Origin of the sequence: Megasphaera sp. UBA4233 (assembly GCF_002395615.1) — a bacterium.
GTDB classification, from domain to species: Bacteria; Bacillota; Negativicutes; order Veillonellales; family Megasphaeraceae; genus Megasphaera; species Megasphaera hexanoica.
In genome coordinates, this window is record NZ_DGXL01000036.1 from 1 (window position 1) to 52,543 (window position 52,543).

Consider the following 52,543-nt stretch of genomic DNA (forward strand, 5'->3'; position numbering starts at 1 on the left):
GGAAACTTACGCCTGTGGAGAGAGCGTAAGTCGCCACAACTCTTCAGAGTCAGTGGTGCTGTTCTCGTTGAAGCAGGAAGCCCCCGCCTCTGTAGGCGGGGGTACGTTCACCCCACTACAAACGGCAAACTCAAACTCAACGAGGAGCTGTCTTTATGCGACAGCTCCTCGTTTTTTATGGGCATACCGGACTGTCTTCCGCATGCTGCACCTGCTTCCAGCATCCCTCATCATGACTGTAAATGACACCCATGGCCTGCAGGTAGGCATAGATGATAGTCGTACCGACAAAGGTCATGCCCCGTTTCTTAAGGTCCGCCGAAATCTGGTCCGACAGCAAAGACCGGGTACAGCCCTGCTCACATATGACCTTCCCCTGCGTCCAGTGCCACAAGTAGGCATCAAAACAGCCCCACTCCGCCTGAATGGCCAGAAAGACGCGGGCATTGGTCCTGGCAGCCCTGATTTTCAGCTTATTCCGTATAATGCGGGAATCGTGCCGCAGCGCTTCTAATTTTTCATCGGGATAACGAGCTATCACCAAAGGATTGAACCCGTCAAAGGCCTGGCGGAACCCTTCCCTCTTATTGAGAACACATTCCCAGGAAAGACCGGCCTGAAACCCTTCCAGGACCAGCATCTCAAACAACCGCTGGTCATCATGGCAGGGCACACCCCACTCCGCATCATGATAGGCAATATACAGCGGATTCTGTGGATTGCACCACCGGCACCGCACCCTGCCATCGTGCCATTGTATGATATGATTATGTTCCATCACCGTATCCTCCGTCATGTACTATGGTTCTTTTATTATATCACGGGCATACAAAAAAGATTCACTGTGAAGCAGCGTTTATCCCGTTTTACAGTGAATCTTTTATTCATGTGATTTTTTTCACTTTTGATGTACTAATCTACGCAGATTATGCTGATTTTTCTATGACCTTACAGCGGAATAGATCCGACGAGGACAGCAGCAAAGAGAATAATCAGAGATACCAGCCAGGCCCAGAAGAAGGTGTGTTTCTGATGTTCACCGAAGTCAACACCGGCAAGGCCGACGAGTAAGAAGGTAGACGGAGTCAATGGAGAAACGGGGAAGCCCAGCGTCATCTGACCACAGATGGCAGCCCTGCCCAGATCGACACCAGCCAGCCCGACGGCATCAGCAGCCTGTGCCAGTACAGGCAGTACGGCAAAATAGAAGCTATCCGGGTCGAACAACAGACTTGCCGGCATAGAAATGACACCGATGATAACGGCAAAATGAGCAGCCAGTGCGTCCGGAATAATCGTGACCAGTCCCTGAGCCATGGCATTGAGCATTCCGGCACCTTTCATGATACCCGTAAAAATACCAGCAGCAAATAATACGCTGGCCATCATCAGAGCAGATTTGGCATGAGTATCAATCAACTGACCCTGTGTCTTGAGATTAGGATAATTGACCATCAGGGCTATGACCAGTGCTACCATAAAGCATCCTGCTGGGGGCAGTGTCCCTTTGACCAGTAAGGCAACGGTGGCAATGATCAGGAGCAGGTTAAACCAGAAAAACTTAGGGCGGCGCAAAGCGGCTTCCTCATCTGACAGCGGCGCCGGTTCCAGACTGATATTTATCAGCTCCGCACCGAGGCGGCGTTTTTCTTTCATCCCGAATATGACGGCAATGGCAATACCTGCCATCATCCCGATGACCTGCGGGATGACCATGGGGGCAAATAAATCCATGACGGGCATTTCCAGTGCCGTAGCCGCCCGGATAGTCGGTCCGCCCCAGGGCACGATGTTCATTGTACCAGCACCGAGAGCTACGATTGTGGCCAGGATACGCCGGTCCATTTTTAACTTTTCGTAAATCGGAAGCATAGCTGGAACCGTAATGAGAAAGGTACTGGCACCAGATCCATCCAGGTGAGTCAATAAGGTAATAACATATGTACCAATACATATTTTTATGGGATTTGAACCAACAATGCTGAGGATTTTATTAACAATGCGTTCAAAAACGCCCGTATCTCCCATAATCGTGAAAAATAACACGGCAAAAATAAACATAGCACCAGTCGGAGCTACGCTCTTGATCCCGGCCATCATGAATTTCCCCATATCGCCGCCCAGTCCTAATATCAGGCAGGCAATAATTGGCACGGAAATCAAAGCACACATCGTAGAAAGCTTTTTCGTCAGTATGCTGATCAGGACCAGAAGAACCGTGACCAAACCTACAACAGCTAACATAGTAAACCTCCTATCCGGATATCCTGCCGCAGACATACTGCGGCAGGATATCCAGGGTAATAAAGGACTTATCAGTCAGTAATTGATTTTGTAAAGTACGCAATAGTATCTTCATCCAGATGCAGGATATCCGCCAAAACGTTTCCTGTATCTTTTCCCAGGGTAGGCGCCTTCGCATACGTATAGGGATCGGCTTCTGTCATTTTTACCGGATTTCCTGTTACGCGCATTTTCCCTTCCACGGGGTGGTCAATTTCGCAAATCATCTGACGGGCTTTGGCAATGTGTTCATCGTTTACTACATCGGACACATCATGGATAGGCGCACAAGGTACGCTGTGGGCCCTGAGGATTTCAATGACTTCTTTTGCCGTATGCTGTTTTGTCCAGCTCGTAACCATGGCGTTCAATTCATCTTTCTGATTTGCCCGGTCCTTATTCAGTTTAAACCGTTCATCGGCAAACCAGTCGGCATGATCCGTCGCTTCGCAGAACCGTTTCCAGATAGCATCGTTACCGACACCGATGACAATCCATTTATCCGATGCTTCAAAAGAATCGTACGGATAAATGAATTCATAACGGTTGCCTGCCCGCTGAGGAATACGGCCTTCTACCATGTAAATTTCCGTTATGGTTTCCATGGCGCTGACCGAGCAGTCCACCAGCCCTACATCGACGTATTCACCGTGATGCTGTGTATTCCGTCCCTGCAGAGCTGCCAGGATGCCGATGCAGCAGTTCAGGCCGCCCAAGACGTCACCAATAGCCGTCCCCGTCCGGGTTGGCGGAGAATCCGGCCAGCCAGTAACACTCATCATGCCGCTGAGCGCCTGGGCAATGACATCATAGCCGGGCAGCAGCCGGTACGGGCCGGTCTGGCCAAATCCGGATATTGACGCAAAGATGATATTCGGATTGAGTTTCTTTACTTCTTCATAGGAAAATCCCATTTTAGCAATGGTTCCGGGTTTGAAATTTTCTACAAAAACATCCGAGACTTTGATGAGTTGACGAAGGACTTCTTTTGCCTTTTCATCATGCAAATCCAGTTTCACACTCTTCTTATTGCGGTTCAGGTTGGCATAGTAGGCACTGATTCCCTTATCAAACGGAGGATACGCCCGGCTGTCATCGCCATGGGGCGATTCAATCTTAATGACTTCCGCTCCCATATCTGCCAGCAGCATCGTGCAGTAAGGGCCGGAAAGGACACGGGTGAGATCGAGGACGCGGATGCCTTCTAATGGTTTAGACATAGCATGACACCTCTATTCATCATCAATTTCAATATACATTCTGAGAAGAGCAGCTTCCATGCATTTTCCCAGTGTGTCCAGGCGCAGGGAACGGGTCGCACCGCCATCGAGGGCATGATGCATGACGAAGTTGAAGCCGTCCAGCTGGGGGACGTCGTAACGTACGACATCGCCGAATACGAGTCCTTCGAAATGACGGCGCACGGCATCAGCCGTCAGCTGTTTTTCCATCGCTTTATAATACTGGGGTTTCCGTGCATAGATGCAGATATTAGATGTATCGCTTTTATCGCCACAGCGGCCATGGGCGATATCTTTTAATTGTACTTTCATGATTTCAGACCTCCTCAACAAATGTCGTAAGTTTGATGGCGTCGCGCGGAATCAGTGTCGGCCAGAGAGCAAATACTTCACTGGGACGGCTGCGGCCGCCGAAGAAGCAGCCCTGTGCCGGGCCGTTCAGATTGCTGACAGCCGCTACTTCCGGCGTCAGTTTCAGGCCTTCTTTTTTCGATTCCGTCATGATGGCGTAGCGGAGAACGACTTCATTGAGGTCGGCATCGATTTCCGGAGCCAACGGTCCATGGAGGGCATTGACGCCGAGGTAGCTGATGTTCTTGCGGACGATTTTAGCATTCTTCATGGCAAGCCGTTTGTCGAGGATATCGGCAGCCATCTTTGCCTTGTCGTAAGCGCGCGGCCAGGAATAGGGCAGGTAGGCAATGGTACGGTACCCTTCCAGATAACCAACGCAGAGTTTTAGTGTATCCGGAGCCGGTGTACCTGTAACACCGCGGACGGCTACGTGATCCCGTTCGATTTCTTCCAGTGTAATCTTGCTGAAATCGGCAACGACATCGGGAGTAATGTATTTGGATGGATCATGGATTTCATAGAGCAGCTGTTCTTTGACCGACTGAGGCGTAACCAGGCCGCCGGTATTCTTCGTCTTCGTCAGGACGAGGCTGCCTTTTTCGCTGATTTCGGCAATAGGATAGCCAAGGTTTTCCGGGCTCGGCACGTGTTCCCAGTCGTAGTCATAGTTGCCGCCGGTCGCCTGGGCGCCACATTCGCAGAGATGGCCTGCCAGGATGCCCGTAGCTTTGGCTGTCCAGTCGTCGAGTTTCCAGCCAAATTCATAAATGAGGGGTGCTTCAAACATAGCTGTATCGGTCGAGCGGCCGAGAATGATGATGTCTGCTCCGTCTTCCAGGCATTTGACAATCGGTTCTACCCCGTAATATACGTTGGCGTTTACCATATTGGGCAGGATGCGGTCGATATCTTCACCCGTATCCATGTGTTTCATCGTGATACCCTGGGCACGCAGCTGGGGAATCAGTTCGCGCACGTCGTCACCTAGTACATAGCCGACTTTCAAATGATAACCGCCTTCGCGGATGGCTTCTTTTGCTTTTTCCACGCAGGCTTTGACATTCATGCCACCGGCATTGGTAATGACCTTGGTCCCTTTTTCGGCAAGATAGGGAAGCATACCTTTTAGAGCCGTGATGAAATCGCGGGCATAGCCGGCTTCAGGCCGTTTTTCCTGCTGGCGCCGCATAATAGAGAGTGTAAGTTCTGCCAGATAATCACAGCAGATATAATCAAGATTGTCTTCCCGTGCCATCGTAATGGGGGCATCGCTCAGATCGCCCCAGAACCCCTGGCCTCCGCCGATCCGGATTGTTTTCATCATAACGTAACCTCTTTTCATAAATAGTTGTGATAATAAGTATATGCAAGTCATGACTGTAACACATTGCTTTCACCATTTTATATGAAATTATAATGCCAACAAATTCTTCCGGAAGTATACGCGGAAACCATCCATAATATGCCCTTTTGACACAGAAACAGCCAGCGTATCCACTCCTCGTTGTATACACTGGCTGTTTCTTTTGTATACTAGGTATACACATAATGTTTACTTAGTATACAGATTATTGGAAAAACCATATAATTTATATTTTTTATAAAAAGTCCGCCGGCTGATGCCCAATAATTCCATGGCTTTCGTCTTATTTCCCTGTGCTTTTTCCAGGGCTTCACGCATCCGTTCCCGTTCAATCTGCTGAATATCCATCCGAAGCGGCGATACATTCTGCTCCTGGCCGGACGGAGCTCTCTGTTCTTTTTCAGGCAATTCTGCCGTATATCCATCCCTACTCTGTCCCTGCAGCAGTTCGTCAGGCAGATCTTCCGGCAGGATCACACTCCCTCCTGCGACGATGACGGCATATTCTACGCAGCTTTCGAGTTGCCGGACATTTCCCGACCAGGGACTCTTCTGCAATACGGCTGCCGTACCGGGAGAAAAAGACAGGTGCTTATGATATTTTTCTGAAAAAATATCCAGGAAATGGTTTGCCAGGAGCAGGATATCTTTCCGCCGTCTGCGCAGGGGCGGTATGACAATTTTAAAGGTATTGAGGCGGAAATACAAATCTTCCCGGAATTTCCCGTCTTCTACCATCTGTTTCAGATTCCGGTTCGTCGCCGCAATGACCCGGACATCCACTTTCTGTACTTTGTCGGACCCTATCTTCTGGATTTCTCCGGACTGGAGAACCCGCAATAATTTAGACTGCATGAATAAGGGCATCTCGCCGATTTCATCGAGAAAAATCGTACCGCCATCAGCCAGTTCAAACTTGCCGGCTTTCCCGCCCCGGGAAGCACCCGTAAAGGACCCCGACGTATAACCAAAAAGTTCGCTCTCAATCAGCGTTTCGGGAATGGCCGAACAATTCATGCTGACAAACGGATAACTCCGTTTGCCGCTCAGGCTGCGGATAGCCTGCACGAAAACTTCCTTCCCGGCTCCGCTTTCCCCTTCGATGAGGACCGTCGCATCCGTCGGCGCCACGATTTCCGCCATTTTCAGACAGCGCAAAAAGGCCGGGTCTTCGCCGATAATATGAGAAAATTCCCTTGGCAATGACGGCTTCTCCGTTGACAAGGCTTTAAATATGGAATGACTCAGGCGCTGGGTCTTCTCCAGTTCCCGCTGCACTACTGTAATTTCCGTAATATCTTTAAATACCGATATGGCACCACAAAAGACGCCTTCCTTAAAGATTGGCGTAATGTTGACGAGAATCTTCTTTCCCCGCGTCCGTACCTCAACAAACTGATGCAGCCGCGGCTTATGATCCATCAGCGTATCCAATATGACCGCTCCCGGTTCAATTTCATCCATGCGCCGGTATAACACTTTTTCTTTTTTTACGTTCAAAATATGCGTATACGCTTCATTTAAATACACAATCCGCGAATCCGTATCGACAATGACGACGCCATCGGTTACGGCATCCATTGCCTCCATAAGCATATCCGGGCTGACACCCTGCACGGCCCGTTCTCCTGCCACGACGACCACCTCCGGAATACATTGCATAATTTTTTATCGTCACGTTACATGTATCAAGATATCACCATAGATATCGATTCCTTCATTGACCATTTACCTTTATTATACAATGAACCATCCTGCTTTTGCCACAAAAACGCATGGATTATGTAGATTGTAAACTGAAAAAGACCGCATACCTCGCGGTACACGGTCTTCTTCAATCAACATCAATAGAGGAGAGCCGATGTGCTGCCACCGGGCTATCTCTTTTTTAGTATTATCACACGAAAGGAAAGACTGGACAAACACACGCCGCATCAGAAGCGGTCTAACAGGCGATAGCCTTTGCCTTTGAGAAAAGTTTCCGTTTCCGGTTCGTCTGTTTTGAGAACAGCTATGGGAGAGGATGTTTCCCGGTCAAAGGAAATGTAGCAGTATTTGACGAATACGTTGGCCCGGCTCAGGTTGGACAGGATTTTGTTCAGTGTGCCTGGTTTATCCGATGCCATATCAATGGCCAGTACTTTGTCGATGCGGCACTGATAGCCCGCTTTGACCAGTTCTTCCTGCGCTTTTTCCGAGTCATCTACGATCATGCGGAGGATGCCGAATTCGGCACTGTCATTGGCCAGTATGGTGTAAATATTGATATTTGCCTTAGCCAGCACATCTGTAACCCGGCCCAGGGCACCATTTGTATTTGCCGTGAAGAGAGAAATCTGTTTAAGCATGAATGTTATCTCCTTATATCTGAAATTTAGGTTAGTAATCTACGCGGTCTGCCAGTTCCAGAATCAGTGCTTCTGTTTTTTCCCAGCCCAGGCAGGGGTCAGTAATCGATTTGCCATATACGCCATCACTGATTTTCTGGTTTCCGTCTTCAATATAGCTTTCAATCATCAGTCCTTTTACCATCTTTTTGATGTCCTTATTCATATGACGGCTGTAGAGGACGTCATTGGAAATACGGATCTGTTCCAGATATTGTTTACCTGAGTTGGCATGATTGACATCGATGATGACGGCCGGATTTTCCAGGTCCCGTTTGCCATATTCTTCGAACAGGCGCTGCAAGTCTTCATAATGATAGTTGGGAAGGCTTTTGCCGAATTTATCCACATAGCCACGCAGGATCGCATGGGTCAGCGGATTCCCCAACGTCTTGACTTCCCAGCCGCGGAACAGGAACTGCTGTTCATGCTGGGCTGCGGCGATAGAATTGAGCATGACGGAAATATCACCCGATGTCGGGTTTTTCATTCCTACAGGAATACCGACGCCGCTGGCAATCATACGGTGCAGCTGATCTTCGACCGAACGGGCCCCGATGGCGGCATAAGATAATAAGTCCGATAAATACCGGTGGTTTTCCGGATAGAGGATTTCTTCTGCACAGGTAAATCCCGTTTCCCTGATGACCCGCATGTGCATATCGCGGATAGCGATGATGCCGGCCAGCATGTCTTCTTTACCTTCCGGATCCGGCTGGTGCAGCATTCCCTTGTACCCTACCCCGATGGTACGCGGTTTATTGGTATATACGCGGGGAATGATATAAATCGTGTCCTTGACCTGTTCCTGCACGCGGGCCAGGCGGTGTGCGTAGTCCACGACGGCTTCTTCATTATCGGCAGAGCAGGGCCCAATGATGAGCAGGAAACGGGAATCTTTGCCCGTAAGGATATCTTTAATTTCTTCGTCGCGCCGGCGTTTCGTTTCATAAATGGCCGGCTCGACCGGATAATCTTCTTTCAGTTCCTGCGGCGACGGCAGTTTCCTGATGAACTCCATTTCCAATTCCATATACTATACCCCCCCAAAAAACTAAATGGTAGCTTCAATTATACCATAGGAAGGAATCTTTCATCCAGTATTTTTCACGGATTCCGTGCCTGTTATGGCTTAAACTTATACCCTACGCCCCATATGGTGAGCAGATGGCACGGCTTATTGGGATCTTTTTCGATGGCTTCCCGGAGGCGGTTGATATGGACCGGCACCGTGGCCGTATTGCCCAGGGAATCCATGCCCCATATCTTGTCATAAATCGTTTCCTTGCTAAATACCATATCGGCATTGACCATAAGAAATTCCAATACCTGGAATTCTTTATTGGGCAGGACTTTTTCCTTATTTCCCACAAATACCCGGTGTGTATCAGGGTCGAGGGAAATATTTCCCAGAGTAATGCGCGATTTTTTCCTGAGCGATGACCCTTTCAGGCGCTGGTACTGGGCCAGCTGGGATTTGACCCGGGCCACGAGGACGCTCGGTGAAAAAGGCTTTTCCACGTAGTCGTCGGCACCGAAGCCGAGTCCCCGGATTTTGTCGATATCTTCCCGCTTGGCCGTGACAATCATAATAGGGATATCCACCTTGTCCCGCAGGCGGCGGCAGACTTCAAACCCGTCCATGCCGGGCAGCATGACATCGAGAAGTACCAGCTGGTACGTGCCACTCAGCGCTTCGTTCAGCCCGGCCAGCCCGTCAGAGGCAATGACGACGGTATATCCGCTCATTTCCAGGTAATCTTTTTCAATAAAGGCAATATCCTGATCATCTTCTATTATTAAAATACGTTCATTCATAGAGCATCTCCCCCGGCAGGCAGTTCCATATGTACACATAAGCCATGAGGATGGACCGGCAGAAAAATGACGGTCCCGCCCATGAGCTGTATCCCCCTTGCGACGATAGAAAGGCCCAGGCCGCTGCCATCACCAGTACGGCTCCGCGCCTTATCCGTCCGGTAAAACGGCTCTGCCAGGCGCGTCAGCGCTTCTTCCGGCACACCCGGCCCGTCATCGGCGACTTCCAGGCAGACCGTGTTATCCTGCCTCCATGCGCGTATACGGATATGTACATCTTCTTCTGTTTTATATTTTATACTATTGGCCACCAGATTCGTCATGATGCGCTGCCACACTTCCCGGCTTCCAATCACAGGCAGTTTCTCTGGGGAACGCTGCCACACTACCAGAGCCTGATGACACTGCCAGCCTTCTTTATTTTCTTCTATTATATCAGAAATTACTTCATTTAGCTCTAGTGACTGTAGAGGCAATGCTTTTTCTCCCAGATCCATTTTAGAAAAGAGGAACAGCTGGTCAATCATGCGGCTCATATCTTCTGTCTTTTTCTGGATGACCTCAATATAGTGTCTGCGCCGTTCCGGCGTATTGGCCACGTTGTCAGCCAGCCCTTCAATATAGGCACGGATAGCCGTGAGGGGCGTGCGGATGTCGTGGGACATGCTGGCAATGAGTTCCTTTCTGTTTTCTTCCTGCCGCGTCCGTTCCTGCAGCGACCGCTCCAGTTCTTCCGTCATGATATTGAAGGTATCGACGACGGGCGCTACTTCATCCATATGATTGTAGGTCAGGCGGCAGGTGAGATTTCCCTGCCGCACCTGATCCGATCCGTTCTGAAGCAGCCGGAGCGCCTGCAAAATATAGCGCAGTACAAACCGCGTCAGGAAGAAAATGGTCCCGGCCAGGAGCAGGAAAAAGGCGAGAAAGATGGCAAAGAGCGTTCCCTGGGTAGCATGTTCCACGGCATCATCCGTACCATGAGGCATCTGCCGGCTGACAAAATACAAATGATACAGCGAATCATTGATATATTGTTTTTCCATATAATAAAACTGCCCCGTATCGGCATGGACGTATGTATCCCGCTTCTGGCTGAAAAACGGACGTTCCCGGATATCACGGGGAATGTCTTCCATCATGCCGGCAAGCTGGCCATTGCCGTATTCGTAAATACGGCCGCCGTCTTTTTCCAGTACGACGTAACTCTGTTCCGGCGACAGCATTTCAATGATCCATTTATAATGTTCCGGATCATCACCGCTGATGCGCAGGGCCCGGAACACGAAATGATGGACCACATCGCTGGCCCGGTTAAACTGGGTGGAACTTTCGACGTAGACGTGGTTTCCACTCTGCGTAAAAAGCCAGAGTCCGCCGGCAGCCATCAGAAACAGGATGGCCGTCATGAGTATGGGTACGACGAAGACGAGTATATGCGATAGGATCAGGCGTTTTTTTATAGTCACAATCATCCCTCCCGTTCTATCTTACTATCCGTCCGCCCCGGTTGCAATGACCGTTTTTTCTGTTTAATTTTTATTTAACACTTCTTATATTTTCTTTAAATGTCCTTACGCTTTTTATAACATTTCTCTGGTACCATAAGCCTATCTTGCAGAAAGAAGGTTATGATATGAAGTACATCGAACGGCATCCCTATGTAGTTCTCAGCATCTGCGCGCTCGTCCTGTTTCTGGCAGCCAATTCGTTTCTGGCGATTACCGATTCCGCCGAATCGAATTACGCCCTGACGGCAAAGGAAATGGTCCTCTCCGGCGACTGGCTATCGCCTCAGATATACGGCCATTACTGGTATGATAAGCCTATTTTCTATTACTGGGAACTAGCCCTCTCCTTTTCCGTGTTCGGTTTTACGGAATTTGCGGCACGACTTCCGTCGGCACTGATGGGGACGGCAGGTGTACTGTTCACATACTGGTTCACCGCCCGGATATACGGCCGGTCTCTTGCCTTTTCTGCCGCTATCATCCTCATGACCAGCGTCGAATGCTGGCTTCTCTCCAAGGCAGTCATCACCGATGCGACGTTATTCCTCTTCATGAGTGCCTGCCTGGCCTTCTTCTACCTCGGCTATAGGGAAAACCGCCGCTGGTACTGGGCCGCCTATGTCATGGCCGCCCTGGCAGTACTGACCAAAGGTCCCATAGGACTGGCCCTGCCGGCACTGGCTGCCCTGATATTTCTCATCCTGCGCCATGACCTGAAAGAACTGCTCCACGTCCATCTGCTGAGCGGCATGGTCCTTTTCTTCGTCATCACCGGTCTCTGGTACGGCTTCATGTACAAGGTTCATGGATCGGATTTTCTCCTGAACTTCTTCGGTGTCCACAATTTTCTCCGGGCAACCGTTCCGGAACACGGCAGCAAAAACGTCTGGTATTTCTATATCATCATCTTTTTTTCCGGTTTTGCCCCCTGGAGTTTTACCTGGCCCTGGGCTCTCTGGAAATACAGGAAAGAACGCCGTATGCCCTTTGCAGGCAGTGATTCCTGCGCGCTGCTGCTCGCCCTGTATGCTGCCGTAACATTCATCTTCTTTACTCTTATCGCCACGAAATACACGACCTATACCTATCCCGCCCTATTTTCTCTCGCCATCCTGAGTGCCGGCATGCTGCAGCACTGGCATCTGCCTGTCCGGAAAATCGCACTGGCCGGCGGGGCCCTGTATACGATTCTCGCATTTACGGCGGCTCCGCCCATCATGCTGCACCAATCCGGCAAGACCATCGGTCAGACTCTGGCCCAGATGGACACCAGCAACACGGCTATCTGCTTTTACAAAGGATACAGCACCAGTGCCGTGTTTTATAGCGGCAAAACGATATACCGGGCCGTACCTTCCGGTGAATTGGAGAAATTACAGCCGGGAAAGCTGGACTGGAATGCCAAAAACGTCATGCCCATGGCTCCCATCGACAGTCTCATGCAGAATAATCCGAAGCTGATCATCATCGACCAGAATCACGATACGGCTCTGGCCAGCCGCTATTATGCCCTGTACGGCCAGATGCCGGATCATATCTCACTGCCCGGTCATACGACCATCTGGTCTGCCAGCCATGCCAAAAGGTGACACGATGCAAGATATCCCTGAAAAGTTCCCACAACGGGGGCTTCAGGGATATTTTTAAAAAAAATAATAATTTTTCTTAGCACTCTATTGACATAGTGGCTAACAAGACGTATAATACAAGTGTAATCGGAAGTAAGAAGATTACAAGGAAAGGTCAAAAGAACAGAAGCAATGCACAGACCTGTAAATAATGATCTCAGGCATTACCAATTACGAAAGAGGGTATTATTATGAGAGACTTATTTCCAGTATTAAACAATGATTTTGCTATTCCGAGTGTATTTGATGATTTCTTTAATGACGGCTTTTTCTCCCGTATGCCGCAGATGAGCATGCCGAAATGCGATATTGAAGACACGGGTACCGCTTATATTGTGACGATGGATCTGCCCGGTGTCAATAAAGAAGACATCAGCGTCACCTATGACAACGATGTCCTGACTATTGCCGCCCAGCATAAAGAAGACCAGCATGATGCACAGCATCAGACGAGTTATGTATGCAGAGAACGGATGAATACAGCGTTCCAGCGCCAGTTTGTCATCCACAATATTGACAAATCCGGCATTAAAGCAGCTTTCCGCAATGGTGTCCTGAAAATCGGCCTGCCGAAACTCAACCCCCAGACGCAGGAACAATCAGGCACGATTGATATCCAATAACCCCCTTTGTCCAGGGCCTGACGCCACTAGGTGCCAGGCCCTTTTCCTATCATTCCGGCAATCATGGCAGCTATAAAAAACGGGCCGGTATACCATGAATACGTTTATCCATGGTATACCGGCCCGTTTCGCTTATCCGGCGCCGGAGCGCTATGGCACGGCCCTTACGCTCTGGCCGGCAACAGTTTATGAATGATGGCACTGGCCAGCATGACCAGTACGATGACCGGGAAGGTAATCCCCCACGGCGTCTGCACGTCGAGGAGTGCCCGGTACAGGGCAAAGCCCGCTATCCAGAGAATCAGATTAATCCAGCAGACATTCTGACTGCTATGGTCCTGCCGCAGGATAAAGTAATCCGAAAGGAGGATAGCCGTCATGGGCGCAAAGACTGATCCGATGAGATAGAGGAAATCTTCAAACCGGCTGGCATCGACAGCAATGGCCAGGACCATACCGCCGGCACAGGCGATAAGGGCCAGGACCGTATCGGAAACCTGGGGGATCAGGCTGCGGCCGCTGACGCCGGCGGAAAAGGCATCGAGGAAGGTCGTCGTCACAGTGGACAGGAGAATGATCAGGATGCCGATCAGCCCCATACCGGCCTGGAGCATAATGGCGGCAATGTCATCCTGTCCCGTGTACAGAGCCGCCCCCATGCCGATGACAAACATCCAGGTACTCGCTATAAAGTAGGCGCCACAGCTGGCGGCCGTCGCCTTGATGGGCTTTTCTGCCGTACGGGTATAATCAGAAATAATGGGCAGCCAGGAAAGGGGCATAGCTACGGTCAGTTCGATGGCTTCCCCCATAGTCATCGTGCCATCCGCCTGGAAAGATGCACCACCACCGAAAATGACAGCGCTCAGGACCAGCGTGAGGATCAGCAGGGCCGCTATGACGATGACATTGATGCGTCCCAGATTTTTCAGTCCCAGCACGATCCACAGCGCGATGAGAGCTGCTATGATGACGCTCCAGAAGGCCGTACCGATAGCCGCAATCGTATTGGCCGCTACGGCAGCACTGGCAATCATGACGGCAGTCCAGCCGATGAGCTGGATGACGTTCAGCCCGGCAAACAATTTCGCTCCCTGGCGTCCAAAGGAAATCTGCACCGTTTCCATGGCGCTCCTGCCGGTCCGGCCGCCAATCACACCGGCACCGAACATGACGGCACCGCCGATGACGTGGCCGATAATAATGGCCAGAAGCCCTTTGCCGAACCCCAACGGTGCCAGAAGCATCCCCGTCAGAATTTCGGCAATAGAAATGCCGGCGCCAAACCATAAAAGTCCATTGGATAATACCGAAGTTTTTGTTTCATTCATGAAAATACATCCATCCTTTCTTTCTTTCTATGTCTCTGTCCTGTCGTTATGGCAGGGCCTGAAGCAGCCAATGCTGCAGGACCAGGGCATGACTGTGTGCCGTGTCTTTTGCCGCATATACGAGGGTCACATTTCCCCGCTGCAGATAGGCACGACAGTCCTCCAGAAATGAAGCACCTGCCTCATTCATGTCAAGTTCTGCCACATAGCGCTTTGAAAATTCTTCATACAACGCCGCATCATGGCCATACCATTTCCTAAGTTCCGGCGACGGAGCGATTTCTTTGGCCCAACGATCCAGATGGGCCCGTTCCTTTGAGATTCCCCTGGGCCAGAGCCGGTCTACGAGAATCCGTGTACCATCGGCCGATTCCGGCTGATCATATATCCGCTTGATTTGTATCGTATACATCGCAATCTCTCCTATCTGATATGATTCATATACCTGCCATTATCCATAAAAAAGCACTGCTGCCCTCCGGCTGCAGCGCTCTTTTCCATGTCAATCGGTCTGTACTTCTTCGACGAGATTCAGGCATTGTTCGATGGGGATTCCTTTGTAAACATCCTGTACCCCCATATTGGCGGCGATAAGATTCCGCACACTCTCCATGGAAAGAAGGGCCGCTGTTTCCAACGCATGGCCGCGCAACACCTGCCCTGTCAGGATAGCTGAAAAAGCATCGCCCGTGCCCGGGAAGCGGACGGGGATCAGATTGTACGGCAGTTGAAAATAGGTATTCCGCTCATGATCATACCCCAGCACGACATAGGTTCCCCCGGTCCGCACGCTGGTAATAAGGATGGAATGAGGACAGATGGCGCGGAGCGCATCGATGAGCTGCCGCGTCTCCGTTTCGTCCAGGTCGCCTTCCTGACAGTCCATGCCGGCCAGATAGGCGGCTTCTGTATAATTGGGCATGATGTAATCGGCAACACGGCACAGATTACGCATCCGCTCTACCGTTTCTGTTTCCACGCCATTATACAAATGTCCTTCATCGCCCATGATGGGATCAACAAAAATGCGTACACCCCGGCGGGATTGTTCCTGGCAGAAGCGAGTCACAATGTCTGCCTGTTCCTGGGATACGATAAACCCCGTCGTAACGGCATCGAAGGAAAAGCCCAGTTCATCCCAGACCTGCAGCGCCTTTTTCATGTATTCCGTCGTTTCCAGGATATCGAACTTCCCATAATCCAGCGTATTGGATACGACGGCCGTCGGCAGATTATACACATCGTATTTCATATGGGCCAGAATGGGCATCATCGCTGCCAGTGCTACTTTTCCATACCCCGGTATATCATTGATCAGCAAAATTTTTTCGTTCATCTACATAACTCCCTGCTTTGTATTTGTCAACACGATGTCACTCTACTGGTTAGTATATATTACATTGGTGCTGACTGCAAGGAAAAGGAACCATCTTTATTCTTTTTCTGATAGTTCCGCCCAGGTGTCATAAGCTTCGTCCAACTTCTGCTGCGTACATTCATAGAGTCCTGTCAGTTCCATCGCCTTATCAGGGTCCGTCTGATTTTCCGGCTGGTTCAGCTGGAATTCATACATTTTGACGGTCGCTTCCAGTTCGGCAATCTTCATTTCTATCTGTTCCAGCTTGCGTGCCGTCCCATAGGACGGCGCTTTTTTCACGGCTGGTGTATCAACCGCTTTGACCGGTTGTGCAGCTGCCTGGGAAGACAGCCGGTTCTCTTCTTGTTTTTCTTCCGTTTTTCCGTTCCCCTGTTCTGCTGCCTCCTGTGCCTGCAGTTCCGCCGCTTCCCGTTCTTTTTCCCGGTAATAGGTGTAATTGCCCAGGAATTCCTTCAGCTTCTTGTTTTCCAGAACCAGCGTCCGCCCGGTAATCTTATCGAGGAAATAGCGGTCATGGGATACGACCAGATAGGTGCCGCCGAAATCAAGCAGGGCCTGTTCCAGGATTTCCCGTGTCGGAATGTCCAGATGGTTCGTCGGTTCGTCGAGGATGAGGAAATTCGGGCCTTCGAGGAATAGCTTCAATAAGGCCAGACGTGCCTGTTCGCCACCGCTCAGACTATCGATTGTTTTAAATACATCGTCGCCGGTGAACAGGAACCGCCCCAGGACATTGCGTGCTTCATCTTCGCTGTAGCTGAAAGCATTCATGATTTCTTCCAGTACACTCCATGCCCCGTGCAGTTCCGTATGTTCCTGGGCAAAATAACCGATACGGACCCGGCTACCCAGTGTGATATGACCGCTGTCCGGTTCTTTTTCTCCCATAATCATCCGCAGCAGCGTCGTCTTGCCCGTCCCATTGGGGCCGATGAGGGATGCCGACTCACCACGGCGCAGGAGCAGACTCAGGTGATCGAAAAGCTGTCTGTCACCATAACCGCCACAGACATTGTCGAGGACCAGCACTTTTTCCCCGCTGCCTTCCGCCGGGGCAAAATGAAAATGCAGTGTAGCTTCTTCCGGTGCCAGTTCAATCCGTTCCAGCCGGTCCAGCTGGGACTGACGCCCCCGGGCCTGTTTGGCCTTGATTCCGGCTTTGTATTTGCGGATATACTCTTCCGTTTCGTGAATGTGTTCCTGCTGCTTCCGGTAGGCATTTTCCAGTGCTTTGCGACGGGCACGGCTTTGTTCTACATACCGCGTATAATTTCCTTTGTACTTGGTGATCGTCCCATGGCTCAGTTCCAAAATCCCCGTAGCGACCCGGTCGAGAAAATACCGGTCATGGGATACGATGAGAATGCCCCCTCCGTAGGATAAGAGGTATCCTTCCAGCCATTCGAGCATATCCATGTCGAGATGGTTCGTCGGTTCGTCCAGGAAGAGATAGTCCGGACGCCGCACCAGTGCCTTTGCCAGATTGATACGCGTCTTCTGTCCACCGGAAAAGCTCTGTACGGGCCGGTCCATATCCGCTTCTCCAAAGCCCAGTCCCTGAATGATCTTACGGCTCATCGATTCATATTCGAATCCTCCCAGCCATTCGAACCGTTCCTGCATGTGGGCGTAACGGTTCATCAGTTCCATATTATCCGGCTGGCTCTGCATCTGTTTCTCTACATCTTTTAACTGGCCTTCCAGACGGAGGACATCCTGCCAGGCTGCTGTCATCGTGTCCCTGAGCGTTATGTCATCATCATAGGTGATGTCCTGCTGCAGGTATCCTACCGATTCTCCTTCGGAAAGGACAAACGTTCCTCCATCATACTCTTCTTCTCCGATGAGACATTTGAGGAGTGTCGATTTGCCCGCACCATTGGCCCCGATCAGGCCCAGCCGTTCTCCCCGGCGCAGTTCAAAGGATACGTCGTGGAAAATATTCCGTACGCCAAACGATTTTTCTAATTTTTGTACTTTTATGCTGCCCAATTGTATATAATTCCTTTCTTTCTAGACGATGTCCCGGTCTTTCAACTCCTGTATTTTTTCCTTGCTAAAGCCGAGCATGACCGCCAGGACGTCATCCGTATCGGCGCCGAGGAGCGGTGCCGCTTTGCGGACCGGAGTCTGTATTTCTGAAAAGTGAGCGGGAAATCCCGGCATTTCAAAATCACCGATGACGGGATGATGCTGCGTTTCCATCATGCCGCGCTGCCGTATCTGCGGGTGATGTACCAGTTCATCGATGCGCAGGAGCGGTGCCACCGGTACTCCCGCCTGATCAAACAAGGCGACGATATCTGCCGTCGTATGCTCTTTCATCCACGCCCCAATGATGGGCTTCAGTTCAGCATAGTTCTTGCGGCGCAGCGTATTTTCGGCAAACCGCGGGTCCGACATGATATCCATGCCCATGGCATCCTGCATGCGGCTGAACAGGCGGTTGCTGGCCGTCGCCACAGCGACATAGTCGTCCTTCGTCACATAGACATCAAAAGGCGCCGAGGCCGAATGTTCATTGCCCATCCGTTCGGGCACGACGCCGTTCAGCGTATACTGAATGACGAAATTTTCCAGCACGGACATGGTCGTTTCCATCATAGAAATGTCGATATACTGGCCTTTTCCCGTATGCTCATGATAGTACAGGGCAGCCATCAGGCAGAACGCCGCGTGAATGCCTGCGTTGGCATCGGCAATAGATACCCCTACTTTGACCGGCGGCTGGTCCGGATATCCCGTGACCCGCAGCAGGCCGCTCATAGCCTGGGCGATATTGTCATAGGCCGCTTTATGGCAGAGGGGGCCGGTCTGGCCGAATCCGGAGATGGACGCATAGATGATGTCAGGGCGGACCTTCCGGGCTTCTTCATAGGAAAGGCCCAATTTCTCCATCGTACCGGCAGAAAAGTTTTCTATGACGATATCGCTCTGCTTCATCAGCCCGAGGGCTATCTCTTTCCCTTCCGGCGATTTCAAATCCAGGGTGATACTCTCTTTATTGCGGTTCAGATAGGCGAAATACCCGCTTTCATTATTTTTAAATGGCAGGTAATGCCTCGTGTCGTCGCCGCTTCCCGGCCGCTCTACTTTAATGACTCTGGCCCCCAGGTCGGCAAAGAGCATGGTGCAGTACGGCCCGGAGTAGACATGCGTAAAATCTAATATCGTTATATTTTCAAAGGGATTGTTCATGATTCATTTCACCTCACGGCTTCTAGTATATCATAGATTCTCCTTTGAGCGTATCTGCTAATCTATGATATAATAAACTATACAAATTCACTATGAACGGAGGAATCTATCCATGAAAAATCTGAAAAAGCAGCTGCGGGCTGCCATTGTCCAGGCTTCACCGGTCTTATTCGACAAAAAGGCTACGATCGACAAAGTCGTGCGCCAGATCATGGAAGCCGGTCAGAACGGGGCTGAGCTCATCGTTTTCCCGGAATCGCTCATCCCCTGCTATCCCTACGGGCTGACCTTCGGCTTTACCGTTGGCAGCCGTAATGAAGATGGCCGCAAGGACTGGAAAGTCTATTATGACAACGCCGTCGTCGTCCCCGATGATACGATCAGCATTGCCGCCGCTGCTAAAAAAGCCCACGCCTACGTCAGCATCGGCGTTACTGAACGGGATCCCATCAATTGCTCCCTATACTGCAGCAATCTGATTTTCTCGCCTGAAGGAGAATTGGTTTCCCTGCACCGGAAGATAAAACCGACCGGCGCCGAACGCTATATCTGGGCCGATTCCCATGTACCGGAAACGTACTTTCCCATGGTCGATACGGAATGGGGCCGCATGGGAAGCCTGATCTGCTGGGAAAACTACATGCCCCTGGCCCGCGTCGCCTTGTATGAAAAAGGAGTGGCCCTCTATCTGGCTCCCAATACCAACGACAACCCCGAATGGCAGGATACGATCAAACACATTGCTATCGAAGGGCACTGCTACGTGTTCAACGTCGATCAATATTTCACTAAAGACATGTATCCCTCTACCCTTCTGGAACAGGAAGAAATCAGCCGCCTGAAAGATGAAACGTGCATTGGCGGCAGCTGCATCATCGACCCCTATGGCCATTACGTAACAGAACCCGTCTGGAACAAGGAAGCGATTATCTATGCCGACCTCGACATGGACAAAGTTCCCATGAGCCGCATGGAATTCGATGCCACCGGCCACTATTCCCGTCCGGATATTTTAGAATTCTACATCAACGACGGCGATGAAGAGTTTGAATAATTATACAATCAAAAAACTGGGGATGACTCGCCATGAGCTGTCCCCGTTTTTTTTTTGCATTTCTATAGAATGGTATTTTTATTATTTTTTTATTTCCCTTTTCTCTTATATAATATATACATATACGGCCTTTATTGGCATTCATCTAATTGGAACCAAATTCTAATATTTTAAAAATTTCTCTGAAAAAGAGTTTGACAAATCCTGTTTTCCATGGTAGACTTACGTCATCAACTTGATAGTGTTGCAATGAAGAGAAGAGTACATGGAAGGAAATGGCACAGAGAGCTTCCGTCCGGTGAAAGGGAGCGCAGGGAATTCCGTGGAAGATGGCCTCAGAGCAGATTGGTCGAATAATTAGACCGTCCGGTTGCACCCGTTATCGTGCTATGGTATTCAAGACTACAGTCTGCGTACCTGAAGAGGCCTGGCTTGTGAGAGTCAGGTGAAATTGGGTGGTATCACGGTGCTTCCGTCCCTTACAAGGGGACGGAAGCTTTTTTTATTACAACACGCCTTCAAGTAAAAAAATTACATTTTTACATCACAGGAGGAATTCACTATGAGCACAAATTACAAATTCGAAACATTACAGCAGCATGCAGGTCAGGTTCCCGATCCGGCAACAGGCGCCCGTGCCGTTCCTATCTATCAGACAACAAGCTATGTATTTGAAAATACACAGGACGGCGAAGACCAGTTCGGCCTGAAGAAACCGGGCTTCATTTATTCCCGCCTTGCCAATCCGACCTGGGATGTGCTGGAAAAACGGATTGCCGCACTGGAAGGCGGCACGGCTGCCCTGGCTACGGCTACCGGCGCTGCTGCTATTTCCCTTTCCCTCATCAACCTCGCCGGCGCCGGTGATGAAATCATCGCTGCTCCGACGCTGTATGGCGGCACCATCGAATTGTTCACCGATACATTCAAACATCTCGGCATTACCGTCAAATACGCCGACCCCGATGATCCCCAGTCCTTTGCCGCACTGATTACGGACAAGACGAAAGCCATCTATCTGGAAAGCCTGGGCAATCCGGCTATCAACATTCCTGATTTCGAAGCCATTGCTGAAATCGCCCATAAAAACGGCATCCCTGTCCTCGTAGATAACACCTTTGCTACGCCGTTCCTCTTCCGCCCCTTCGAACACGGCGCCGACATCGTTCTCCATTCGGCTACCAAATTCATCGGCGGCCACGGCACGACATTGGGTGGCCTCATCGTAGAAAAAGGCGATTTTGACTGGGAAGGCTCCGGCCGGTTCGAAGACCTGGTAAAACCGGATGAATCGTACGGCGGTCTCAGCTTCGTCAAAGACGTACCCGGTGCCAGCTTTGTAACCCGCGTCCGTGCCAAATACCTCCGCGATCTCGGCGCATCGCTCAGCCCGTTCAACGCATGGCTGCTCATCCAGGGTCTCGAATCCCTGTCCCTGCGCATTGAACGCCACGTCTCCAATGCCCAGAAAGTAGCCGATTTCCTGGAAAACCATCCGAAGGTTACGAAAGTAAATTATCCGTCCCTGCCGAGCTCTCCGTACTATAAGCTGGCTCAGAAATACTTCCCGAAGGGCACGGGCTCTATTTTCTCCTTCGAACTCCAGGGCGGCCGGGAAGCAGCCCGCCGTTTCATCGACGCTGCACAGATTTTCTCCGATCTGGCCAATGTAGGCGATTCCAAGTCACTCCTCGTACATCCGGCTTCGACGACACATCAGCAGCTGAATGACGAAGCGCTCAAAGCGGCCGGCATCACCAGCGGCACGATCCGCATTTCCGTCGGTCTGGAAAATGTCGATGATTTGCTTGACGACTTGAAACAGGCTTTGGAAAAAGCATAAAATCGTACCAGGACCAATAAAAAAAGTATACTTCGACCAAAGAGGGCCGGTAATGCCTGTATACGGTGTCATTGCCGGCTCTCTTTGTATACGTATTTCAGGAGGTTTTATCATGTCTGCTCTTCATTCTATCCGCTTCCGCGATGTATGCATTCTGGGTTTTGCCTTCTTTGCTACGTACTTCGGTGCCGGCAATCTGATTTTCCCGCCCCAGCTGGGTCTCAACAGCGGGTCGGCCTACCTGGCCGGTCTTTCCGGTCTGACCCTGTCAGGGATTTTCCTTCCCATTTTCACACTCATCGTCATCGGCCTCAACGGAGATGTACACGCCATTACCGATCATGTCGGCAAATACACCTATAACATCCTGCTGGCCGCACTGATGCTGGTCTGCACCTTCGTTTCCATCCCCCGCACGTGTGCCACGGCTATCCAGCTCGGTATCCAGGGCAATGTTCCATCAGCACCGTTCATTCCTCTCGTCATCGTATATTTCATTATTTCATTCTTCTTCGCCGCTGATAAGAACAACGTAATGGACCGGATGGGCAAATACCTGACGCCTCTTTTGGCCCTGATTTTGGTCGTCATCGCCATTATGGGCGTCGCCAGCCCCATAGGAACACCCATTGATCCGGCTGTTCCCAATTCCTTTGTCAACGCATTCCTGGGCGGATATAATACAGGCGATGTACTGGTCAGTTTCATTATGGCCGCTGTTTTCATCAGTTCCATCAACGCCAAAGGATATACGACGGTCGCACAGCGCAACCGCTGCCTCATCGGCTGCGGCATCATCGCCTTTGTTCTGCTGTTCATCATTTACGGTTCCCTCCTCTACATGGGAGCCTGCGTCAGCAGTGACTATCCCCAGTCTATCGGCCGGGCTGAACTTTTGGTAGCGATTATCCAGCGCGTAGGCGGTGCCGTCATGATTCCCATGGGCATAGCCGTCGTACTGGCCTGCCTGACGACGGCTATCGGCCAGATTGCAGCCGTAGCCGAATTCACCAGCCAGGCCACAGGCCGTTTCTCTTATCGTCAGGTAGCCATCGTCTGCTGTATTCTTTCCGCGCTTACGGCCCTTCTTGGCGTAGACGGCATCGTCACTTATGTAGGCTGGATTTTCGGCGTCTGCTACCCGCCCTGCCTGGCTCTGCTGGTTCTGGGCGTCCTGGTCCGCATCATCCCCAATGACGGTGCTTACAAGGGATCGGTCTATCTGGTGACGATATACGCACTCCTCGAATCCCTGCCCGGTCTTTCCGGCCTCGGCTTTGCCAAAGCTATCGTCACTGCCACACCGCTTTCTACGTACGGTTTCGGCTGGATTATCCCCTTCATCATCGGCTTCGTCCTCGGCACGATAATCTACACTGCCAGAGGAAAAAAAGAACAGGCAGCGGCATAAACGGAATTCTAACAAGCAAAACGCAAAAAGACTGACGTCGGAAGTAACTGATCTTCCGGGTCAGTCTTTTTTGATGCCACTGGATAATACGTTTATATAAAAACTAGTATCATACCATCAGACAATGGCATTACCGGCAGCGTATCCCAGCCAGCAGGCCGCAAAACCGCCGATGACATTGAGTCCCAGATAGAGCAGGGCAAAGGTAAATTCGCCGGTCCGGGCCATAGTCAGGAGTTCCATATTGTATGTAGAAAAGGTCGTGAATCCTCCGAGAACGCCTGTTACGAAAAGGAGTTTGACCAGCGGTGAAAGAGACGAATGGCTGCTGAAAAAAACAAACAGGACACCAATCAGAAAAGACCCGATGACATTAGCCAGTACTGTCCCATAGGGAAAAAAGGCTCCTCCATGCATGTTGCACAGTTCCGTCAGTATATACCGGCAGGCCGCCCCGATGCCGCCTCCCAATGCTACACATAGTATTTTTTCCATCTGTTCCTATCCCCTTTCTGCTGAAAACATATCTATGGTAGCAGATTCCATACGGCCTGTCAACGAACCGATTCCGGGGAAGATGATGCTGCGCGGGACCGGATGAGGATGACCAGTTCCGTTTCTTTTTTTGATGTGTAGTGATACCGGAATAACTTTCCCAGGACAGGGATGTCTGCCAGTATGGGGACTTTGCGCAGATTATTGATTTCCTCCCGGCTGATGAGGCCGCCGATGAGCAGGTCCCTCCCGGGCTGCATACAGACGTCCGTATCGGCCCGGCGCGTCGTAATCCGGTAGGCCTTGAGTTCCGGTACGAGGATAGGCGTTCCCACTTCGGCCCGGATGTGGGCAGTCACACTGCCATCCTCATGAATCCGCGGCGTAAAGCTCAGCTTGATGCCCGCATCTTCATATTCTGTCGTGCGGGACACTTCCCCATCGGTCACGTGTTCTGTCAGGACGGGGATGCGGTCCCCGATAAGAATCTGCGCTTCCCGCCCATTCTGTGCCATAAGATGAGGACGGGCCAGGACCCGGGCTTTACCCTTGCTTTCCAGCGCCCGCAGCTGTCCCGTGTACAGGAAAGCCTGATGACCCGGTCCGCCTTCCATGGCTGTCCAGTCCCAGGAAATCCCCAGATCTTTGACGGCATCGGTCTGAAGGGACAGGAATTCTATTTCCACACTGACCTGCCGCACCGGAACATCGAGGGATTGCACCAGCCGGTCTACCGCCGCTGCAGTCTGGGCCGAGCCATGAAGGACGAGAGCATTGGTATCGCTGTGATAGCCGATATGACCAGACCCTGCCACCGCTTCTGCCGCCTGACGCACACTGTCCGGATCGGCATGATGAAGTTTCCAGGTATAGCAGCTCCTGGCCTGATCATGAGCTCTTCCGGCCGTAATGAAGGCAATGGCCCCGTCCGTGCGGTACAACAGATTCTGGCTGCCCGCCAGTACGCGGATTGCCTCTTCTGCCGGTACATCATGAAGCTCCATCGTCACCGTGCCATCCACTGTGTCGTCTATGACCAGGTTGATTCCAGCACTGCGTGCCAGTCCGGCCAGAACGGTACGGACCGGAGCTTCATGAACGCGGACATCGAGAGCTTCCGCCTGTACCGGCCATCCCATCAGCATCATCCCCATGGCCAGAAATCTCAGTGGCAGCCACGTCTTCCCTGTCTTAAAAATACACTTCATGAATGACACCTTCTTTCGAAAGACCTGCTACACCGTGGGAAATATAAGCAATCTGCCAGGAATCAAACGATTCTCCTGCCGCACAAGCCTGTGACCGCAATCCATTGCTGAGCAGGATAAGACGCTGGCCTCCTTCTTCCAGCACTCCCAGTACCTGTGGCAGCGGTACCGGCCGGGACAGTCTCTCTTTCTCTCTGCCGTTCTGTTTTTTCTTCTGTTCCGGATTATCTTCCTTTTTTGCTTCTTTTCCCGCAGTCTCCATGGCAACTGGCGACTCAAATAAATCGGCCAGTGGTTTTGTCCGCCGGATGCCCGCCAGGCTGTGGATACACCTTCCTTCTCCTTTTGAAGGGGGACCGGCTTTTTTATGCAAAAAAGAAGGAGGCGGAGAATCGGTATGATTCTTCGTCTCCCGTACTACTACGTTCTGATCTGATGCCGGTCCATCCCACCAAAACCAGATTCCTGTCAGACATGCCAGGATTACTCCATACGGGAGCCATGTTTTCGCGTGATGAACTAAAATGTTCCAAACAAGGTGACTATATGCGGACAGCCTATTTCTCATCTCCGTATCCTGCAGGATGCGTACGGTGCCAGTTCCAGGCATCGGCAATGATGTGTTCCACATCACTGTGGACAGGACGCCAGCCGGTTACAGCCTGAATCTTTTCCGAGCTTGCGATGAGTACGGCCGGATCGCCGGCACGGCGGGGCGCTTCTTCTACAGCAAAGTCCCGGCCCGTTACCTTTTTAGCCGTCTCGATCATCTGGCGCACACTCATGCCATGCTGTGTCCCCAGGTTGAAATACTGGGACTGGCCGCCATGGGCCAGATAGTCCAGGACCCGCACGTGGGCATCGGCCAGATCCGTTACATGGATATAATCACGGATACAGGTCCCATCAGCCGTCGGATAATCTGTACCAAAAATCTTGATACTCTGGCGCTGTCCCAAAGCCGTCTGCAAAATCAACGGAATCAGATGGGTTTCCGGTGTATGATCTTCCCCGATTCTGCCATCTGCATCGGCTCCGGCGGCATTAAAATAACGCAGGGCCACATACCGCAGACCATAGGCACGGCTGAACTGGGCCAGCATGTGTTCAATCATCAATTTTGTCTGTCCATAGACATTGGTCGGCGCATACGGCATATCTTCTGTAATGGGAGTCTGTTCCGGTTCGCCATATACGGCAGCGGTAGATGAAAAAACCATATAAGGCACACCGGCCTGGCGGACCGCTTCCAGCAGGTAATAGGAACCGACTATATTATTGTCATAATAGATAGTCGGATTGACCATCGATTCCCCTACCTGGCTGTGGGCGGCAAAATGCATGACCCCTTCGATTTTCCGGTCTGTCAGGATTTGTTTTACCCGTTCCAGATGGTGTATGTCTTCTTCAATGAGTTCCACGTCTGCTGGTACGGCCTGACGGTGTCCCCTGGACAGATTGTCCAGTACGACTACGGAATGACCTTTTTCCAATAATGCTTTTACAGTATGGCTGCCAATATATCCGGCACCCCCGGTAACGAGAATATTCATAATACACAGTACACCTTTCACTACAAATTTAAACGAAAGACATCAGATCTACGCCTAATGGCAGAGCCGGGAACGAACCCGTTATTTTTTCATTTCTGCCAGATGCTGCCCCAGATAGCGTTTGTATATTTCTACCCCCGGCTGGTTAAAGGCATCGACATCGGCATATTCCCCTTCATAGGCAATGGACCAGCAGAGCAGGAACATGAGCTCTCCCAGATAAAAGGCGTTCAGTTCAGGAAGGATGAAATTGGCACTGGGCCGGCCATCTCCAATGAGGGCTTCTTCATTAGCCCGGCGCGCCGCTTCCAGGATCCGGCTCAAGGGCAGGCCGCTGAAGGCAGCCAGCTTGGCAAAGGAATCGTACGTATGGGGAACGACGAGATCATCAGGCCATTTTTCGATGGAGACGAACTGGACGACTTTGTCCTGGGGGCCTTCCTGGTGTTCCTGCGTCTGGGCATGCATATCCGTCGTACCGACAGCGACGATCGGCGTCCGTCCATAATGGACGACCTGCCCTTCTTTATTCAGCCGTTTACCCAGTGATTCTGCCAGGAGCTGGATATACCATTCGGATAAAGATTTCAGATTGTCGGCATAGGGCATGAGAACTTCCAGGTTTCTCCCATGGCGGCTTCCGGCCAGGAATTTCAGGACACTGTTGAGAAGGGCCGGATTTTTCGTGATGTCATCGCTTTTGACAGCCTGATCCGCTTCACGGGCACCGGCAAGGAAGGACCGGATATCAAATCCCGTAAGGGCTCCGACGATGAGTCCTACTTCGGAAAAGACGCTGAACCTGCCACCGATGCCGTCCGGTACGTAGAAGATAGGCCAGCCCGATTCACGGGCCAGCGTATGCAGCAGCGTTTCCTTTTCTCCTTCATGGGGATCGGTGACGGCTACGGTTTCCATAGAAATCCCCGCAGCTTCCATGGCTTCTTTGAAAATCATATAATTCGACATGGGTTCGATGGTAGATCCCGATTTGGATATAACGACGGCCATGACCGTGTAATCCTGCTGTCCCGTACTTTCTGCACGCATTGTCTGAATCAGGCCGGACAACTTATGGGCATCGACGTTATTACCGGCAAAAAATGCCTTAGGATATCCGTTGCGGTCTTTCTGACTCTTAAGATTCCAGAATTCGCCGCACTGGACATCAAACAGGACTTTGCCGCCCAGATACGACCCGCCAATGCCGAAGAATACGACGGCATCGACGCGGTTGCGCACCGTCCGTCCCAGTTCTTCCAATGCCACGATGCGTTCAGGATTATTGATATTGCCTTCTGCAATATACGGCAGCTGCGGAAAGAGTACCGCTTCCGGTTCCCCATCTTTAGAAAGGTGGCCGGCAACCGTTCCCTTTTGGCGCAATTCCATCATGACAGAGTGAGCTTTCTGATAGACAGGAGCAAACTCTTCCACTTCTCGTTCCGTTATCAAGGCATCCGGCCCGTAAAGGTGGGACATATCCAATACAAGGCCAGACGGCAAGGTAATCCGATTCATCATAATACCACAGCCTTTCGTTCGAATTGTTTACCTTTCCATTATATCATAAATACCGGAATCCGTGGGAGAAATAAAAAACTGCACCATATATCTAAAAAATATACAGTGCAGCTTTGATCAAAAGCGCAGCATGGATTTCAGGAAACTCTGGGTTCGTTCATTCTGCGGATGTTCAAAAATCTGTTCCGGATTTCCTTCTTCCTGGACAATACCGTCTGCCATGAACAGGACCCGGTCGGAAACTTCTTTGGCAAAGGCCATTTCATGGGTCACGATGATCATGGTCATATCTTCATCGGCCAGCTGCTTGATAGTCCGCAGTACTTCTCCGGTCAGCTCCGGATCGAGTGCCGATGTCGGTTCGTCAAAGAGCATGATATCCGGCTGCATGGCCAGAGCCCGGGCAATGGCCACACGCTGTTTCTGTCCGCCCGAAAGTTGGGACGGATAGGCGTCCTTCTTACTCCACAGGCCGACCCGTTTGAGGAGTGATTCAGCTATAGGCAGGATTTCATTCGTCTTCATTCCCTTGACGACACGGGGAGCCTCGAGAATATTATCGAGGACCGTCATGTGGGGGAAAAGGTTGAAATGCTGGAATACCATGCCCATGCGGCGGCAGATGGCCCGTACACGGGAAGCCGGTTCGTAGATGGCGCGCTGGCTGCCTTCCGGCGTCTTGACCATGTACTGTCCATCGACGATGATTTCTCCTCGATTGATGGTTTCAAGCTGACAGAGACACCGCAGGAAGGTACTCTTGCCACTGCCGGATGGACCGATGATGGAAATGACTTCACCGCGTTCCATATGCAGCGTCACATCTTTCAGTACTTCCAGATTCCCGAATTGTTTACGGATATGATTCATTTCAATAAAACTCATCGTAGTGCCTCCTATTCATCGTATACGGCAAAGCGTTTTTCCAGATAACTAAATACCTTGGTGAGGATAAACGTAAAGAAGAGATAGAAGACGGCGGCTACGATAAAGGCGGTCGTATCAAAATCGCGCTGTACGATGGACCGGGTAATGCGCAGGATATCATTCATGGCCAGGATATAGACCAGGGACGTATCTTTCAGCAGGTTGATGGTTTCATTCGCCACCGGCGGCAGGACGCGTTTTACGACCTGGGGCAGGATGATGCGGCGCATGGTCTGGACATAGGTCATACCCAGAACTTTAGCCCCTTCATACTGGCCTTTGTCAATAGACTGGATGCCGCCGCGGAAAATTTCAGCGAAATATGCGGCGTAGTTAAAGACGAAGGCGATGATAGCTGCCGGGAAGTCCGCCAGTTTCAAACCGTCGATGATAAAAGGCAGGCCATAATAGATAAAGAGGATCTGCAGCATGAGCGGCGTGCCCCGCATGATATAGATATAGGCTCCCATAAACTTGCTGAGGGGCTTGATTTTTGAAATACGGGCTATAGCCATGACCACCCCGAGAGGCAGGCTGAGCACAATAGTAATGATGAAAATCTTCAGCGTAACCTGCAGCCCCACGGCTACGGCAGGCACGATATGCAATAAATACTCCATAAGGCACTCCCTTACTATGTACCTGTGTCAGGACAAACAAGCGGGCCGCCCAGACACAGGCGGCCCCTCCACCAGATACAGCAACACTATACACTATTTAACGGGAATCGTAATATCTTCCCCGAACCATTTATCGGACAACTTAGTCATTGTACCATCTTCTGTCATCTGTTTCAAGACGTCGTTCAGCTTATCCTGAAGCACTTTGTCGTCCTTGCGCATGCCGACGCCAAACTGTTCATCGCCCATCTTATCATCGATGACTTTGAACTTTCCTTCTTTCTTGGTCATGTAATAGCGGCCGACTACACTATCGACGAGGACACCGTCAGTACGGCCGATTTCCAGGTCCATAAAGGCGTTGACGAAATCGCCGTATTTCTTGACTTCCTGAAGGGAATTTTCAAATTCTTTATTCTTATCCAGAGCATCAATAGAACTGCTGCCTTCCTGGGTACCGATAATCTTTCCGGCAAGACCAGCCCGGTCCGTAATCGGGGAATCCGCCCGCACGACAAGAAGCTGAGCGTTTTTCATATACGGCTTGGAAAAAGCTATCTTTTCCGAACGGTCTTTGGTAATAGTCAGGCCATTCCAGAGGAGGTCTACCTGCTTGCTCTGTAAGGCCGCTTCCTTGCTGTCCCAGTCAATGGGCTTGAATTCTACTTCCACACCCAGCCGTTTGGCCGCTTCTTTTGCCAAGTCGATATCAAAGCCGACGAGTTCGCCGCTTTCATTGCGGAATCCCATAGGCGGGAAATTATCGTCGAGGCCGATGACGATTTTATCAGGCAGCTTCTGGTCTGCTGCCTTTTTATCCTGTCCGCCGCAACCTGTAATCATGGCTGCCGTCGTGACTGCCAGCGTGCCTGCCAGTATTACTTTTTTTAAGTTCATATTTCATATCCTCCTTATTACATCGAAATATCAATGCCAAACCATTTTTCCGAGATGGCTTTGCTCGTACCGTCATTATGCATGTCTTCCAGCACTTTATCCAGTTTTGCCTTCAGTGCCGTATCGTCCTTGCGCATGCCGACGCCACTGGGGATATCCGGATATCCTACATCGATGATGCGGAAGTTCGCCTTGTTCTTCTGCATAAAATAAGCGGCTGTCGTCTTGGCTACGACGACGGCATCAATACGTCCGACTTCCAGATCCATGAAACTCGTCACATTATCCGAATATTGCTTGAGTTCTTTGAAGGAATCACGCAGCTGTGGTTCCTGGTTGATGGCTTCCAAACCGGTACTGCCCTGCTGCGTGCCTACGATTTTGCCTGCCAGGTCCGCTTTTCCCTGGATGGGAGAATCGGCCCGTACGAGGAGAATCTGCGGCCCGTTTTCATACGGCCGGGAAAAGAGGATATTCTTTTCCCGTTCCGGTGTAATAGACAGGCCATTCCAGATGGCATCGATTTTCTTGCTGTTCAATTCCGTTTCTTTGCTGTCCCAGTCTATCGGTTTGAATTCTACTTCAATGCCCAGGCGTTTGGCCGCTTCTTTTGCCATATCGATATCAAAACCGACGAGTTCCCCGCTTTCATCGTGAAATCCGAAAGGCGGGAAATTGTCATCGAGACCGATGACGATTTTATTTTTTTCTCCTGATGCACCCTGTTCTGCTTTTTTATCACTGCCACAACCGGTCATAAGACCGGCAGCCAGTACAGCCGTCATGCCTATTGCGGCATATTTCTGCCAATGTCTCATCTGATCGCTCCCCCACATCCTGTTCAAGGACTATAAAGTAAAACATCAATGCCTATATTTTACTTTATTTTATTAAAATAATAAAGTAAAAAAGGTATACGGAATTATCATAGTTCAGACCAGGATAGTGCAATAACACATAGTTGGATAAAAACGCCTGTTATCCCTTTTTATCGTCCTTATCATCCGTTTCCTGTTCTTTTTTAATACGGTCCATGATTTCCTGCTTATATTGCCGGGGAAGGAATTGCAGATGAACGGGCAGCACGGCCAGGCCGCCTTCTTCTGCCGCTCCGAGCTGTATTTCCTTCCAGTTGTCGGAAATTTCAAAAATATCTTCATAGCGGATAAACACCAGATTACGGTCCGGATGGAGCTGTTCATCAAAAAACTCTTCCAGAGACATGAACTGCCGCCGGACGACCAGCCCCTTTGCCGTGACGTAACAAATGACATCGCGCTGCCGGTCGATACGCCAGAGACAAAAAATCAGGACGGCTATGTTATCCAGCTTGGCTGCCAGTGTCGTTTCTGCCAGCATGAGCCAGAAGAAATAAATGCCGACGCCCGTAAACAGAAGCTGCATAAAGACAGAAAACCATTTGGAATTTTCATATGCTTGTTCCACTGTACCGCAGCCGAAATGCTGCGATATTTCTTCCCTGGTCATGATTCAGCCTCCCATCCCACATCCCCCGACGCCCTTATTATACCATAGCCTGCCATCTCTGGATATGCCAAAAGACAGCCACCACTGGTTAACAAACTATTGTGGGATATGATATAATACTGATAGCTCATTAAACACAAAGGTGTTGATATAGTTATGGAATACAAAAATCAGTCCTTACAGATGCAGGTCTACCGTACGATGAAACAGCGGCTTCTCGATCAGACCTACGTCAATGGCCAGATGCTCAGCGAACGCACGCTGGCCGCGGAACTTCAAATCAGCCGCACACCTGTCCGCCGGGCTGCACTGCAGCTGCAGAAAGAAGGCTGGATCCAGTATATTCCCAAGCGGGGTATCCTGGTCAAGGGGCTCAGTATGCAGGATCTGAAAAACATCTTCCAGATCCGGACAGCCCTGGAAATTCTTGCCGTACGGCTGGCCTGCGAACATATCTCTGCCGACCATCTGGAAGTCCTGCGCCAGACGGTGCAGCAGCAGCTGTTTAAGTATAAGCAGACCCAGGCGGCACCGGATTATCAGGAATTCATCCGTTCCGATACGGAGTTCCACAACACGATCATCGTCGCCAGCGGCAATCTGATGTTGCGCCGTCTCGTTGAAGAAATGCGGGATAAAATCAAACGGACCGGCATTAATTCTTTATACAGCCGCCGCAGCCGCTGTGCCGAAGCAGCGGAAGAGCACTGGCGGATTGTCCATGCCCTGGAAAACAAAGACACACACGAAGCCTGCCAGGCCATGGACAGCCATCTGGGCATTTGCTATATAACGGCTCATGACTATATTCTCCGCCACACGCCGGCACTGGCTGCCGATACACTTCCCACAGAGTCCCTGTCCGTAGAAGGGATGATCCTGCCGCCGGAACTGGAAGAACCGGTATCAGAAGCAGTCCATGAACACTGATTTCATAAAAGACGCCGCCCGCAGGCTCGGCCTTACCTGTACCGGCATCGCCAGCGCCCATCTGCCCGTTCCGGAAACAGAGCAGCCCGTCTGTCCGCTGGCATCGGGAAAGGGAATGGAGCGCTATGACCTGACGTCTCTGTTACCGGATTGCAAGGCCGCCGTCGTCATTCTGTTTCCCTATTACAACAGAGAGACAGAAAAGACGAATCTTTCGCTCTACTGTCAGCTCGAAGATTATCATCTCATCGTCCCGGCCTATCTGGAAAAGCTGTCTGCTATCCTGACCTCGTATGGCGGTACACAGCGCTGCATTGCTGACACATCCCCTCTCACAGAACGGCTGCTGGCCGTAGAGGCCGGTCTGGGATTTGTAGGTGACAATCAATGTCTCATCCATCCCGTGTATGGATCGTACTGCTTTATCGGTGCCATCCTGACAACACTGCCTCTCACACCGGACGCTCCTATGGACAGGGAATGTCTCCATTGCGGTGCCTGCCAGCGCATATGCCCTGGCGGCTGCCTGTCGGAGGGAACATATGACTATCATCTCTGCAAATCCTATCTTACCCAGAAGAAGGAACCCCTTACCGATAGGGAAATGGAGGTTATAGCCAGGACACCGCTCATCTTCGGCTGTGATGAATGTCAGCGGGTCTGTCCCCATAATAAGGGTGTTCCCATAACTCCCATAGTGGAATTCCGTCAAAACCGCCTTACGATGCTGCGGAAAGAAGATATAGAATCACTTACGAACCGCCAGTTCCGCACAACTTACGGGAACCGGCCTTTTTCCTGGCGGGGGAAAAAGATTCTCCTGCGCAATCTCGATATCGTACATGCCAAAACGGGGCTGTAGCAACATGGAAAGAACCGTGTTGTTACAGCCCCGTCTGGGTATATGGGTAAAAGCAAAATATCTTTTATTCGTGAGTCGGGTCCAGATTCAGGAACAGCGTATATTCGCCACGGAAGTAGAGTTTAACCGTATCCGTCGGGCCATTGCGGTGTTTGGCCACGATGACTTCCGTAATATGCTGATTCTCTGTTTCCTTATCGTAATAATCTTCCCGGTAGAGAAAGGCAACAATATCCGCATCCTGTTCCAACGCCCCCGATTCGCGGAGGTCACTGAGCATGGGCCGCTTGTCCTGGCGGCTTTCTACACTGCGGCTGAGCTGGGAAAGGGCGATAAGAGGTACTTTCAGCTCTCTCGCCAACGCTTTTAGTGAGCGGGAAATTTCTGAAATTTCCTGCTGGCGGCTTTCTGAATTCCGTCCCTGCATGAGCTGCAGATAATCGACGATAATCAAATCCAGACCGTGTTCCGATTTCAGCCGCCGCGCCTTGGAGCGCATTTCCGATACGGAAATCCCCGGCGTGTCATCGATATAAATCGGCGCCTGATATAATTTGTCACACGCATCGGTAAGCTGGGCCCAGTCCTTATCCGTATTGAGCTGGCCTGTCCGGAGCTTCTGGGAATCGATATGGGAAATCTGGCACAGCAGCCGCTGCACCAGCTGTTCCTTGCTCATTTCCAGAGAGAAAAAAGCGACCGTCTTATGCTGACGCACACCGACATTCTGGGCAATATTCAGCGTAAAGGCCGTCTTGCCCATACTCGGCCGGGCTGCAATAAGAATCAGGTCTGATGGCTGCAAGCCCGACGTCAGCTTATCAAGGTCCCGGAATCCCGTAGGCAGCCCCGTCAGGCCGGCTTTATTTTCATAAAGCTTGGAAATCTTATCCAGCGTGTCTTCGACGACTTTTCCGACAGGATCAAAGTCGCCGCTTTTTTTATTTTCAGCGAGGTGGAATATTTTTCGTTCCGCATCGTCTATGAGTTCGTCTGCTTCTTTTTCTCCATCGTAGGCTTCTGTCGTCAGATCCGTACATGTCGTGATGAGATCACGGGTCATTGCCTTGTCTTTGACGATATTGGCATGATATTCAATATTGGCTGCCGTCGCCACCAGATTGGGCAGACTGAGGACGTATTCCAGACCGCCTGCTGCATCCAGTTTTTTCATACGGCGCAGCTCTTCCGGTAAGGTAATCAGATCGATTTCCTTATTTTCACGGTGCAGGTTTTCCATAGCCTCAAAAATGGTCCGGTGTATTTCCCGGTAAAAATCATGGGGCTGCAGGACTTCCATAGCCGTGATGACAGCATTATGGTCGAGCATCATGGCGCCGAGTACGGCCTGTTCTGCTTCGACATTCTGCGGCGGAATCCGTTGTTCCATACTATTCTCCCCTATTTTACAAGCATGATATCGAGGACTTCCTCAATGGTGCGGGTACTATAAATCTGAAGATTCAGATGATGCTCCGGTATATCCCGCTGATTTTCTTCGGGAATCACTATGCCTTTCATGCCAGCCTGGCGAGCTCCGTATGCTTTTTCAAACACACCGCCGACAGGCTTGACAAGTCCCTGTATCGAAATTTCGCCAGTCATGGCAATGTCCTGTCGGACCGCTTTCCCCGTAACTGCCGAAATCAGTGCCGTCGTGATGGCACAACCCGCCGAGGGGCCATCGATGTTGCCACCTCCAACGAAGTTGACATTGACATCGTAATCAGACAATTCCTTACCGGTTATGCGGCGTACGACAGCGGCGGCATTGAACATGGAATCCTTGGCCATGGAGCCGGCCGTATCATTGAAGCGGAAATACCCTTTTCCCGGCGTACGGGCCGGATAGGCAACGGCTTCAATTTCGATGGCGGAACCGAGAAAACCGGCTACGCCCAGTCCAAAGACTTTGCCCACAGCCGGAAGGGATGACGCTTTTTCGGTCACATACGGGACGAGACGGCTGATCTGGGCCACCCTCTCTACCAGCTCTTTCGTCAGTACGACATGATCATTGCTGCCGGAGCGGAAGACAGCCAGACCGTACGTATCGGCCAGGATATTGACGGCTTTCCGCCCTTCAATAGTAAAGGTACTAATCAGTTCGGCTACACCGTCCTCCATGGTAACACCCAGGGACTGTGCCGCATTGGTGACGATCTGCTGGATATCAGCCGGCACGAGGGGCTCGAAATATATTTCGGCGCACCGGGACCGGATAGCCGGATTAATTTCTGACGGATCCCTCGTCGTCGCACCGATGAGCACGAAATCAGCAGGCGCTCCTTCGGCAAATAATTTGCGGATATACGCCGGAATATGGGGATCCGTTTCATCATAATACGCTGATTCAAAGCGGACCCGCTTGTCTTCCAGTACTTTCAGGAGTTTATTGAGCAGCATGGGATCCATTTCACCAATTTCATCGATGAACAGAATGCCGCCGTGGGCTTCCGTCACCAGTCCCGGTTTTGGTTCGGGAATCCCCGTTTCAGCCAGGTCATGACGGGCACCCTGATAGATGGGATCGTGGACCGATCCGATGAGCGGATTGGTCATATCGCGGGCATCCCAGCGCAGTGTCGCCCCGTCCGTTTCGACAAAGGGCGCATCTGGTCCAAAGGGCGTAAAAGGCAGCTTTTTTGCCTCATTCAGGACAATTCTGGCTGCCGTCGTTTTTCCCACGCCGGGAGGCCCGTACAGGAGCAAGTGCTGGGGATACACCGATGCCAGCTTGCTTTCCATCGCTTCGACAGCCCGGTCCTGACCTACAATGGCTGAAAGCGTTTTAGGCCGGACGCGCTGCATGACCGATTCTGTCAGATGAATGGAATCAAGATGCTGCAGATCGTCCAGCTTTTTTTTCGTCTGCGGTGTTTCCACATCGTGGAGTTCCTCCTTGATGAGCTCCATTTTGATTTCCTGTACGTACTCCTGCTGCTTTTCTTCCATGCGCTGGCTGATTTTCTTTTCCAGCCGTTCTTCCACGGCCTGACGGGCCAGCATTTCTGCCAGCACATTCTCCAGCTCGTTCAGGACATCGACAACTTCGTCATCAGAAGGCACCTTATCATATGACGCATCTTCATAGACCAGCCGCTGCAGCCCGACGATACGACGGCGGGGGTCTTCCGAATGAACGTACGCCAAAGCCGAATATTTGCTGGCCCGGAGAACCATCTTTTCCGGACCGATCAGGCCGGTAAAGGCACCGTACAGGACATTCACCTGACGGCGCAGTTCTTCTTCCGCAGTCGGTTCCAGATACTTATGACGCTGCAGCAGCTTATCCAGTAATTCTTTCATAGGCTGACCTCAGGAATTATTCTTCTACGACATGAATTTTAATTTCACTGGAAATAGTAGGATGGACATGAATCACGACATCGTACGTTCCCAAAGCTTTAATCGGATTCTTGATTTCTACTTTCTTCTTGTCTAAATCGATATTATACTGCGCTTTAGCGGCTTCGCTGATTGTTTTCCCCGTAATAGCGCCAAAAATCTTTCCACCTTCTCCGACGCGGACAGGAATCGTCAGTTCTACCTTTTTCAGCTGGCTGGCAAGGATAAGGGCTTCATCAGAAGCGACCTGTGCCTTGTGGACAGCGGCAGCCTTTTTCTGTTTGGCATCGTTGATATTGCCGGATGTTCCCGGTGCAGCCAATTTGCGGGGCAGCAGGAAATTGCGGCCATAGCCTTCGGATACTTCTATGATATCGCCTTTTTTACCTAATTTTTTTACATCCTGTAATAATACTACTTTCATACTGTATCTCTCCCTTTATCGAGTACTTCATGGATGGCATCCATGACTTCATCTTGTGCTTCTATGAGCGTGCGCCCTTTGAGCTGTACGCCGGCGACCGTGCGGTGGCCGCCGCCGCCAATGGCTTCCATAATGAGCTGCACATTGATATCACCCTTGGAACGGGCGCTGACACCTATGATATTATCGGGTAATTCATAAAATGTAAAGGCTGCTTCTACATCAGTAATATTGACCAGCATATCGGCTACCTGGGCGGATATGATCTGAGCGTTGGGAACCTCTTTGGGACAGCTCGTCATGGCGATACCATCAGCAATGCGCGCTTCCGACAGCAGCCGTGCCTTAAGTTTGACCGAATCAAAATCAGAACTGAACAATTCGCGGACAATATCCGGATCTGCGCCACAGCGGCGCAGATAGGCAGCCGCGTCAAAGGTGCGCACACCCGTCTGGACAGAAAAATTCTTCGTATCGACGACGATGCCCGCATAGAGGGCGGTCGCTTCGATTTTCTGCAGTTCCGGGTCTTCGTCAAAATATTGCAGTAATTCTGTCACCAGTTCGCTCGTCGAGGAACTGGACGGTTCCGTATACACGAGCAGTGGTTTTTTGATGAAATCACTGCTGCGACGATGATGATCGATGACGACACGCCGTTCCGTCTTATCGAGAAGCTGCGGTGCCACGGTCATATCCGGCCGGTGCGTATCGACGATGAACAGCAGGGTCTGGTCATTGCAGGCCACTTCGGCCATATCGGCCGTGATGAGCAGGTCCTTAAACTCCGGCACGTCGCGGATTTCCTTTTCAATCCGGCTGATGGCTTCCGTCTGGCGGCTGATGACGATATGAACAGGTTTGCCCCCGATTTTTGCCATGCGTGCTACGCCGATAGCGGCGCCGATACTGTCATAATCTTCCCGTTCATGGCCCATGATGAGCACCAGATCAGAGGTTTCAATGAGTTCTCTGATAGCCTGAGATACGACTCTGGCACGGACGCGGGTATTTTTTTCTACAGACCGGGTCTTTCCGCCATAAAAATGCGCGGTCCCATCTTCTTCATAGACGACGACCTGATCGCCGCCACGCCCCAGGGCCAGGTCGAGTCCGGAATGAGCCTTGTCCGCCAGTTCGTTAAAATTGGCCTTTCCTTGTGTAACAATATCTTCAGAAAACGCGGCTATCCCCATGCTGACCGTAACGGGTATGCGGTTGACCGTATGGATAGAACGGATTTGTTCCAAGAAGGAGAAATTATCTTCCTTCAGCGTATTCAGCGCTTCCCGGCTCAGGCAGGCTATATAATTGTCATTGCCATAAGAACGGACAAACGCATTGTGTGCTGTCAGCGCATCAATCAGACAATTGTTGACGTTGGTCCAGAGCGTCGCCTGCTGTACGGCCGTCATGCCTTTACCAACTTCTTCCATATTATCGATGGCGATATCACAAAAGACAGGCATTGCAGCCAGACAATTCATTTTCTGCTGTTCCGTTTCCGTGATATCTTCAAAATACAATATGAGATAGTTGTCTTCTTCCGATCCCTCTGTCTGCAGATACTTATAGACTACGCGATAATAGCGCTTGCCAATATGTTCAAAAAAGTAACCGAATTTCCCCCAGAATTTGTCGATATTGAGGTTCGGCATAATATAATCCAGCCGCTGATCGTCTTCGATATCACCGACCCAGTCGCGGAATACGCTGTTAGCCCAGCACAGGCTCGATTCCATATCGACAATGGCGATGCCAATAGGCAGATTCTGGACGGCATAGGTCGATGCCTGGTCTACACTCTGGGAAATCGCATCGAAAAGCTGGCTGATTTCCCTGTTCCGTTCCGTATTGGTCTTATGCGTCAGAACATAGACGCCGCCGATGACAATGCCGGCAAGGAGCGCAATAATCCAGTTGTAAAAGGCAACAATCAGGAGCAGTACCAGCACGACGCCGATAATGGTCTCTTCATTGCGGTTGGTTAATAATTTTTTAAACATATTCCCGCCTCCTGCGGTTACATGGCTTCCCGTTTTTTGCGGTAATTGAGCAGCATATCCGCGAGTCCGAAAATAAATGCCACAATCTGGAATATGGGGACAAAGAGTACGAGGATGACTATCATAGCCTGCGATCCCGATTTTAACACAAGCCGGTGTTGCAGCAGGTACAGAATAAAAGCCAGTCCTTCAATACAGATAAAAAATGAGGCCAGCTGATCGGCATTGACGGCCAGTATATTCAGCCAGTCAATGTGCCGGGACGTCCCCCAGTATTTCATGACCATAGCCAGTATATATAAGTATACCATAGCCCGTGGAATTTCCCAAAGCCGGATAGGGGGAAAGGGCAGAATATTATAGCCTTTGCGTGCCAGGACCGGCTGGGTAATGCGGATCTGCAGGTAGACCGTCATGAGAATTCCCATGCAGACCTGAAGTGGTATCATGACGGGAATGGTCTTCTTCAGCATTTCGACTTCCTGATGGACAGCTACTACCTGGGCCGAAGCGGGATTGCTCTGTATATAATACGCTACGGCTTCATCGGCTGCCTGGTTCACAATCTGCTGAAGCATATCGTATAATGGTACCTTTCCGATGACAGTCACACCGAGACAGGCGAGCAGGGCAAGAGCGATGATGCCGCCTGCCACAAATCCGAAGATGCGCAGTGGGGCGATACGGCGGCTATACCCGGTTCCTACAGCAAAGGCCATGACAGCCGGGATGCCCCACTGCAGCGCCGCCAGCACAGGAGAGGCCATAAAAGCCAGGACCAGCACAGGACCGGCCGCCAGTAGCAATGCCACTGGAAGTCCATACTGGACACACAGGACCGGCAAGTAAAATATAAGAATCAAAGCTCCGATAAAGGGCAGTCCCGGCACCAGCGGGGCCAGCAGCGCCATGATCAGCAGCAAAGCAGCAAAGAAGACGCCTGCTGTCCAGTAACCGGCACGTGTCTGCTCCATAGAGTTCCACTCCTTCCAGATAAAAGGGCTATCAAAACTGACAGCGGAGGCATAAACCTCCGCTGCCTGCTGTATGCAATTTAGGCTATACTTCCATGATGATAGGCAGAATCATGGGACGCCGCCGTGTTTTTTCATAGAGATAGCGGCTCAGCGTATCCCGGACCTGCGACTTAATGACAGCCCATTCACGGATATTACCGGCTTCGCAGCGTTCCAGTACAGCTGCTACTTTTTCGTGGGCTTCACGCATGAGTTCTTCTGAATCCCGGACATAGACAAATCCACGGGATACGATATCCGGGCCTGCCAGAGCATGACTCGTGCCCTTTGCCAGGGTCATGACGACGATGACAACGCCTTCCATAGCCAGCTGCTGCCGGTCCCGGATGACGATATTACCTACATCGCCGACGCCGAGGCCATCGACAAAGACGCGTCCGGCATTGACATGGCCCGTCTTATGGCCGGAACGGTTGGAGAATTCGAAAATCTGCCCGTTATCGCCGATGAGGACGTGATCTTTCGCCACTCCCATCTGTACGGCCAGTTCCCCGTGTTTCCGCAGCATGCGGTATTCACCATGGACAGGGATGAAGTATTTCGGCTTGATCAGGCTGAGCATGATCTTCAATTCTTCCTGACTGGCATGGCCGGAAACATGCATTCTTTTATCCCGACCGGCAATGACCGTAGCGCCCAGCTTCATCAGGTTATCGATAGTCCGGCCCACACCGGTTTCATTGCCTGGAATCGGCGTTGCCGAGATAATAACCGTATCACCGGGCATGATGCTGACGCTGCGGTGATTATTAGATGCCATACGGGACAGGCCGGCCATAGGTTCGCCCTGGCTGCCCGTCGTCAGGATAAGCACCTGATCGGCTGGATAGCGGTTCAGTTCATCCGGTTCGATGAGCACGCCGTCCGGTACTTCCAGGTAGCCCAGATCAATGGCAATCTGCACGTTATTGACCATGCTGCGCCCGAGGACAGTAACTTTCCGTTTGAACAGTACGGCTGTATTGATAGCCTGCTGGATACGGGAAATGTTGGATGCAAATGTCGCCAGGATAATCCGGCCTTTCGCTTCGCCGAAGGCTTTGCGGAAGGCGACACTGACGGTTGTTTCCGACTCCGTATACCCCGGCCGTTCCGCATTGGTACTGTCTGACATGAGAAGCAGTACGCCGCGGCGGCCCAGGTCGGCAAATTTGTGGATATCCATAGGCAGTCCGTCTACCGGTGTCAGGTCCATCTTGAAGTCACCCGTATGGACAATGGTACCTACAGGCGTACGGAAGTAGAGAGCGCTCGCATCGGGGATGGAATGATTCGTATGAATGAACCCCACCTTCATACAGCCGATCTGCACTTCATCTCCATGATGCACTTCGTTTAACTGATAATTTGTAATATGATTTTCTTTTAACTTTCCTTCAATGAGACCGCAGACGAGTTTCGTCGCGTATACAGGCGCATTCACTTCATTCAGCAGATAGGATAAGCTGCCGATGTGGTCTTCATGACCATGCGTAATGACAATAGCCCGTACTTTATCTTTGTTTTCAATCAAGTAACTCATGTCGGGGATGACCAGGTCGATACCGAACATGTCATCGTCAGGAAATGCCAGCCCGGCATCGATGACAACAATATCATCGCCGTACTGGATAACGGTCATGTTCTTACCGATTTCACCCAGGCCTCCCAGAGGAATTACAAGAAGTTTTTCCTTCTTAGCCAATTTCTTACCTCCTATACATATTTGGGTTCGTGCTGTATCCGCTCAAACTACTTACTATTATTTTCTTTTATTTTGGGCTATCTGTCAATAACTATCGATTTTCTTTGACAAGAATTTTTCAAAATAACGATAAAAATATACACTATATGCCTGGCAAAAAGCATATATTATTTCTGGTCGCCGACCTGAAGCACGAGAATATTGCCATCTTTATCTTCTACCGCTTTTTTCTTAACTGATTCTGGTACAGTGAGATCAATCCCCTGAGGCAGCAGAGACCAGTCACAGTCAAAAGATACCGTACTATTCATGGCAAACTGTTTGGCCATAGCCAGTTCCGCTTTCTTGTCCGGTGCATAATCTGCTGCCTTATCGGCTATAGCCGATGTGACAGACCGCATCTGTGCCGTCAGCGGTACCGAGACATGGGTAATCCGGTGGGAACGGGGGTCAATGGTCAGCTGGGCCGATACATCGCCACTGTCCTTCAGAGCCAGAAGGACGGATTTCAACAGTTCCCGGTCCTCCGCTTTCGTAAGTCCCTGTTTTTCCCATTCCTTTTCGTCGCCATCTTTATAAATGCGGGACATATCATAGACGACATTATACCGGTCACCGCCGAGGGCCGTCACCGATTTAACGCCATTCAGGACATCTTTGTGCTGTTCATGACGAATGATTTCTGCCATAGAACGGCCGTCTTTCAGAGGTATAGATGCTTTCTTCCATACTGTTTTGGACGACTTGTTTTTATTCCGTTCTGTCTGGGGATAATAAATGACCAGTCTGGCCCCGTCCTGTTCCATGTAACCGGAAACTTTTTCACTATCCCCGCCCTGGCTGCTTGTCGCCCACGTGTCGAAACGGGCTTTTGCTTCTGGTTCCAGCTGGATAAACGCCTGCTGATGGCCCGTAACGGTACCAACAAAGGGCATGACAATCTTCACCTGGGTCGTATACGTCCCTTCCGGATGGGTACTCATCGTATTCACTGCATCCATATAGGTCTGCTGCGGTGTCGCCGCAAAGGCCGCTCCGCCGATGGTACAAATTGCCGCCGCTGCCAGGGCAGCCTTTTTCAGTTTTTTTGTAAACATAGTATCACCTCACACCGGGGCTATTGCAGGCCCGCCTTTTTATATAATTCATAGAAGTGATGGATCGGTCCGTGCCCCTTGCCAATCGGTTCGGCATGGGCAATCCCTTCATACACATACTGCTTGGCTTCCGCCACGGCATCGGTAAGGCTCATGCCATTAGCCAGGTCTGAAGCAATGGCGCTTGACAACGAACAGCCTGTACCGTGGGTACTCGTACTGTCTACGCGTTTGCCCTTGAAGTAATGGAGTTCCTGACCGTCAAATAAAATGTCCGTAGCATCTTCCACGCGGTGCCCGCCTTTGACCAGGACGGCCCTGGCACCCATGGCACTGATAGCTTTAGCCGCATCTTCCATGTCGGACAGGTTTTCTATCGTCTTTCCCGTCAGCACTTCTGCTTCAGGAATGTTTGGCGTAAGGACATCGGCCAGTGGAAGCAGGACTTCTTTCAGCGTCTGTTCCGCTTCGGGGACGAGCAGCCGGTGTCCGCTGGTAGCTACCATGACCGGGTCAATGACGACGAAGCGCGGCTGATACTGCCGGAGTTTATCGGCAATGACGCGAATCGTTTCCGGCACACTTACCATGCCTATTTTGACGGCATCTACGTCGATATCTTCAAAGACAGCATCAATCTGGTCGGCAATGAGATCCGGCGTTACATCCATATATCCGCGTACGCCCTGTGTATTTTGCGAAACAACAGCCGTAATAACATTGAGGGCAAAACAGCCGTGGGCACAAAAGGTCTTGCAGTCCGCTGCCGCACCGGCACCACCGGACGGATCTGTACCGGCAATCGATAACACATGTTTCATATATAAAACCTCCCAAGAGTCAAAATCACATTACTGGGCAGCCTGTCCCAGGAACAGGCGCGCGCCAGCCGGGTGCAGATATAAAAGCAATTTTCCCTTTCCGAAGTTCCCATCATAGGGATCATACGAAACCAGGGCCATACTGGCCGTCTTGAATCCTGCAGGAGAACCGGTCCAGGCTTCGGTCCACCGGTCCAGATACGGCTGATGTCCGACAATCAGCAGTGTATCCATTTCCGGCAAGGCCTTCAGCTCCTCATACAGGCCGGAAAGGTCGCCATCGCCTATGTAGCAATCCGTGCGGATGGCGGCCGGCTGCAGGGACTGGCTCATGATATCTGCCGTCTGACAGGCCCGGATAAGCGGGCTCGTCCAGATGCGGGTCGTACCACCGGGCCACCATTTCCGGGCCAATGCCGCCATATCACGGACATCCTGTATACCCCGGCTGGTCAGAACGCGTCCGCTGTCATCCTGCCCGTCCCTGTATGGTTCCGCTTTACCGTGACGCATCAAACAAATATACATATAAATCCTTCTCTCTCAGCTACGGCTCATTCCGCCACATGCTCCAGCCCTACTTTCAGCAGGGTATATACGTGTTCATCGGCAAGGGAGTAATAAACCGTTTTTCCCTGACGCCGGAACTGGACAAGCGCCGCATCCCGGAGGACACGCAACTGGTGGGATACGGCCGATTGTTCCATGACCAGTTTGTCCGCCAGATCACTGACACAACACTCTCCTCCCATCAGTGCCTGCAGGATGCGCAGGCGCGTCGGGTCACCAAGGACCTTGAAAACACCTGCCAGCGGCACGATATATTCCTGTGGCACCGGAGCCTGCTGTGATGTTTCCTTTTCTGCCACTATTTCTCTCCCCTATTCCGTCTGGCATATGACTGCCACATATTATTGAATATCTTATTATATCATATGCGCATGATTTCTACAGCCTTTTTGTAGAAAAGTATTCTAAAAAATTTATAATATGTCTGAATATATCTGATTGCCGTGTTTCTATGACCGGGCCAGTTCGTCATATACCGCCCGGGTAAAATACGAAAGCCCATAAAACAGACGGGGTTCATCGGATACGCCATCCGCCATGAGGCATAAAATGAACGGTCCGGACGGAGCATAAATGAGTCCGCAGTCATGGTATATGCCATCCAGTTCCCCCGTCTTGTGATCCACCCGTACCGTATGAGGCAGCTGGGCCGGTAGGATGCAGTTATCTTCCTGATGGCTCAGGATATCCAGCATGCGCTGATCCCGGGCGGCATCGACGGCATGTCCTCGTGAAAGGAGCGAAAAAAAGCGCCCCATATCGGACACGGTCGTCATATTTTCCCGGCCATCCCGGCTGGCGATAAAGTCCATCATCTTGCGCTGCAGGATAGTGTGAGTCATTCCCAGACGCCGGATTTCCTCGTTGACCGCATCCATTCCCAGGCGGTCGATGAGAACGTTGGTACACGTATTGTCGCTTTCGACAATCATATGAAAAATCAGCTCGGAAATCGTGGCCAGTGTCCCGCCCCGTTTATAATAGGATCCGCCTTCTACGGGACTGGTAATCCGCAGCTTTTCCGAAAAAGATACCGTCCCTTCCTTTTCCTTGCGGAACAATGTACTCATGATGGGTAATTTTATCAGACTGGCCGACGGCAGGACCCGTTCATGATAGACAACGGGAGTCCCCTGCTCCAATGGGCGGCAATAGATGGACAAGTCCGTGCCGGCCGGAAGATATGGCGTCAGATGTTCTTCAATCCATTGACTATTCATGGTATTCTTTTCCCTCCCGTTTTTCCTTTTCCTGACAATCCCGGCACAGCCCGTATAATTCCAACCGGTGCCCTACCAGTTCAAATCCTGTTTCTGCTGCAACCTGTTTTTCAAAAGCCGAAAGAGGACAGGCCGAAATATCTACTTTTTTATGACACCGGATGCAGATGAGGTGATGAATATGACCGGGTACGCGCAAAAAATACCCGTAGCAGCGCACTTCCGGCAGGAAATCTTTTTCCACCAGTTTTTTTTCTTCAAATAAATCGAGTACGCGGTATACTGTAGAAACATTGACCGATGCCCCTCCGGCCAGGAGCTTCTGATAAATTTCTTCCGCCGTCACCAGTCCTTGCTGCTGCAGGAGCACTTCCAGTACCCAGCGCCGGGGCCGCGTATTTTTCATGCCATATTTATGGAGACACAAATCATATTTTTGCAATTCTGCCATCCTGTTACACCCCTTCCGGCCGTTTTTCCAATACCGTCCGCAGCTGTCTGCCAGCAATGACCAGAAGCAGCAGCAATACGGAAGTAATAGCCGTCACGCCACCTGGTGCCGCATCAATCCAATACGAAACAAACAGTCCGGATAAAATATCGATAAAGCTGAATACGACAGACCACTGCAGTGTACGGCGGAACCCCTGCTGCAGCTGGAGCGCCGTTGCTACCGGCAGAGCAATGAGTGAACTGATGACCAGGATACCGACGATGCGGATAGAAACAGAAATCGTCGCGGCTACGAGAATGGCAAAAATGTAATTAATAGCCCGGCAGCGGATGCCCGCGATGCGGGCCCCGTCTTCATCAAAGGTAATCATGACCAGCTGGGGATACAGCCAGAGAATCGTAGTGAGGGAAATGATACTGAGGATGACCACAGACCATACATCCGCTTGCGATACGGTAAGGATACTGCCAAACAGGAAGGACTCTACATTCGTATGGACCAGTCCGGCACTGATGATGGTAATGGCAATGCCGACGGAAAGTGACAGCACGATAATCAGCACGAGTTCGGCGTAGCGGCGGAACATGTTGCGCAGCACTTCGATGAGAACGCCAAAAAAGCTGGTCAGGCAAAACGCGCTGATAATAGGATTGACATCGATGAGGAGTCCCACGGCAACCCCTGCCAGCGATGCATGGGCCAGGGTATCTCCAATCATAGAGTAGCGGCGCAGGACGAGGAACATGCCTATCATGGGACAGACGACAGATATGAGAAGAGCTACGATAAAGGCATTCTGCATAAAGGTGTATTCAAACATAGGATTCACTCCCTGTATTTTCAGAAACATATTCGCGGATATACTCATCAGGCGAGCAGAGATGACCGCTGCCACCGGCTACGTGGTACATATATTGGGAATTGCGCATAGCCGCCCGCAGATTATGTTCCACTGTGACGATGGTGATGCCATGCTCTGTATTGAGCTGTTTCAGGAACGGATATAATTCTGCCTGGGACTTGACATCAATTCCCGTAGACGGCTCGTCCAGTATGAGAAGGTCTGGATGGGCCATGAGAGCCCGGGCAATGAATACTTTCTGGCACTGCCCGCCTGACAGGTTTCCGATGAGTGATTCCCCGTAGGCATCCATTTTCATGAGCCCCAGATAATGGCTGACCGCTTCTTTATCCTTTATGCCGAGGACTTTACGGTATGTATTCATCACTTCACGCACCGTAATGGGAAATTGGCGGTTCAGCGTTTCAAACCGCTGGGGCACGTAGCTGGTCCGCTTGAAATCATTGACCAGTGTGCCCCTGGATGGCTTTAACAGCCCGAGAAGCAATTTTATGAAGGTACTTTTTCCAGATCCGTTTTCTCCTACAATAGAGATATAATCCCCATTGTGGATAGTCAGATTCAAATCGCGCAGCAAATAGGGTGTCCCCGTTTCATATGCGTAATAGACATGAGATATGGTAATCATAAGGCAGTCTCCTCTGTATATTGACAAGTAGTGTAATATATTATATCCTAATCCTAACTGCAAGTGCAAGTGATTTGCATTTATATATCTTTTTCATTCATAAGATAGGAAGCTGCCTGCATGAAACGTCTTTTCTATATATTCACCATCCTGTTGCTTCTCCTGCTCGGCGGATGTGCCCCGGAAAACCAAAAAACACCTCCTCCAGAAGCGGGAAAACTCCCGGTCGTCGTTTCCTTCCACGCTATGGGAGAACTGGCCCATGCCATCGGCGGAGACAAGGTCGATATCCACATGATCATACCGGAAGGGGAAGAACCGCATGACTTCCAGCCTAAATCATCCGATTTGACGGCCTTATCCCAGGCCCGTATCTTTATCATCAACGGCTGTGGACTGGAAACCTGGGCTGATAAAGCGGTAGAAGCAGCGGGAAATGAACAGCTTGCCGTTGTCACGGCATCAGACGGAGCCGATATCCACTATGTAGAAATGAAGCAGATTCTGCCCGGCCGGAAGCCGGAAAAACAGGCCGATCCTCATGTCTGGCTGAGTCTGAAAAATGCCAAGATAGAAGCGCGCAACATACGCGATGCTTTCGCCGCAGCTGACCCGGACCATGCAGACTATTATACCCAGCGGTATATGGAATTTGTCCAGAAAACAGATGCGCTGTACGCCCGTTACCAGCTGAAATTTAATACGGCCCCATCCCGGACGTTCGTCACCGGTCATGCAGCCTTTGCGTATCTGGCCCGGGACTTCGGCCTCCGCCAGCTCAGTCTGACTAATGTCTTTGCCTCGGGAGAACCCAGTGCCCGTCATATGACAGAATTGGCTGATGCCTGCAAAGCCGCCCATGTCCAGACCATTTTCGTAGAAAACATGGAAAGTCCCAAAATAGCGGAAACCCTGGCCCAGGAAACGGGAGCCAGCCTGGAATCGATAGATACGCTGGAAGAAGGAGACGAGGACGAAACGTACCTTTCTGTCATGGAAGACAATCTGGAAAAAATATACACATCCCTCCAGGAATCGTAATTAAATAAAAAGAAAGGGGGCCGCAACATGAGCATTCCCGTTCATGTTGCGGCCCCCTCTCTTTTATCTATTGATAGTAATATTATCGTTTATTAGAAGCGCGCCATATGTGCTGGGCTTCCGCCGCACGAATCAGAGATTCGCGGAAATCGGGATGGGCAATGGCAATGAGAGCTTCTGCCCGCTGCCACGTCGTCCTGCCTTCCAGTTCTGCTATCCCGTATTCCGTTACGATACACGGAGCTATGGCCCGTACCGTCGTAACGATATCGCCATGTGAGAAAAACGGCTGTATGCGTGAATGTACGATACCCTGCCGGTCTGTATACGTCGAAGGCATAGTCAGAAAGGCCTGCCCATGAGGAGACCAGAAGGCACCGCTAATAAAATCGACCTGTCCCCCCGAGCCGCTGATATGCCGGAGGCCAGCCGATTCCGAGCAAACCTGTCCATATAAATCGACGGCCAGGCAGCCATTGATAGAAACGAACTGGTTCAGCTGACGGATTTGATCCACGTGATTGACATATTCAATAGGGGCTGATAGTAATGCCCGGTTGTGATCGACGAAATCGTACAGTTCCGTGCTGCCGGCACAAGTACCATACACGCCTTTGCCCGGCAGGAGTTCTTTTCTGCGATTCGTTATCTTCCCTGCCTCATACAGTTTCAGGCAGCCATCACTGAGATATTCCGTATGCATGCCCAGATCTTTCAGATCCGAATCGGCAATGAGCATCCCCAGGGCATTGGGAATACCGCCGACACCGATCTGCAGCGTCATACCGTCTTTCAGATAGGGGAGCAGCCAGGCCGCAATTTTCTTATCGATTTCCTGTACGGGCGGATTGGGTGCCATAAGCACCGGTACATCACTTTCCACGATAGCATCAATATCGGAAATATGAATAAAATCTCCTCCCAGGCCGTACGCTTCCGGCAGGTTGGGGTTAACTTCGACGATGATGCGGTCTGCTGCATCGAGAGCGCCCTGAGTGGCCGACGGATTGCAGGCAAAACTGAAGTTCCCATGACGGTCCATAGGAGAAACGGTCATCATGACAACATCGACCGGTGCCATTCCCCGACGGTAATATTCTGCCAGATGACTGTACTGAATCGGGGCGAAATAAGCCCGGCCTTCATTGACATCCCTGCGGTCTATCTGGCTGCTATGCCAGGTATGATACGTAAAAGATACGCTATGGGGATCTTTTTCCAATATCTGCGGCCGTTTCAGGCAGAACATGCAGCGGATCTTCACATCGGCCAATTCCCCTGTCCGTTCTGCCAGGGCCTCATCGAGAAGCTGGGGAAAGGTAATACCCTGGGTGTAATCGACCCAGTCCCCGTCGCGGATCAGCTGCACTGCCTGCTGCGGTGTACAGCGTTTGCTCATGTATTCACTCTGGTAATCCATCAGCTCATCTCCCATCTGACTGACGCCGTTTCTGCCTGACAATCCCTATTATCGTTCCTTGATGGCCTTGACGATGCGTTTCATCCCTTCGGCTATGATAGAGCGCGGCATGGCCAGATTGAGGCGGATATAGCCCTTGGCGTTATCGACAAAGAGCGCATCTCCTCCTTCCAGCAGTACGCCGGCTTTATTGGCCATAAAGTCAGGAATATCTTCCACATCGCCGAGATACGGATTCATGTTGACCCATGCCAGATAGGTTGCCTGGGGGATCTGGAAGGTGATATCCGGGAGTTCTCTGTCCAGAGTGTCCTTCACAAACTGGAAATTCCCGTCCAGATACGTCTTGAGCTGGTCCAGCCATTCACTCCCGTGTTCGTAAGCTGCCTGATGGGCGGCGATAGAAAGGGGATTTACGTTCATGGCATAGGCATTGGTCGTACCGATATAGAGATCGCGCAGCCCTTTATCGCGGATGATGATTTCGGCAAACATCATACCTGCCATATTGAAGCACTTGGAAGCTGACGTGCAGGTAATCAGTTTTTGATAATCCGGCATGATTTTAGCCATAGGAATGTGATGGACCCCCTGCCGGAGTATATCACAATGGATTTCATCACTGATGATCCAGAGATTATATTTTTCTACAATAGCCGCTACTTTCCGCAGTTCGTCTTCCGTCCAGACGCGTCCCGTCGGATTCTGGGGATTACACCAGATGAGAAGCTTGGCCAGCGGGTTGGCTGCATCCCGTTCAAGGGAATCAAAGTCGATAGACCAGTTGCCTTCGTCATCACATTTCATCTTATTATGAATAGCATGTTTGTGCCGTTCATCGACAGGGTGTTGAAAATATCCGTATGCCGGCGTATTGATGATGGCATAATCATGGTCGCCCAGGAGCAGATCTACCAGCGTATACAAAGCCGGTATGATTCCCAGGGAAAAGCAGATTTCTTCTTTCGGATAGGTCCAGCCGTACATCTTTTCACTCCAGGCATTGTAAGCCTGGAAAAATTCCGGTTCAAACACCTGGCTGTATCCGATAATGCGCTTGTCGGCCCGGTCTTTGATAGCCTGGATAATAGCCGGGCACATGGCAAATTCCATATCGGCTACCCACATGCGGACAAATTCATCGTCCTTGAACGGAAAGGTCTTTTTCCCTTCAAAATCATGGAAAATGTAGCCACGGAACCCATCCGTATTGAGTGCATTCGTATGTCTCCTATCGACGATTTCATCAAAATTATACTTCATGTATCCTACTCTCCCTTGCTAAAAAATATACCATAAGACGCCTTGCTATAATTACTATATCAAGAAATGCATCCCCCGGCAAATATTTTATACTATACCGGCATGCCACATATTCACCAATTTTCTACAAATATGTGATTATTCAGAATTATAATTATTATAGGTAAGAGCTCTCTGTTTATGCTTATACTATATCAGTTCCGATGTCCACTGGCAAAAGCCCCTATGTTTCGTTTAAAGACATAAACATAGTCATTATGTTTCTTTAGGTGAAACATAAGAGCCAATCATCTTCCAATTTCATCAGAAGACATGTTTTTTCAATTGTTTTTTTTATTTTGAATATTTTAAAGAAACAAAAAAACGTGTACAATGACATCAGAGGTGATTTCATGTCTCTGGTAACAGAAAATACGGGTAAGGCAATCCGTACATTCCGGAAAAAGAATAAGCTGACCGTCCAGGAACTGGCGGATCGTATCTGTAAGAGCAAAGCAACAGTTTCCAAATATGAAAGCGGTAAAATTTCTTTGGATTTGGATACCCTGTTCGATATTGCACAGGTATTACAGGTCCGCCTCGAGCAGTTATTATACATGCCACCGGAAAATGTCCCAACAGAAACTGTAACCGTTCCCAATTTCTTCAAAAATCTGAATCACATGTACATATATATGTATGATGGCCGTAATAACCATCTGAACCGTACGATTATCGATGTATTTCCGGAAAATCAGCATA

General features: G+C 50.7%; 50 protein-coding genes and 1 other annotated feature. Of the genes, 9 read left to right on the top strand and 41 right to left on the bottom strand.

The window, feature by feature from the left end:
* Nucleotides 1–175 precede the first annotated feature (175 nt).
* From B2U90_RS11995 to B2U90_RS12040, 10 genes are all read right to left on the bottom strand, one after another.
* Entirely contained in the window at nt 176–778 is a 603-nt protein-coding gene (locus B2U90_RS11995; protein WP_292017906.1) for a DNA-3-methyladenine glycosylase I, read from the bottom strand.
* Nucleotides 779–948: 170 nt separating this feature from the next.
* Nucleotides 949–2,244 (bottom strand): CitMHS family transporter, encoded by a 1,296-nt coding sequence (locus B2U90_RS12000; protein ID WP_170086971.1) that lies wholly within the window; start codon nt 2,242–2,244, stop codon nt 949–951.
* A 71-nt stretch (nt 2,245–2,315) separates the two neighbouring features.
* Nucleotides 2,316–3,503 (bottom strand): CaiB/BaiF CoA transferase family protein, encoded by a 1,188-nt coding sequence (locus B2U90_RS12005; protein WP_170086972.1) that lies wholly within the window; start codon nt 3,501–3,503, stop codon nt 2,316–2,318.
* A gap of 12 nt (nt 3,504–3,515) precedes the next feature.
* Nucleotides 3,516–3,836: an AtuA-related protein gene (locus tag B2U90_RS12010; RefSeq protein WP_199595676.1), complete on the bottom strand. Its 321-nt coding sequence runs from the start codon at nt 3,834–3,836 to the stop codon at nt 3,516–3,518.
* Nucleotides 3,837–3,840: 4 nt separating this feature from the next.
* Nucleotides 3,841–5,202 (bottom strand): acyclic terpene utilization AtuA family protein, encoded by a 1,362-nt coding sequence (locus B2U90_RS12015; RefSeq protein WP_200817505.1) that lies wholly within the window; start codon nt 5,200–5,202, stop codon nt 3,841–3,843.
* Nucleotides 5,203–5,430: 228 nt separating this feature from the next.
* Nucleotides 5,431–6,876 carry a sigma-54 interaction domain-containing protein gene (locus B2U90_RS12020; RefSeq protein ID WP_292017907.1) on the bottom strand — a complete coding sequence of 482 codons (1,446 nt, stop codon included), beginning with the start codon at nt 6,874–6,876 and terminating at the stop codon, nt 5,431–5,433.
* A 299-nt stretch (nt 6,877–7,175) separates the two neighbouring features.
* Nucleotides 7,176–7,589 carry an amino acid-binding protein gene (locus B2U90_RS12025; protein WP_059076989.1) on the bottom strand — a complete coding sequence of 138 codons (414 nt, stop codon included), beginning with the start codon at nt 7,587–7,589 and terminating at the stop codon, nt 7,176–7,178.
* Between the two features lie 31 nt (nt 7,590–7,620).
* Nucleotides 7,621–8,661, bottom strand: a complete 1,041-nt coding sequence (locus B2U90_RS12030) for a 3-deoxy-7-phosphoheptulonate synthase (RefSeq protein WP_059076990.1) — start codon at nt 8,659–8,661, stop codon at nt 7,621–7,623.
* Between the two features lie 92 nt (nt 8,662–8,753).
* Nucleotides 8,754–9,446, bottom strand: coding sequence for a response regulator transcription factor (locus B2U90_RS12035; RefSeq protein WP_059076991.1), 693 nt, complete (start codon nt 9,444–9,446; stop codon nt 8,754–8,756).
* The gene (locus B2U90_RS12040) at nt 9,443–10,915 is read right to left on the bottom strand and encodes a sensor histidine kinase (protein ID WP_292017908.1); all 1,473 of its coding nucleotides are present in this window, start codon (nt 10,913–10,915) and stop codon (nt 9,443–9,445) included. The genes B2U90_RS12035 and B2U90_RS12040 overlap by 4 nt, the downstream gene beginning before the upstream one ends.
* 167 nt (nt 10,916–11,082) lie before the next feature.
* Between B2U90_RS12040 and B2U90_RS12045 the strand changes: the two genes are divergently transcribed.
* Both B2U90_RS12045 and B2U90_RS12050 read left to right on the top strand, forming a co-directional pair.
* Nucleotides 11,083–12,546: an ArnT family glycosyltransferase gene (locus B2U90_RS12045; RefSeq protein WP_292017909.1), complete on the top strand. Its 1,464-nt coding sequence runs from the start codon at nt 11,083–11,085 to the stop codon at nt 12,544–12,546.
* A 230-nt stretch (nt 12,547–12,776) separates the two neighbouring features.
* The gene (locus B2U90_RS12050) at nt 12,777–13,208 is read left to right on the top strand and encodes an Hsp20/alpha crystallin family protein (RefSeq protein WP_292017910.1); all 432 of its coding nucleotides are present in this window, start codon (nt 12,777–12,779) and stop codon (nt 13,206–13,208) included.
* Nucleotides 13,209–13,372: 164 nt separating this feature from the next.
* Here the strand turns inward: B2U90_RS12050 and cytX are convergent, their stop codons facing one another.
* From cytX to B2U90_RS12075, 5 genes are all read right to left on the bottom strand, one after another.
* On the bottom strand, nt 13,373–14,539 hold the full coding sequence (gene cytX / locus B2U90_RS12055; RefSeq protein ID WP_150824927.1) for a putative hydroxymethylpyrimidine transporter CytX: 1,167 nt from the start codon (nt 14,537–14,539) through the stop codon (nt 13,373–13,375).
* A 46-nt stretch (nt 14,540–14,585) separates the two neighbouring features.
* Nucleotides 14,586–14,951, bottom strand: coding sequence for a DUF488 domain-containing protein (locus B2U90_RS12060; protein WP_075581887.1), 366 nt, complete (start codon nt 14,949–14,951; stop codon nt 14,586–14,588).
* A 90-nt stretch (nt 14,952–15,041) separates the two neighbouring features.
* Nucleotides 15,042–15,875: a pyridoxamine kinase gene (locus B2U90_RS12065; RefSeq protein WP_292017911.1), complete on the bottom strand. Its 834-nt coding sequence runs from the start codon at nt 15,873–15,875 to the stop codon at nt 15,042–15,044.
* A gap of 96 nt (nt 15,876–15,971) precedes the next feature.
* Entirely contained in the window at nt 15,972–17,909 is a 1,938-nt protein-coding gene (locus B2U90_RS12070; protein ID WP_292017912.1) for an ABC-F family ATP-binding cassette domain-containing protein, read from the bottom strand.
* 21 nt (nt 17,910–17,930) lie between these two features.
* Nucleotides 17,931–19,115: a CaiB/BaiF CoA transferase family protein gene (locus tag B2U90_RS12075; RefSeq protein WP_075581884.1), complete on the bottom strand. Its 1,185-nt coding sequence runs from the start codon at nt 19,113–19,115 to the stop codon at nt 17,931–17,933.
* A gap of 112 nt (nt 19,116–19,227) precedes the next feature.
* On the opposite strand from B2U90_RS12075, the gene B2U90_RS12080 reads away from it, so the two are divergent.
* The 3 genes from B2U90_RS12080 (at nt 19,228) to B2U90_RS12090 (ending at nt 23,423) form a co-directional block, all read left to right on the top strand.
* Complete coding sequence (locus B2U90_RS12080; RefSeq protein ID WP_059077000.1) at nt 19,228–20,169, top strand: carbon-nitrogen hydrolase family protein; 942 nt, start codon at nt 19,228–19,230, stop codon at nt 20,167–20,169.
* 240 nt (nt 20,170–20,409) lie between these two features.
* Nucleotides 20,410–20,652 (top strand) — a binding site (T-box leader).
* Nucleotides 20,653–20,731: 79 nt separating this feature from the next.
* Entirely contained in the window at nt 20,732–22,012 is a 1,281-nt protein-coding gene (locus B2U90_RS12085) for an O-acetylhomoserine aminocarboxypropyltransferase/cysteine synthase family protein (protein ID WP_059077001.1), read from the top strand.
* 112 nt (nt 22,013–22,124) lie between these two features.
* The gene (locus B2U90_RS12090; protein WP_292017913.1) at nt 22,125–23,423 is read left to right on the top strand and encodes a branched-chain amino acid transport system II carrier protein; all 1,299 of its coding nucleotides are present in this window, start codon (nt 22,125–22,127) and stop codon (nt 23,421–23,423) included.
* Nucleotides 23,424–23,540: 117 nt separating this feature from the next.
* Here the strand turns inward: B2U90_RS12090 and crcB are convergent, their stop codons facing one another.
* From crcB to B2U90_RS12140, 10 genes are all read right to left on the bottom strand, one after another.
* Nucleotides 23,541–23,918, bottom strand: a complete 378-nt coding sequence (gene crcB / locus B2U90_RS12095) for a fluoride efflux transporter CrcB (protein WP_059077003.1) — start codon at nt 23,916–23,918, stop codon at nt 23,541–23,543.
* Between the two features lie 59 nt (nt 23,919–23,977).
* On the bottom strand, nt 23,978–25,126 hold the full coding sequence (locus B2U90_RS12100; RefSeq protein ID WP_292017914.1) for a type II secretion system protein GspD: 1,149 nt from the start codon (nt 25,124–25,126) through the stop codon (nt 23,978–23,980).
* A complete protein-coding gene (locus B2U90_RS12105; protein WP_292017915.1) occupies nt 25,110–25,694 on the bottom strand; it encodes a hypothetical protein in 585 nt (194 codons plus the stop codon). Before B2U90_RS12105 ends, B2U90_RS12100 begins: the two co-directional genes overlap by 17 nt.
* Nucleotides 25,684–26,679 carry a UDP-glucose 4-epimerase GalE gene (gene galE / locus B2U90_RS12110; protein WP_292017916.1) on the bottom strand — a complete coding sequence of 332 codons (996 nt, stop codon included), beginning with the start codon at nt 26,677–26,679 and terminating at the stop codon, nt 25,684–25,686. Before galE ends, B2U90_RS12105 begins: the two co-directional genes overlap by 11 nt.
* 81 nt (nt 26,680–26,760) lie before the next feature.
* Nucleotides 26,761–28,200: a glucose-6-phosphate isomerase gene (locus B2U90_RS12115; RefSeq protein ID WP_150824664.1), complete on the bottom strand. Its 1,440-nt coding sequence runs from the start codon at nt 28,198–28,200 to the stop codon at nt 26,761–26,763.
* Nucleotides 28,201–28,320: 120 nt separating this feature from the next.
* On the bottom strand, nt 28,321–29,088 hold the full coding sequence (locus B2U90_RS12120; RefSeq protein ID WP_075581881.1) for an amino acid ABC transporter ATP-binding protein: 768 nt from the start codon (nt 29,086–29,088) through the stop codon (nt 28,321–28,323).
* An 11-nt stretch (nt 29,089–29,099) separates the two neighbouring features.
* Nucleotides 29,100–29,750, bottom strand: a complete 651-nt coding sequence (locus B2U90_RS12125; RefSeq protein WP_059077008.1) for an amino acid ABC transporter permease — start codon at nt 29,748–29,750, stop codon at nt 29,100–29,102.
* Between the two features lie 93 nt (nt 29,751–29,843).
* Nucleotides 29,844–30,647 carry an amino acid ABC transporter substrate-binding protein gene (locus B2U90_RS12130; protein WP_075581879.1) on the bottom strand — a complete coding sequence of 268 codons (804 nt, stop codon included), beginning with the start codon at nt 30,645–30,647 and terminating at the stop codon, nt 29,844–29,846.
* 17 nt (nt 30,648–30,664) lie between these two features.
* A complete protein-coding gene (locus tag B2U90_RS12135) occupies nt 30,665–31,465 on the bottom strand; it encodes an amino acid ABC transporter substrate-binding protein (protein ID WP_059077010.1) in 801 nt (266 codons plus the stop codon).
* 160 nt (nt 31,466–31,625) lie between these two features.
* A complete protein-coding gene (locus B2U90_RS12140) occupies nt 31,626–32,135 on the bottom strand; it encodes a hypothetical protein (RefSeq protein ID WP_059077011.1) in 510 nt (169 codons plus the stop codon).
* Between the two features lie 156 nt (nt 32,136–32,291).
* Between B2U90_RS12140 and B2U90_RS12145 the strand changes: the two genes are divergently transcribed.
* Both B2U90_RS12145 and B2U90_RS12150 read left to right on the top strand, forming a co-directional pair.
* Nucleotides 32,292–33,065, top strand: a complete 774-nt coding sequence (locus tag B2U90_RS12145; RefSeq protein WP_070807769.1) for a GntR family transcriptional regulator — start codon at nt 32,292–32,294, stop codon at nt 33,063–33,065.
* Nucleotides 33,055–33,927 carry an epoxyqueuosine reductase gene (locus tag B2U90_RS12150; RefSeq protein ID WP_075581878.1) on the top strand — a complete coding sequence of 291 codons (873 nt, stop codon included), beginning with the start codon at nt 33,055–33,057 and terminating at the stop codon, nt 33,925–33,927. Before B2U90_RS12145 ends, B2U90_RS12150 begins: the two co-directional genes overlap by 11 nt.
* Before the next feature lie 64 nt (nt 33,928–33,991).
* On the opposite strand, the gene dnaB is transcribed toward B2U90_RS12150, so the two are convergent.
* The 14 genes from dnaB to B2U90_RS12220 form a co-directional block, all read right to left on the bottom strand.
* Entirely contained in the window at nt 33,992–35,317 is a 1,326-nt protein-coding gene (gene dnaB, locus B2U90_RS12155; protein WP_075581877.1) for a replicative DNA helicase, read from the bottom strand.
* Nucleotides 35,318–35,328: 11 nt separating this feature from the next.
* Entirely contained in the window at nt 35,329–37,236 is a 1,908-nt protein-coding gene (lonC, locus tag B2U90_RS12160; protein WP_075581876.1) for a Lon family ATP-dependent protease, read from the bottom strand.
* A gap of 16 nt (nt 37,237–37,252) precedes the next feature.
* Nucleotides 37,253–37,699 carry a 50S ribosomal protein L9 gene (gene rplI, locus B2U90_RS12165; RefSeq protein WP_059077015.1) on the bottom strand — a complete coding sequence of 149 codons (447 nt, stop codon included), beginning with the start codon at nt 37,697–37,699 and terminating at the stop codon, nt 37,253–37,255.
* Nucleotides 37,696–39,705 carry a DHH family phosphoesterase gene (locus B2U90_RS12170; RefSeq protein WP_292017917.1) on the bottom strand — a complete coding sequence of 670 codons (2,010 nt, stop codon included), beginning with the start codon at nt 39,703–39,705 and terminating at the stop codon, nt 37,696–37,698. The genes rplI and B2U90_RS12170 overlap by 4 nt, the downstream gene beginning before the upstream one ends.
* A 17-nt stretch (nt 39,706–39,722) precedes the next feature.
* Nucleotides 39,723–40,679, bottom strand: a complete 957-nt coding sequence (locus B2U90_RS12175; protein WP_059077017.1) for a DUF2232 domain-containing protein — start codon at nt 40,677–40,679, stop codon at nt 39,723–39,725.
* An 85-nt stretch (nt 40,680–40,764) separates the two neighbouring features.
* A complete protein-coding gene (locus B2U90_RS12180; protein ID WP_059077018.1) occupies nt 40,765–42,426 on the bottom strand; it encodes a ribonuclease J in 1,662 nt (553 codons plus the stop codon).
* A gap of 167 nt (nt 42,427–42,593) precedes the next feature.
* Nucleotides 42,594–43,523, bottom strand: coding sequence for a hypothetical protein (locus B2U90_RS12185; RefSeq protein WP_059077019.1), 930 nt, complete (start codon nt 43,521–43,523; stop codon nt 42,594–42,596).
* Between the two features lie 20 nt (nt 43,524–43,543).
* Nucleotides 43,544–44,344, bottom strand: coding sequence for a bifunctional hydroxymethylpyrimidine kinase/phosphomethylpyrimidine kinase (gene thiD / locus B2U90_RS12190; protein WP_059077020.1), 801 nt, complete (start codon nt 44,342–44,344; stop codon nt 43,544–43,546).
* Between the two features lie 30 nt (nt 44,345–44,374).
* On the bottom strand, nt 44,375–44,872 hold the full coding sequence (locus B2U90_RS12195) for a SixA phosphatase family protein (protein ID WP_059077021.1): 498 nt from the start codon (nt 44,870–44,872) through the stop codon (nt 44,375–44,377).
* Between the two features lie 26 nt (nt 44,873–44,898).
* Nucleotides 44,899–45,213: an ArsR/SmtB family transcription factor gene (locus tag B2U90_RS12200; protein WP_059077022.1), complete on the bottom strand. Its 315-nt coding sequence runs from the start codon at nt 45,211–45,213 to the stop codon at nt 44,899–44,901.
* Between the two features lie 150 nt (nt 45,214–45,363).
* Nucleotides 45,364–46,134, bottom strand: coding sequence for a serine hydrolase (locus B2U90_RS12205; RefSeq protein ID WP_059077023.1), 771 nt, complete (start codon nt 46,132–46,134; stop codon nt 45,364–45,366).
* A complete protein-coding gene (locus B2U90_RS12210; protein ID WP_292017918.1) occupies nt 46,127–46,585 on the bottom strand; it encodes a Fur family transcriptional regulator in 459 nt (152 codons plus the stop codon). The genes B2U90_RS12205 and B2U90_RS12210 overlap by 8 nt, the downstream gene beginning before the upstream one ends.
* Before the next feature lie 4 nt (nt 46,586–46,589).
* Complete coding sequence (locus tag B2U90_RS12215; RefSeq protein ID WP_170086983.1) at nt 46,590–47,408, bottom strand: metal ABC transporter permease; 819 nt, start codon at nt 47,406–47,408, stop codon at nt 46,590–46,592.
* Nucleotides 47,401–48,078 (bottom strand): metal ABC transporter ATP-binding protein, encoded by a 678-nt coding sequence (locus B2U90_RS12220; RefSeq protein WP_059077026.1) that lies wholly within the window; start codon nt 48,076–48,078, stop codon nt 47,401–47,403. Before B2U90_RS12220 ends, B2U90_RS12215 begins: the two co-directional genes overlap by 8 nt.
* Nucleotides 48,079–48,198: 120 nt before the next feature.
* Between B2U90_RS12220 and B2U90_RS12225 the strand changes: the two genes are divergently transcribed.
* Nucleotides 48,199–49,119 carry a metal ABC transporter solute-binding protein, Zn/Mn family gene (locus B2U90_RS12225; RefSeq protein WP_292017919.1) on the top strand — a complete coding sequence of 307 codons (921 nt, stop codon included), beginning with the start codon at nt 48,199–48,201 and terminating at the stop codon, nt 49,117–49,119.
* 82 nt (nt 49,120–49,201) lie between these two features.
* Here B2U90_RS12225 and B2U90_RS12230 read toward each other — a convergent pair whose 3' ends face one another.
* Both B2U90_RS12230 and B2U90_RS12235 read right to left on the bottom strand, forming a co-directional pair.
* Entirely contained in the window at nt 49,202–50,539 is a 1,338-nt protein-coding gene (locus B2U90_RS12230; RefSeq protein ID WP_292017920.1) for an acetyl-CoA hydrolase/transferase family protein, read from the bottom strand.
* A gap of 48 nt (nt 50,540–50,587) precedes the next feature.
* On the bottom strand, nt 50,588–51,802 hold the full coding sequence (locus B2U90_RS12235) for a MalY/PatB family protein (protein ID WP_292017921.1): 1,215 nt from the start codon (nt 51,800–51,802) through the stop codon (nt 50,588–50,590).
* Between the two features lie 392 nt (nt 51,803–52,194).
* Here B2U90_RS12235 and B2U90_RS12240 point away from each other — a divergent pair.
* Nucleotides 52,195–52,543 (top strand): helix-turn-helix domain-containing protein (locus tag B2U90_RS12240; RefSeq protein ID WP_292017922.1); only part of this gene is annotated, 349 nt, incomplete at its 3' end.

Excerpts from the sequence above, each read along its gene's own strand:
- B2U90_RS12065 (WP_292017911.1), bottom strand. The coding sequence starts at position 15,875 with ATGAACGAAAAAATTTTGCTGATCAATGATATACCGGGGTATGGAAAA.
- rplI (WP_059077015.1), bottom strand. The coding sequence starts at position 37,699 with ATGAAAGTAGTATTATTACAGGATGTAAAAAAATTAGGTAAAAAAGGC.
- B2U90_RS12075 (WP_075581884.1), bottom strand. The coding sequence starts at position 19,115 with ATGAACAATCCCTTTGAAAATATAACGATATTAGATTTTACGCATGTC.
- B2U90_RS12005 (WP_170086972.1), bottom strand. The coding sequence starts at position 3,503 with ATGTCTAAACCATTAGAAGGCATCCGCGTCCTCGATCTCACCCGTGTC.
- B2U90_RS12185 (WP_059077019.1), bottom strand. The coding sequence starts at position 43,523 with ATGTTTACAAAAAAACTGAAAAAGGCTGCCCTGGCAGCGGCGGCAATT.
- B2U90_RS12030 (WP_059076990.1), bottom strand. The coding sequence starts at position 8,661 with ATGGAATTGGAAATGGAGTTCATCAGGAAACTGCCGTCGCCGCAGGAA.
- B2U90_RS12060 (WP_075581887.1), bottom strand. The coding sequence starts at position 14,951 with ATGTATACGATACAAATCAAGCGGATATATGATCAGCCGGAATCGGCC.
- cytX (WP_150824927.1), bottom strand. The coding sequence starts at position 14,539 with ATGAATGAAACAAAAACTTCGGTATTATCCAATGGACTTTTATGGTTT.
- B2U90_RS12010 (WP_199595676.1), bottom strand. The coding sequence starts at position 3,836 with ATGAAAGTACAATTAAAAGATATCGCCCATGGCCGCTGTGGCGATAAA.
- crcB (WP_059077003.1), bottom strand. The coding sequence starts at position 23,918 with ATGGAAAAAATACTATGTGTAGCATTGGGAGGCGGCATCGGGGCGGCC.
- thiD (WP_059077020.1), bottom strand. The coding sequence starts at position 44,344 with ATGAAACATGTGTTATCGATTGCCGGTACAGATCCGTCCGGTGGTGCC.
- galE (WP_292017916.1), bottom strand. The coding sequence starts at position 26,679 with ATGAATATTCTCGTTACCGGGGGTGCCGGATATATTGGCAGCCATACT.
- B2U90_RS12025 (WP_059076989.1), bottom strand. The coding sequence starts at position 7,589 with ATGCTTAAACAGATTTCTCTCTTCACGGCAAATACAAATGGTGCCCTG.
- lonC (WP_075581876.1), bottom strand. The coding sequence starts at position 37,236 with ATGAAAGAATTACTGGATAAGCTGCTGCAGCGTCATAAGTATCTGGAA.
- B2U90_RS12115 (WP_150824664.1), bottom strand. The coding sequence starts at position 28,200 with ATGAATCGGATTACCTTGCCGTCTGGCCTTGTATTGGATATGTCCCAC.
- B2U90_RS12135 (WP_059077010.1), bottom strand. The coding sequence starts at position 31,465 with ATGAGACATTGGCAGAAATATGCCGCAATAGGCATGACGGCTGTACTG.
- B2U90_RS12050 (WP_292017910.1), top strand. The coding sequence starts at position 12,777 with ATGAGAGACTTATTTCCAGTATTAAACAATGATTTTGCTATTCCGAGT.
- B2U90_RS12045 (WP_292017909.1), top strand. The coding sequence starts at position 11,083 with ATGAAGTACATCGAACGGCATCCCTATGTAGTTCTCAGCATCTGCGCG.
- B2U90_RS12125 (WP_059077008.1), bottom strand. The coding sequence starts at position 29,750 with ATGGAGTATTTATTGCATATCGTGCCTGCCGTAGCCGTGGGGCTGCAG.
- dnaB (WP_075581877.1), bottom strand. The coding sequence starts at position 35,317 with ATGGAACAACGGATTCCGCCGCAGAATGTCGAAGCAGAACAGGCCGTA.
- B2U90_RS12220 (WP_059077026.1), bottom strand. The coding sequence starts at position 48,078 with ATGATTACCATATCTCATGTCTATTACGCATATGAAACGGGGACACCC.
- B2U90_RS12035 (WP_059076991.1), bottom strand. The coding sequence starts at position 9,446 with ATGAATGAACGTATTTTAATAATAGAAGATGATCAGGATATTGCCTTT.
- B2U90_RS12175 (WP_059077017.1), bottom strand. The coding sequence starts at position 40,679 with ATGGAGCAGACACGTGCCGGTTACTGGACAGCAGGCGTCTTCTTTGCT.
- B2U90_RS12140 (WP_059077011.1), bottom strand. The coding sequence starts at position 32,135 with ATGACCAGGGAAGAAATATCGCAGCATTTCGGCTGCGGTACAGTGGAA.
- B2U90_RS12210 (WP_292017918.1), bottom strand. The coding sequence starts at position 46,585 with ATGGCAGAATTGCAAAAATATGATTTGTGTCTCCATAAATATGGCATG.
- B2U90_RS12205 (WP_059077023.1), bottom strand. The coding sequence starts at position 46,134 with ATGAATAGTCAATGGATTGAAGAACATCTGACGCCATATCTTCCGGCC.
- B2U90_RS12215 (WP_170086983.1), bottom strand. The coding sequence starts at position 47,408 with ATGTTTGAATACACCTTTATGCAGAATGCCTTTATCGTAGCTCTTCTC.
- B2U90_RS12090 (WP_292017913.1), top strand. The coding sequence starts at position 22,125 with ATGTCTGCTCTTCATTCTATCCGCTTCCGCGATGTATGCATTCTGGGT.
- B2U90_RS12100 (WP_292017914.1), bottom strand. The coding sequence starts at position 25,126 with ATGAAGTGTATTTTTAAGACAGGGAAGACGTGGCTGCCACTGAGATTT.
- B2U90_RS12170 (WP_292017917.1), bottom strand. The coding sequence starts at position 39,705 with ATGTTTAAAAAATTATTAACCAACCGCAATGAAGAGACCATTATCGGC.
- B2U90_RS12000 (WP_170086971.1), bottom strand. The coding sequence starts at position 2,244 with ATGTTAGCTGTTGTAGGTTTGGTCACGGTTCTTCTGGTCCTGATCAGC.
- B2U90_RS12080 (WP_059077000.1), top strand. The coding sequence starts at position 19,228 with ATGAAAAATCTGAAAAAGCAGCTGCGGGCTGCCATTGTCCAGGCTTCA.
- B2U90_RS12130 (WP_075581879.1), bottom strand. The coding sequence starts at position 30,647 with ATGAACTTAAAAAAAGTAATACTGGCAGGCACGCTGGCAGTCACGACG.
- B2U90_RS12225 (WP_292017919.1), top strand. The coding sequence starts at position 48,199 with ATGAAACGTCTTTTCTATATATTCACCATCCTGTTGCTTCTCCTGCTC.
- B2U90_RS12145 (WP_070807769.1), top strand. The coding sequence starts at position 32,292 with ATGGAATACAAAAATCAGTCCTTACAGATGCAGGTCTACCGTACGATG.
- B2U90_RS12235 (WP_292017921.1), bottom strand. The coding sequence starts at position 51,802 with ATGAAGTATAATTTTGATGAAATCGTCGATAGGAGACATACGAATGCA.
- B2U90_RS12120 (WP_075581881.1), bottom strand. The coding sequence starts at position 29,088 with ATGAGTTTTATTGAAATGAATCATATCCGTAAACAATTCGGGAATCTG.
- B2U90_RS12195 (WP_059077021.1), bottom strand. The coding sequence starts at position 44,872 with ATGTATATTTGTTTGATGCGTCACGGTAAAGCGGAACCATACAGGGAC.
- B2U90_RS12230 (WP_292017920.1), bottom strand. The coding sequence starts at position 50,539 with ATGGATTACCAGAGTGAATACATGAGCAAACGCTGTACACCGCAGCAG.
- B2U90_RS12015 (WP_200817505.1), bottom strand. The coding sequence starts at position 5,202 with ATGATGAAAACAATCCGGATCGGCGGAGGCCAGGGGTTCTGGGGCGAT.
- B2U90_RS12085 (WP_059077001.1), top strand. The coding sequence starts at position 20,732 with ATGAGCACAAATTACAAATTCGAAACATTACAGCAGCATGCAGGTCAG.
- B2U90_RS12150 (WP_075581878.1), top strand. The coding sequence starts at position 33,055 with ATGAACACTGATTTCATAAAAGACGCCGCCCGCAGGCTCGGCCTTACC.
- B2U90_RS11995 (WP_292017906.1), bottom strand. The coding sequence starts at position 778 with ATGGAACATAATCATATCATACAATGGCACGATGGCAGGGTGCGGTGC.
- B2U90_RS12105 (WP_292017915.1), bottom strand. The coding sequence starts at position 25,694 with ATGAGAAATAGGCTGTCCGCATATAGTCACCTTGTTTGGAACATTTTA.